Raw genomic sequence first — 56,092 nt, forward strand, 5'->3', positions numbered from 1 at the left:
TCCAACCCGGCCGTCCTCGCCTTCCTGCGCGAGTACGAGGACGATCTCGTGCTGTGCGTCCACAACTTCTCCCGCTTCGCGCAGCCCACCGAGCTCGACCTCAGGGCGTACGACGGACGGCACCCCGTCGAGCTGATCGGCGGCGTGCGCTTCCCCGCCATCGGTGAACTTCCCTACCTGCTGACCCTGCAAGGCCACGGCTTCTACTGGTTCCGGCTCACCCGAGTCGCATCCCGCATCGGCCGCCGTCGCTGAACGCCCGGCGCCGAGGAAAGGACGCGTCATGCCGAAGACCATCACCGCACGACCGAGAAGCGCGGCCGGCCTCGAAGGACCCCTGGTGTCGCTGGGCGGGCTGCTGCGGCAATGGCTGCCGAGGCAACGCTGGTTCGCGGGCAAGGACCGGCCCGTCGCCGATCTGTCGGTGCTGTCCGTGACCGAGCTGTTCCCGGGATGCCTGCACCTGCTGGTGCACGCCTCGAACGCGCCCGTGCCCACGCCGGGCGGCACGCACCCGCCCGGCGACTGCTATCAGCTGCTGCTCGGCCTGCGCGAGCACCTCGCCCCCCGGCTGGAGCGGGCGTACATCGGGCGAGCCGAGCAGGGTCCGTTGGCCGGGCTCGCGGTGTACGACGCGCTGCACGATCCGCGCTCGGCGCATCTGCTGCTGGAGCGGCTGCGGCAGCCCGGCGTGGCCGGCCCGCTGCGGTTCGGGGCGGCCCCGGGCGCCGAGGTGCCCGGCGGGCTGCCGCCTCGCCTGCTGGACGCCGAGCAGTCCAACTCGTCGATCGTGTACGGCGACGCGTACATCCTGAAGGTCTTTCGCCGGATCCAGCCGGGCGTGAACCCCGACCTGGAGGTGACGGCCGCGCTGACGGCGCAGGGCTGCACCCGGGTGCCCGCGCCGGTGGCCTGGTTCGGTACGACCGCGCCGCAGCCGGCCACCCTGGGCGTGCTGCAGCCGTTCCTGCCGGATGCCGCCGACGGCTGGACACTGGCGCTGCGCGCGCTCGCCGCGGGCGACGACTTCACCGCCGAGGCCCATGAGCTGGGCCGGGCGATGGCCGAGGTGCACCTCGCGCTGGCCGAGGCGTTCGGTCCGGCCGGGCCGGGCGAGAACGGCCGTACGGCACAGGCGATGTGCGCACGGCTGGACGCGGCCGCGCACGCCGTACCGGGACTGCGGCCCTTCGTGCCGGGGCTGCGGGCCGCGTTCGGGGCCCTCGCCACCTGCGACAGCGGGCCGCCCGCCCAGCGCATCCACGGCGACATGCACCTCGGGCAGGTGCTGCGGGCCGGCCGCGACTGGTTCGTCATCGATTTCGAGGGCGAGCCGTCCCGGCCGCTCGCCGAGCGGTGCGCCCCGCACTCCCCGGTACGGGATGTGGCGGGGATGCTGCGCTCCTTCGACTACGCGGCCCGGCAGCGCCGTCCCTGGCGACCCGAGTGGGCGCGCCGCTGCCGGGAGGCGTTCTGCGCGGGCTACGCGGCCCGCGCGGGCTGGGATCCACGCAAGAAGCACGCGCTGCTGCGCGCGCACGAGACGGACAGGGCGGTGTACGAGGTGCTGTACGAGGCGAGACATCGTCCGGACTGGCTGCCGGTACCGATGGCGGCGATCAAGCGGCTCGCCGTGTGGGGAGGCTGACGACATGGCCCTGCGCGACACCGCGCTCCCCGAGGCGGCCGGCCCCAGGCCGCTCGCGGCCGTCCCTCTCGACCCCACCGACCGCGCCCGGCTGCTCGGCGGCGCCCACCACGATCCGCACGCCCTGCTGGGCGCCCACCCGGTCCCGGGCGGCGTCCTGTTCCGGGCGCTGCGCCCGAACGCGCGCTCGGTGAGTGTCGTGGTCGACGGGGTGCGGGGCGCCCTGCGTTCGGAGGGCGACGGTCTCTTCGCGGCCGTGCTGCCGTACCCGGAGATCCCCTCGTACACGCTGCTGGTGGCGTACGACGACGCCGAGCAGGAGGTGCACGATCCGTACCGGTTCCTGCCCGCTCTCGGTGAGCTGGATCTGCATCTGGTCCGGGAGGGCCGGCACGAGCAGCTGTGGCAGGCGCTCGGCGCCGAGCCGATGACGCACCAGGGGGTGGCGGGCACCCGCTTCACCGTGTGGGCGCCCAACGCCCAAGGGGTGCGGGTGGCCGGGGACTTCACGTACTGGGACGGCACGCAGTACCCGATGCGGTCGCTGGGCGCGTCCGGGGTGTGGGAGCTGTTCCTGCCCGGGATCGGCGAGGGCGACCGGTACAAGTTCGAGATCACCTCGCGCTACGGCCACCGCTTCCTGAAGGCCGACCCGATGGCGCGGCGCACGGAGGTGCCGCCCGACACGGCGTCGGTCGTCGCGGTGTCGCGGTACGAGTGGGGCGACGCGGAGTGGATGGCCCACCGGGGCGACACCCCCGTGCACCAGGCGCCGTTCTCCGTGTACGAGGTCCATCTGCCGTCCTGGCGGCCCGGCTCGACGTACCGGCAACTGGCGGAGGAACTGCCCGCCTATGTGCAGGAGATGGGCTTCACGCATGTGGAGCTGATGCCGGTCGCCGGGCATCCGTTCAGCGGCTCCTGGGGCTACCAGGTCACCTCCTACTACGCGCCGACGCCCCGCCTCGGCTCTCCGGACGACTTCAAGTACCTGGTGGACGCGCTGCACCGGGCCGGCATCGGCGTGATCATGGACTGGGTGCCGGCGCACTTCCCCAAGGACGACTGGGCGCTGGCCCGGTTCGACGGGGATCCGCTGTACGAACCCGGGAACCCGACGCGCGCCGAGCACCCGGACTGGGGGACGTACGAGTTCGACTACGGCCGGACCGAGGTGCGCAACTTCCTCGTCGCCAACGCCGTGTACTGGTGCGAGGAGTTCCACATCGACGGGCTGCGCGTGGACGCCGTCGCCTCGATGCTCTACCTGGACTACTCGCGCGACTCCGGCCAGTGGGAGCCGAACGTGTTCGGCGGACGGGAGGACCTGGACGCGGTCGCCTTCCTGCAGGAGATGAACGCCACCGTGTACCGGCGCTGCCCGGGTGTGGTGACCATCGCCGAGGAGTCCACGGCCTGGGACGGGGTGACCCGGCCGACGGACGGCGGCGGGCTCGGCTTCGGGCTGAAGTGGAACATGGGCTGGATGCACGACTCGCTCCAGTACATCCAGAAGGAGCCGGTGCACCGCAAGTACCACCACCACGAGATGACCTTCTCGATGGTGTACGCCTACAGCGAGAACTACGTCCTGCCGATCTCCCACGACGAGGTCGTGCACGGCAAGCAGGCGCTGGTGTCGAAGATGCCGGGCGACTGGTGGCAGCGGCGCGCCGACCACCGCGCCTATCTGGGCTTCATGTGGGCCCATCCCGGTAAACAGCTGCTGTTCATGGGGCAGGAGTTCGCCCAGGGAGCGGAGTGGTCCGAGGCGCACGGCCCGGAGTGGTGGCTGCTGGGCGACGACTACCACTCGGCCGGCGACCACCGGGGCGTGCAGGATCTGGTGCGGGACCTGAACGCCGTGTACCGGGCGACGCCGGCGCTGTGGCAGCGGGACACCGACCCGGGCGGCTTCCGGTGGGTGCTGTGCGATGCGGCGGACGACAACGTCTTCGCGTTCCTGCGGTTCGCCGCCGACGGCTCCCCCCTGCTCGCGGTGTCGCATTTCTCCCCGGTCGTCCGGCAGGACTACCGGCTGTGGGTCCCGGACGGGATCCGCGCGTGGCAGGAGGCGCTGAACACCGACGACGTCCGCTACGGCGGCAGCGGGGTCGGCAACGCGGGGCCGCTGAAGCCGGACGACGGCCTCCTGCGGCTCACGCTCCCGCCGCTCGCCACGGTCTGGCTGGCACCGGAGCGCTGAAGGGCGCAGGTGTCGGCGGCCCGCCGAGGGGCAGTCGGGGTCGTACAGACCCACGACTGCCCCTCGTGGCATGGACACAGAAGGGTGGCACCCACGTTGCGCACCGTCGGAGTGGAGGAGGAACTCCTTCTGGTCGACCCGGACACCGGTGAGCCGAAGGCGCTGGCCGCGGCCGTCCTCGCCCGTGTCGCCCATGACGACCCCGGTCAGCAGGTGTTCGAGAAGGAGCTGTTCCGGCAGATGCTGGAGTTCGCCACGCATCCGCAGGCGGACATGGCGGCCCTGGGCGAGGAGATCGTGCGCTGGCGCAAGGAGGCGGCCCGGCACGCAGGCGAGACGGGCAGCGCGGTCGTCGCGCTGGCCACCTCTCCCCTGCCGGTCAGTCCCTCCCTCAGCGTGAACGAGCGTTACCAGTGGCTGGCCGAGCGGTACGGGATACCCACCTGGGAGCAGCTGGTGTGCGGCTGCCATGTGCATGTGTCGGTGGAGTCCGACGAGGAGGGCATCGCGGTCCTGGACCGGATCCGCCCCTGGCTGCCGGTCCTCCGCGCGATCAGCGCCAACTCCCCGTTCTGGCAGGGAAAGGACACCAGCTACGCCAGCTATCGCAGCCAGGTGTGGAACCGCTGGCCGTCGGCGGGGCCGACGGAGCTGTTCGAGTCGGCGGAGCGCTACCACCGGCGCGTGACGGAGATGGTGGCCACCGGCGCCATTCTCGACGAGGGGATGGTCTACTTCGACGCGCGGCTGTCCGCCCGCTATCCGACCGTGGAGATCCGTGTGTCGGACGTCTGTCTCGGCGCGGAGACCGCCGCGCTGATCGCGACGCTGAGCCGCGCACTCGTGGAGACGGCCGCACGGGACTGGCGGGCCGGCCGGCCCGCGCCCGGCCACAGTGTGAGCCTGCTCAGGCTCGCCGACTGGCAGGCCGCCCGGTTCGGCCTGGAGGAAGACCTGCTCGACCCGCTGGCCCTGCGGCCCGTGCCCGCCCCGCAGGTGCTCCGCTCGCTGGTGGAGCACACCGGGGACGCGCTCACCGCCTGCGGCGACGCGGAGCGCGCCGAGCAGGGCGTCGCGGAGTTGCTGCGGCACGGCAACGGGGCCCGCCGGCAGCGCCGGCTGCTGGAGCGGACCGGCAGTCTGCGGGACGTCGTCACCGAGTGTGTGCGGCACACCCAGGGCTGAGGGCTCCGCTCAGAAGATGAGCGAGAGGGCGTACCCGAGGAAGCCCGCCGCGATCAGCACGACGAGGACGATGATCAGCGCCATCGGCGCCTTCGCCCAGCCTCGGTGCTGAACGTGCGGCTCCCGGGGGCCGGCCTCGGGCATGCTGCTCTCGGCGGGCGGGGTCTCGCCCGGCGGGACCGAGCCCCCGGGCTCCAGCCCGGTGGTGCGTTCTGGTTCCGGATCGGGGTTCACATGACTCATGTCTGCCGAGTCCCCAGGACACGCCCACATCATCAGTCGATCACGACTTCTCCGTTCCCGGCACCGAACGCGTTCCGCTGGGCTACATTCGAGCACCGCCGAGACAGAGCCGATCGGCGGTGTGACCCTCCGTACACCCAGGAGCAGCGCATGCGCGACGTCGCCCTCGCTCCCGCCGTTGCCCCGCCGCTCACCGGCGGTCTCGCCGACAGCGTCTTCGACGCCGCGGAGCGCCATCCGACGCTGCCGGTGCTCGCACACCGCGTGGATCCCGCCGCCACCGTGTGGCAGGAGGTGACGGCCGTCGAGCTGCGGGACGAGGTGGTCGAGCTGGCCAAGGGGCTGGTCGCCGCCGGGATCTCACCGGGCCACCGGGTGGCCCTGATGTCCCGCACCCGCTATGAGTGGACCGTCTTCGCCCATGCCCTGTGGGCCGTCGGCGCCGAGATCGTGCCGGTCCATCCGGCCGCCTCGCGCGACCAGGTCGAGTGGATCCTGCGGGACGCCGGCTGTGTGGCCGTGCTCGTGGAGGACGAGCAGGGCGTCATGACCGTCGGCACGGTGTGTGCCGGGCTGCCCCGGCTGCGCCACGTCTGGCAGCTGGACGCGGGCGCGCTGCCCGAACTCGTCCGGCAGGGCACGGTCGTGCCGTACACCACCGTGGAGTCGCTGCGCCGGATCGTGCTGCCGGACGCCACGGCGGCGGTCGTCTACACCTCCGGTACCACCGGCCGCCCCGAGGGCTGCGCGCTGAGCCACGGCGGCCTCGCCTACCCCTGCGACACGCTGCTGGCCGGCTGGGCGCACACCGCGGCCCCGCCGGGCGAACAGCCGTCCGTGCTGGCCTTCCTGCCCTTCTCGCACGTCTACGGCATCATGATCATGCTGATGTGCGTACGCGGCGGTGTCCTGATGGGGCACGAGCCGGAGCTGAGCGAGCCGGCCCTGGCGTCGGCGCTGGCCACGTTCCGGCCGACGTACCTGTACGGCGTGCCGTCGGTGTTCGAGAGGCTCTACAAGAAGTTCCGGCGGGCCGCCGGTCAGGCGGGCCGGGGTGCCCTGTTCGAGCGGGCGGCGCAGACGGCCCGGGAGTTCGCCGCGGCGGAGGAACGCCATCGGCTGGGCAGGGGGCCGGGTCCGGGGTTCGAGCTCCGGCTGCAACACGCCCTGTACGAGCGGACGGTGTACCGCAGGCTGCGCGCGGCGCTCGGCGGACGGGTGCTGCGCGGCACCTCCGGCGGTTCCTCGCTCAGCCGTGAACTCAGCTTGTTCTACGCGGGTATCGGGGTGTTCATCCACGACGGCTACGGCCTCACCGAGTCCTCGGGCGGGATCACCATGCAGCCGCTCGGCCGGGAGAAGCTGGGGACCGTGGGCCGGCCGCTGCCCGGCACCGAGGTCCAGGTGGCCGACGACGGGGAGATCCTGGTGCGCGGGCCGTCGGTGTTCCAGGGCTATGTCGGCGACGAGGCGGCGACGCGGGCCGTGCTGCGCGGCGGCTGGCTGGCCACCGGGGACATCGGGCGGCTGGACGCCGAGGGCTATCTGACGATCACCGGGCGCAAGAAGGACGTCATCGTCACCAGCGGCGGCAAGAGCGTCGCCCCGGCCCCGCTGGAGCAGCGGCTGCGCATGCATCCGCTCGTCCACCAGGCGGTCGTGATCGGCGACGACCGGCCCTGCGTCGGCGCCCTGATCACCCTGGACCCGGAGTTCCTCGCCGACTGGCGGGCCGCCCTGGCGCTCCAGGGCGGCCCGGGCCGGGAGAGCCGGGAGGAGAACGCGCTGCGGGAGGAGATCGCGCGGGCCGTCGCCTCGGCGAACGCCGCCGTGTCCCGTGCGGAGTCGATCAGGGTCTACCGTGTCCTGCAGGAGCCGTTCGCCGCGGACAACGGACTGCTCACGCCGTCGATGAAGCTGCGCCGGGACGTGATCGTGCGGCACTATGCCGCCGAGATCGACGCGATGTACCTGGCGCGGTACCGTGCGGCGCGGGGTCCGCGGGAGCCGGCGGACTGGGACGAGCCGGACGACGTCTTCCGCTGAGGGGGTGGAGCACGGGGACCGCGGGCCGGGGCGGACGGATAGCCCGCGCGGGGGCGGGAACCCGCAAGCCGGAAAGAGACCAGCACCTACGACCGTCCTGGGTCCAGGAGCCCGTCAGGGCCCCTGACCGGCCGGGACCGGGGAATGCGAGATGGCGACGGAGCCGCGTTGGGACGACACACCGTCCTCGGAGGACAGGTACGAGCGCACCTTCTCCTTCCCGGGCGAGCTGCGCAACGTCACGGAGGCGCGGCTTGCCGCGGAGGATTTCCTGTGCGCGCTCGCCACGCAGTCGCCGCCGTCCGCGCACGAGTACTGGGACGACATACTGCTGGTGGTGACGGAACTGGCCGCCAACGTGATCCAGTACGCGCCCGGGCCGTTCGGGCTGCGGATGCGCCGCACCTTCGACGGCGTGCATGTGACGATGCGCGACACGAGCACGACCAGGCCGGAACCCCGGCCCTTCCATCCGCGCACGGGCGGCGGCGGCATCGGCTGGCACCTGGTGCACACGCTGTGCACGCAGGTCAGCGTGGTCGTTCATGACGAGGGCAAGGACATCCACGTGTTCCTGCCCTGGTGACCACATGGTGTGTACGACGTGTATCTGTGCGACATCCGGTTACTCCATTCGGAGCGGGGGCATGCTGGTGCCCACGCGTTCCTCTGGCGTCGGTCGGACCGCCTGGAGCCGCAGAAAGGGATGAACACCGTGACACGACCCAGGATCCTGGTGGTTGGCGCAGGCTTCGCCGGCGTCGAGTGCGTCCGCCGCCTGGAACGGAAGCTCGCTCCAGCCGAGGCCGACGTCACCCTGGTGACGCCGTTCTCCTATCAGCTGTATCTGCCGCTGCTGCCCCAGGTGGCCTCCGGGGTGCTCACACCGCAGTCGATCGCCCTCAGCCTGCGCCGCAGCAAGAAGTACCGCACCCGGATCCTGCCGGGCGGCGCGATCGGGGTGGACCTGAAGGCGAAGGTGTGTGTCGTCCGCACCATCACCGACAAGATCGTCAACGAGCCGTACGACTACATCGTGCTGGCGCCCGGCAGCGTGACCCGCACCTTCGACATCCCGGGGCTGACCGAGCACGCCTTCGGGATGAAGACCCTCGCCGAGGCCGCCTACATCCGCGACCACGTCATCACACAGCTCGACCTCGCGGACGCCAGCGACGATCCGGCCGAGCGGGCCGCACGGCTGCAGTTCGTCGTGGTCGGCGGCGGATACGCGGGCACCGAGACCGCCGCCTGTCTGCAACGGCTGACCCACGCCGCCGTCACACGCTACCCCCGGCTGGACCCCGGCCTCATCAAGTGGCATCTGATCGACATCGCGCCCAAGCTGATGCCGGAGCTGGGCGACAAGCTCGGCCGCAGCGCCCAGGAGATCCTGGGGCGGCGCGGCATCGAGGTGTCGCTGGGCGTGTCGATCGACAAGGCCTCGGCGGAGGAGGTCACCTTCACCGACGGCCGGGTGGTGCCGACGCACACGCTGATCTGGACGGCCGGGGTGGTCGCCAGCCCGCTGATGGCCACGCTCGGCGCGGAGACGGTCCGCGGCCGGCTGGCGGTCACGCCGGAGATGTGTCTGCCGGGCCACGACGGGGTGTTCGCGCTCGGCGACTCCGCCGCCGTGCCGGACCTGGCCAAGGACGACGGCGCGGTCTGCCCGCCCACCGCGCAGCACGCCATGCGCCAGGGCAGGAAGGTCGCCGACAATGTCATCGCGACCCTGCGCGGTCAGCCGATGCAGCCGTACGTCCACCGCGACCTGGGCCTCGTCGTCGACCTCGGCGGCAAGGACGCGGTGTCCAAGCCGCTCGGTGTCGAACTGCGCGGGGTGCCGGCGCAGGCGGTGGCCCGCGGCTACCACTGGTCGGCGCTGCGCACCAACGTCGCCAAGACCCGGGTGATGACCAACTGGCTGCTGAACGCGGTCGCGGGCAACGATTTCGTCCGCACCGGCTTCCAGGCCCGCAAGCCCGCCCGCCTGAAGGACTTCGAGTTCACCGACGCGTATCTGACACCGGAACAGGTCCGGGCGCAAGTGGAGGGCAAGGCCCTGGAGGGACCGTGACCCCCTGAGGTGCCCCGCGCACCGGTGACCGGGCCCCCGGCCACCGGTGCGCGAGCGGCCCGGGCCCGCATGCGATGCTGGACCGTAGATCCATTTCGGGCACGGGAGAGAGCGCGGCGGCGTGGGCACAGCGGGACGGTCGGGGCGGGTACGGATGTGGGACCGGCTCGCGGCGTCCGATCCCGGGCTGCTCAGACTCACCGCCGGGCTGCGCACGGTCACCGCGATCGCGCTCACCCTCGCCGTCCTGGCCGCCCTGCGAGTGCCGGTGCCCCAGCTGGTCGCCGGTGCCATGGCGGCGATGGTGTCGACCTTCGCCATCCGGGAGAAGCAGCGCGGCCAGCAGGCGGTCACGCTCGCGCTGGGGCTGCCGGTGGCGCTGGCCTCGGTGTCACTGGGTGCGCTGCTGCACCAACTGGTCGTCGCCGGGGACCTGTTCTTCGTCGTCCTGATCTTCTGCGCGGTCTACGGCCGCCGGTTCGGCGACCGCGGTACCGCGCTGGGCCTGATCGGCTTTCAGGTCTACTTCCTCTCCCTGTTCGTGCACGCGACCGCCTCGGCGCTGCCCGCGCTGTACGGGGTGATCTGCGTGGCGTTCGCGTGCAGCGCCGCCGCGCGTTTCGTGCTGCTGCCGCAGACTCCGGCGGGCACCCTGGACCGGCTGCGGCGGGCGTTCCGCGCCCGGCTCGCGCAGCTGATCTCCGTGCAGGCCGCGTTGCTGGACGCCGGCCCCGGCGACGTGGAAAAGGTCCTGGACGACCTGCGCGCCGCCACCGCGCGGCTGCACGAGACCGCGCTGATGATCCAGGGGCGGCTGGAGGACGGCACCTCCGACGCGGCGGTGGCCCGGCTGCTGCAGCGCCGGGTCGCCGACGCCGAGATCGCCGCCGAGCGGCTGGGTCTGCTGCTGCTCACGGCGCGCAGCGCCGAGCGGACCGACACCCTCACGCTGCATCTGCCGGGCGCCCCACTGCCCTCCGGCGGTGAGCTGCCGGTACAAGACGAGGCGACGGCGGCGCTGCGCCGGGACCTGCAGGCGCTACGGCTGCTCATGCTGCGGCCGGTCGGCGAGGCGCGGGGCACCGCGCTCGCGCAGGTGCGCAACCGGCTGCTCGGCTACCGCGACGAGGAGAACCTGCCCACGGCCGCCCCGGCCGTGCAGGACGTCTTCCGCGGGCTCGGCGAGGCCGCCCGGGCCGCGCTGGGTCTGCGGCTGGCGCTGGACGGACCGCAGGACGACGCCGACGACAGCCCGGCGACGACCCGCTCGCGCGAGGAACTGGACGCGGAGGACGCCGCGATCGAGGCGGGCGAGGAGCGGGAGGCGGAGGAGCCGGAGCCGACCGGGCTCGGGCGGCCCACGACGCGGGCCGCGGTCCAGGTGGCCGTCGGCTCCGCGCTGGCCATCTCCGGTGGCGAGCTGCTGTCCAGTCAGCGCTGGTACTGGGCGGTGCTGACCTGCTGGATCGTGTTCATCAACACCGCCTCGACCGGTGAGATCCTGGTGAAGGGCTACCGGCGGCTGCTGGGCACGGTGCTCGGCGTGGTGGCCGGTATCGGCCTGGCCGGGCTGGTCGGTCACCACACGTGGACGGCGTTCGCGCTGGTGCTGGTCCTCATCTTCGCGATGTTCTACACGGCGCCGCTGTCGTACACGCTGATGTCGTTCTTCGTGACGGCGATGCTGGGGCTGCTGTACACGCTGCTGAACACCTACAGCATGGCGGTGCTGGTGCTGCGGGTGGAGGAGACGGCGCTCGGTGCGGCCTGCGGGGTGATCGCGGCGGCGGTGGTGCTGCCGATCCACACCGACCGCCGTACCAACGACCTCCTCGTCGCGGTCCTGAACCGGCTCGCGGAGGTCACGCGGGCCGCCGTGGACCAGCTGAGCGGCGAGGCGGGCGCCGATCTGGTGGAGCAGGCGCGCGACCTGGACCAGGCGCTGGCCGATCTGCGCGCCGCCACCCAGCCGCTGACCCATCCCATCACGCCGCTGCGCTCACGCCGTGACACCGCCCGGTATGTGGTGGCGCTGCTGGAGACGTGTGCCTACCACGGGCGGTCGCTCGCGGCCACGGCCGAGCTGCTGCCGACGCATCCGTCGATCGCGGCGGATCCCCGGCTGCGCGGGGCGTGCGGGCGGATCGTGCACAACATCGAGGCGATCGCCGCGCATGTGGCCGACCCACGGGCCACGGCGGAGATGAAGACCGGCGCCAGCATCGCCTCGATGCTGGCGCCGGGAACCCTGCGGACCCCCCGCTACGGCCGGGTGACCGACCGGGTGTTGCGCCATCTGCAGCGGTTGGACGAGGCGGTCTCGGGCCTGGCCCGGCCGCTGGGCCTCGCCACGGACGCGGCTCGGCCGTCGGCCTGACGTTCCGTCGTCCGCGCGTTCATATCCGGTCGCTCCCGCCGGCGCGCCGCCCCAGGGCCTCGTCGCGGACGCGGGCGCAGCTGCGGCTGATCAGCCGGGAGACGTGCATCTGGGAGATGCCCAGCCGGTCGGCGATGCGGCTCTGCGTCATGTCCTCGAAGAAGCGCATGTAGAGGATGGCCCGCTCCCGCTCGGGCAGCCGGCGCAGCCCCTCCCTTGCTGCCTCGCGGTCGACCACGACGTCGTACGCGGCGTCCGCCGCCCCGAGGGTATCGGCGAGGCTGTAGCCGTCCTCACCGGTGGACAGTTCGGCGTCCAGGGACAGGGTGCTGAAGCTTTCCAGCGCCTCCATGCCCGCGGTGACGTCCTCCTCGCTGAGGCCGGTGTGCGCGGCGATATCGGCGACGGTGGGTTCGGGGCTGCCGGGGTTCTGGGTGAGTTCCCGGCGGGCCACCCGCACCCGGTTGCGCAGTTCCTGCACCCGGCGGGGCACCCTGAGGGCCCACATCCGGTCCCGGAAGTGCCGCTTCACCTCGCCGGTGATGGTCGGCACCGCGTAGCTCTCGAAGGCCCCCCGGGACGGGTCGAACCGGTCGATGGCCTTCACCAGCCCGAGCGCGGCCACCTGCCGCAGGTCCTCGACGGACTCGCCCCGGTCGCGGAAGCGCCCGGCGATCCGGTGGGCCATGGGCAGCCAGGCGGTGACGAGTTCGTCGCGTACGGCGTCCCGCTCGGGGCCGTCGTCGAGTTCCGCCAGCCGGGCGAACAGCTCCGCGGTGGCGGGGGCGTCGTCGTGGGGCCGCCGGGCGGGTGCCGCGGCGGGCGCGGTCGTGGTGGGCGTGCCGGGACGGCTTGTCGACATGTCGGTCAGCATGCGGAATCGCTCCTGAACGTGGTTTCAGGGCGCACGGCCGGAACGAGGGTTCACGGCCTGGCCCGAACGGTGGTGTCAGGGTTCGCCGCGGGTCGGCCGCCCGGTCCGCCAGGAGGGGACCCAGGCGGTCGTACGGTTCCCGCTGGGCGCGCGCCTCCGGTCCGAAGCACGAGATTCCACCTGCCCCCGGCTCCGGGGAGCAAACACCACCGGGGCGGAACTTCCCGCACGGATTTCAGTGCAGCGGCACGACGGCCGTGATGCGCTTGCCGCCGCAGGGCAGCTCCGCCACCCGCACGTCCCGGGCCAGCCGGCACACGATGGGCCAGCCACGACCGCCGGGCCGGGCGTGGCCGCGCTCGTCGACGGGCGTGGCCACCGGCAGCTCGTCGCTGCGGTCGCTCACCGAGACCCGTACGCCGGCGGAGTCGACGTCCACGTCGAAGCCGGTGATGCCACCGCCGTGCAGGATGGCGTTGGTGGTGAGTTCCGAGGTGACCAGCAGGGCGTCCTCCATCGCCTCGGCGCCGCAGGACAGGGCGCGGGCCCGGCAGCGTTCGGCCACCACTCGCTGCACCGCTCTGCGGGCGTCGACGGGCCGGCACGGCAGTCGGCGGTACGGTTCCCGCAGTGTCACGGAGGAGCTGGTCCGGTGCTTGTCGAGCATCCCTGCCTCCCTGAACGGCGCCCGGATTGCATGAATCTCTCCCTTTTCGACTGACCCCTGGCGGCGCTGTCAAACACGGTCGGTGCCGATGCCATCACCACGGACCGGGTGGGTACCCGAGCGGTATGACCGATGTCGTGGACGCGGACGAGTTGTTGCGGCGCATCCGGCGCGGCCGGGAACGGGCGGCCGAGGAGGAGCGGGCCTGGCGGGAGCGCGCGCAGACCCTGACGGCGACGGACCCGGACGGCGCGCGTGAGGCGGCGGCCCGGGCGCGGGCGTTCGAGGCGGTGCTGCGGGTCATGGAAGAGATCGTCAGTCCGGGCCGGCCGCCGGCTGTGACAGAGGGCGTGAAACGGGTCACGTAACCCGCTTCCGGTTTCGGGAACGCCCGCAAGATGGTTTATCTTTCATGCATACGTGATGCCGGAGGGGACCGGAACCGTCCTTCCCCCCTCCCCGCGTCACCGCATACGGCCCTGGCTGGTCTCCCCCGTCCAGCCAGGGCTTTTTCTTGCCCGGAAACCGGCGGCGGACCCCAAGGCGACCAGGAAATCCGTGTCCTTCGAGGTGCCCGCAGCGGTGGCAGCGGCTGAAATGGGCTGAGAGGAAAGCATCCGAACCGCCTCCGGCGAGGAGTACCGCGCCATGACCAAAGCGATAAAACTGCTGACCGCCCTGCCCCAGGCGCAGCGCGAGCGCCTGATGGAAGTGGCCAAGGAGATCTCGTTCCCGGAGGACACCCGCATCTTCGAGGCGGGCGGCACCGCCGACCGGTTCTGGGTGATCCGTTCGGGCGCGGTCCATCTGGACACGCAGGTCACCGCCCGCCAGCGGGTCACGGTGGCGTCGCTCGGCGCGGGCGACCTGCTCGGCTGGTCCTGGCTGTTCCCGCCGTACCGGTGGGACTTCGGCGCGGTGGCCTTCAGCAACGTACGTGCCTACGAGTTCGACGGGCCCTCGGTGCTCGCACTGTCCGTGGAGGATCCGCTGCTCGGGCTGTCCCTGGTGCGGACGGTGGCCGAGATCCTCGCCCACCGCCTGGAGACCACCCGGGGCAAGCTGATGGACCAGTACGCCATCAAGCGCCGCACCGGACCGCTGTAGCTCAGATCCGGTACCGGCGCAGCGCCGGTACGGCCGCGGTCAGGGCCAGCATCCCCACGACGACCAGGGCACCGCCGCCCGCCACGGCGGCACGCGGGCCGAACGCCGAGCCGGCCGTGCCGTGCAGCACGTCGGCCAGGCGCGGTCCGCCCGCGACGACCACCGTGAACACGCCCTGCATCCGGCCGCGCATCTCGTCGGTCGCCGCCGACAGCAGGATCGCGCCGCGGAACACCATCGAGACCATGTCGGCGACCCCGGCCGCGGCGAGGAAGGCCAGGGCCACCCACAGGTTGCCGCTCAGCCCGAACCCGGCCACGGCCACGCCCCAGCCGACCACCGCCCCGATGACCATCCAGCCGTGCCGGCGGGCCCGCGAGAACGCCCCGGAGAACAGTCCGCCGAGCACCGCGCCGACCGGGATGCCGGCGAACAGCACGCCGAGCGCGAGCCCTTCGCCCCAGGAGTGGTACGTCTGCGCGGCCAGCTGCGGGAAAAGGGCGCGGGGCATGCCGAACACCATGGCGACGATGTCGGCGAGGAAGGACAGCAGCAACACCTTGTGCCGGGACATGTACTGGAACCCGGCGGCTATCTCGCGCACCCCCGCCCGGCGGGCGGCGGCCTCGCCGAGCGGCGGCAGCGCGGGCAGCCGGAAGACGGCCCACACGGTCACGCACAGCGCCAGCGCGTCGATCAGGTACAGCTCGGGCAGCCCGATGACCGGGATGAGCACTCCGGCGAGCAGCGGACCCGCCACCAGGCCGGTCTGCATCACCGTGGAGCCGAGCGCGTTGGCCGCCGGCAGTTCCCCGGCAGGGACCAGCCGGGCTATGGAGGCGTTGCGGGCCGGGGCGTTGAGGCCGAAGAAGGCCTGCTGGAACGCGAGCAGCACCATGAGCACGGCGGCGGACTCCAGCCCCGCGACGGCCTGCGCCCAGAACAGCAGCGAGGTCACCGCGATGCCGCAGTTGGTGACCAGCAGCAGCTTGCGGCGGTCCACGGTGTCGGCGACCGCCCCGCCCCACAGCGCGAACGCCACCATGGGCACGAGGCCGGCCAGGCTCGCGTAGCCGACCCACGCCGAGGAGTGTGTGATGTCGTAGATCTGCTTGGGCACGGCGACGGCGGTGAGCTGGCTGCCGACGGCGGTGACGATGGTCGACGTCCACAGGCGCCGGTAGGCGGGGATGCGCAGGGGACGGGTGTCCATCGCCCAGCGGCGCCAGCCGCGCCGGGGCGGGGCCGCCGCGTCCTCAGCGCCCTCCGCGTCCGTCGGGGAGGGGGGTCGGGTGGTACTGCTCTCGCTCGTGTCCACGTGTGTCCTGTTGGGGTGTGCTGGTGCCGACAGAGGTTGCTCGTTACATCTTTTCGCTTCGAGAGCCTAACTATCGGTGACGGCGGGCGCCTACTCGTCCCCGGCCGTACGCCGCGCCCGTGACCGGATCGCGGCCGTCACACAATCCCCTGCCGGATGCGCCGTTTCACGCCGTCCCGTCCGGTCACCCGAGTCCGACGTACGCATTCGACAGGCACGGACGACTTCGATCCGATCCAGGAGACTTCCATGGACAACTGGCGCGACCATGCCGCGTGCCGTCACGAAGACCCCGACCTGTTCTTCCCCATCGGCACCACCGGACCGGCGCAGGTGCAGGCGCAGCACGCCAAGGCGGTCTGCGCGCACTGCCCCGTCCGGGAGCAGTGTCTGGACTGGGCGCTGGAGACGGGCCAGGGCATCGGCATCTGGGGCGGGACGACCGAGCTGGAGCGCCGGGCGCTGCGCCGCCGCGCCCGCTCCCGTCCGCGCTCCGGCTGACCGGACACCCCGGGGATCCTGCGCTCAGCGGCCACCGCGGCGCAGGGTCCCCCACTCCCGCTCCTGCCGCGTCACCTCGGTCCTCGCCGCGTCGATCACCTCGTCCGCGATCCAGCACAACGGCTCGGCGTCGGTCACGAGCGGTTCGTTGTCGGGACCACGGCCCGTCTCCCTGCCCCGCAGGACCCAGGGACGTACGCCGGGGCCCTTGTCGTGCGGCAGGTGCGCGTAGTCGTACAGCCGGCGCGCCACCCACAGCTCCAACGAGCGGCCCTCCCACCAGTCCTCGACGTCGAGCGGATTGGCGGACAGTCCGGGCATGGGCACGCCCGTGAGGTCGTCGGTGCTGGAGGCTTCGGCGAGGTCACGGCCGGGTCCCCGGGACCAGCGCACGTACAGGCCGTGGTGCCCGTCCACCAGGCGGGCGACCTCGGTGAGCGTGGACAGGACCGGCAGGTCATCCGCTGCGCTCATGGCACCACCTCCCTGGACTGCACCGCGGGACCGGAGTACCCCTGGCGGGCGGGGGGAATCGGAGGCGCGATCAGGTGTCGTCGGCGGGCGGGCCGGCCGCGGGCAGCCGCAGCGTGAGGACCGCGCCCTCGGCGGGCTCGCACGCGGCCTCGGCCGTACCGCCGTGGGCCGCGACCAGGTGCCGCACGATCGGCAGACCGAGGCCGCTGCCGCCGGTGCGACGGCTGCGGGACTTCTCGGCGCGCCAGAACCGGTCGAAGACGTGCGGCAGGTCCTCGGGCGCGATGCCCGTGCCGGTGTCGGTGACGGTGAGGACCACATCGGGGCCGTCCCGGCGGGCGGCGAGCGTGACCGTGCCGTCGGCCGGGGTGTGCCGCAGCGCGTTGGAGACCAGGTTGCCGAGGGCCTGCCGCATCCGCACCGGGTCGGCGTCCAGCCAGGCGGCGGCATCGGCCTCGGTGCGCAGGGCGACCCCGGCGGCTCCGGCCGCGACCTGGTGGGCGGCGGCGACCTGGTCCAGCAGCTCCCCGGCGCGCAGCGGTTCGCGGTGCAGCCGCAGGGTGCCGGCGTCGGCGGCGGCGAGGTCCTGCAGGTCGTCGATGATCCGCTGCAGGACGAGCGCCTCCTCGTGCAGCGAGTCCAGCAGGGGCGGGTCGGGCTCGACGACCCCGTCGCGGACGACCTCCAGCCAGCCGCGGATGTTGGTGAGCGGGCTGCGCAGTTCGTGCGCGATGTCGCTGACCATCGCCTTGCGCTGGGCCTCCAGGCGTTCGCGGCGCTCGGTCAGGTCGTTGAAGGCCTCGGCGAGGATGCCGGTCTCGTCCCGGGTGGTCACCGGCACCCGTACATGCAGTTCGGGCGGCTGCTGCGCGGCCTCGGTCAGCGCGCGCAACGGCCGTACCAGCCGGATCGCGACGACGGCGGTGACGGCGACGGTGACGGCGAGGACCAGGCCGGCCGCGCCGATCACCTTGGCCTTGTTCGCCGCGGACATGTCGAAGCGCGAGGGGTTCTGGTCGCCGATGCCGAGGAACAGCTCGGCCACCGGGGCGACGTACGGCTCCAGTTGGGTCCTGCGGGCGGTCAGGATGCAGCGCTGGGCGGCCCGCGCCGTGGCCTCCTTGCCCGACTGGGCGTACTCGGCGACGAGATAGCCGCCGAAGGGGTCCTTGCCGCCGGGGTCGAAGAGGGGGAACGGCCGACCGCCGGGGTCCGGGCCGGCCCGGTTCAGGCAGGGCCGCGCGAGGTCCGACAGCTCGTCCAGGGCCTTCTGCTCCGTCGGTGTGGGGGTGTTCAGCCGCCCGTCCTCGCACACCGTCGCGCCGTAGCCGGTGGGATCGGTGCCGTCCGGGGTGCTGAGCACCGGCCGCCCGCTCGCCGTCCGTACGACGGTGGCCTGGAGGCCGTAGCGCTCGTAGCACTGCCTGCGCCGGGCGGCCAGCGTGTCCAGGCGCGCGCGTTCCTTCGCCGGGAGCCGGTAGGGACCGACCGCGCGCGGGTCGATGCCGCTGAGCTGGGCGCCGGTCTCGCTGTAGGTGTCAGTGCGCAGCGGGTCGACGGTGGCGGCGGCCCGGGGCGGCAGCGGGGTGCCGCGGGGCGCGGAGTCGGCGACGAGGGTGCGGTCGACGGTGGTGAGCGCGATCCGGCGCCCGGTCTCGGCGGCCAGGTCCCGCACGGTGCGCTGTACGTCCGTCCAGCCGGTGTGGGTGGCGGCGTACCCGCTGAGCCGGGCCAGGATGCTGTTGTCGGCCGCGAGGTCCTGGCCCTGCTCCTCCTTCAGGGCGCTGGTCGTGGTGGTCACCGCGAGCCAGGCGGTGGCGGCCACCGAGCAGAAGGCGATCAGGGCCGAGACGGACAGCAGCCGGACGAGCAGCCGTTTGCGCAGCGGCATCCGGCGTTTCGTGCGGATCGCCGGTGGCCGGCGCGTCACGGCCGCGCACCGCTCAGCTTGTAGCCGACCCCGAACACGGTCAGCAGCCGTGCCGGGCGGCGCGGGTCGGTCTCGATCTTGCGGCGCAGGTTCATGATGTGCACGTCGACGGCCCGCTCGGTGGAGGCCCGGTCGAAGCCGCGGGTGTACTGCAGCAACTGCCGCCGGGTGAACACCCGTTCCGGTTCCCCGGCCATGGCCAGCAGGATCTGGAACTCGGCGGGCGTGCACTCCACCGGTACGCCGTCGCAGCGCACCTCGTGCCGCACGGGGTCGACGCTGACCCCGGCGGCCCGTACGACGGGGTCGTCGTCGCGGGTGCCGACGCCGCGCCCGCTGCGTCTGAGGACCGTGCGGATGCGGGCCATCAGTTCGCGCGGGCTGTACGGCTTCGTCATGTAGTCGTCGGCGCCCAGTTCGAGGCCGAGCAGCAGGTCGTCCTCCGCGGAGCGGGCGGTGAGCATCACCACCGGGATGTCCGGGGCGTCGCCGCCGCGCAGCGCCCGGCACACGCCGAAGCCGTCGACGACCGGCAGCATCAGGTCCAGGACGACGAGGTCGGGCCGGAGCCGGCGGGCGGCATCGAGTGCGGCGGCGCCGTCGTGCACCACCGTGGCGGTGTGTCCCTCGGCCAGCAGGGAGCGGCGGATCAGTTCGGCCTGCTTGTCGTCGTCCTCGGCGACCAGTACATGTGCGCACACGAGTTCGGATCCTAGGCGGCTCAGCCGGCCAGCCAGTCGGCGTACCCCATGACGACGACCGGATGCCGGTCCGGGTCGAGGGTGCGCAGCAGTTCCTTCATGGGGGCCTTGGCGACGCTGACGCAGCCGTGCGTGGGTCCGCCGTGGTCGACGTGCAGCCAGACTCCGCCGCCGCGCTCCGGGCCGAGGGGCCGGGTCCAGTCCAGGGGCGAGGTGCCGGGCCTGCGGTTGTAGTCGACGGCGAGGACGTAGTCGAAGCAGCCGTCGAGCGGTTCGCCCTCGAAGCCGGTGCCCGGCGAGCGGAATCCGCTGGACTGGTGGTACGGCAGCTTGCTGCCGGGGTCCGGGAGCAGGCCGCCGGCGTCGGAGAGGGTGTAGACGCCGAGCGGGGAGCGCAGGTCGTCCAGCAGGTGATGGGCGCTCCAGCCGTGCAGCGCGTTGTGCGCGGGCCATGCGGTGCCCGCCTGCCAGCCCGTGGCGGTGCGTTCGTACAGGACGACCGTGCAGAGCGGGGAGTTCTTCCCGCGCCCGGTGACGACGACGGCCTGCCCGCACCGCCCGGGTATCGCCGCCGACCGTGTGGGGCCGAGGCCGGGTATGCCCGGCGGCGCCTGCTCCGCCTGGACATCGGGGGTGGTGGTCCGGGCGTCAGGGGTGGGGGGTGTCCGGCGCTCGGTGGCCTCGGCTCCGCCGCCGCAGCCGGTGAGCAGCAGCGGGGAGGCGAGGAGCGCGACGGCGGTTCTGCGTTGGATCATGGTGTCGACCCTGGCCGACACTTGTTTGGAAACGGTCAGGGTTCAGGCGTTGTCCGGCTTGCCTCTGGTGTACAGCCAGGTATGGAAGAGCGTGTCCAGCGACTTCCCCGAGATCCGCTCCGCCAGCCGCACGAACTGGGCCGTCGTACCGTGGCCGCCCCGGTGTTCCGTCGCCCAGGCGCGCAGGATCCGGAAGAAGTGCCGGTCGCCGACGGCCTTGCGCAGTTCGTGCAGCGTCATCGCGCCGCGGGCGTAGACGGGCGTGTCGAAGATGTTCTCGCCGCTGCCCGGGTCGCCGGGCGGGAAGGCCCACAGGTGGTCGCTCGCGGGGTGGGCGTAGAGGGCGTCGAAGGTCTCCTGGGCGCTGTCGCCGCCGTGCTGCTCCTCGTACAGCCACTCGGCATAGGTGGCGAAGCCCTCGTTGAGCCAGATGTCCTTCCAGGCGGTCAGCGAGACGGAGTCGCCGAACCACTGGTGGGCGTTCTCGTGGACGAGGGTGTCGATGTCGGGCGCGGAGTCGTAGAGCGGCCTGGTCTGGGTCTCCAGGGCGTAGCCGATGTCCGGGGCGTGGTCGACGATCGATCCGGCGGAGCGGAACGGGTACGGCCCGAACAGCTTGCTCTCCCAGTCCAGGACGGACGGCAGCTTCTTCAGCACCGGCGCGGCCTCGCTCGCCTCGCGCGGGTCGACGGCGTTGTACACGCGGATGCCGTCGTGGGTGGTGTACTGCTCGACCTTGAACGTTCCGACGGTGGCGGTGGCCAGGTAGGCGGCCATGGGCTGGGTTTCGCGCCAGTGGAAGGTCGTCCGTCCGTGCGCGGTGTGCTGGGCGAGCAGGGCGCCGTTGGCGACGGCCGTGCGCCCCTGCGGGACGGTGATCGTGATGTCGTACGACGACTTGTCCCTGGGGTGGCTGTTCGCGGGGAACCAGGTCATCGCGCCCTGCGGCTCGCCCGCGACGAAGGCGCCGTCGTCGGTGGGGATCCAGCCGTCTGCGGAGTCGTCGGGGTCGGTGACCGGCTTCGGGGTGCCGTGGTAGGCGACGGTGACCCGGAAGTCCCGGCCCGCGCGCAGGGTGCGGCGCGGGGTGACGACGAGTTCCTGGCCGTCGCGCCGGTAGGCCGCGGGCAGGCCGTCGACGGTGACGCCGGTGACCTTCAGGCCGGTGAGGTCGAGGTCGAAGCGGCTGAGGTGCTGGGTGGCGCGGGCGGCGAGCACGGCCTTGCCGTCGAGGTACGGAGCGTCACTCGTGTAGCGGAGCGTCAGGTCGTAGTGCCGGACGTGGTAGCCGCCGTTGCCGCTGAGCGGGAAGTAGGGGTCGCCCGCCCCGGCCGCGCCGGCCGTCCCCGCCGCGGGTGCGGTGGCGCCGACGAGTGCCGCCACGGCGACGGGCACGGTGGCGAGCACCGCCTCGCGGCGCAGGACGGCGGTACGGCGCCGGGCGGGCTGTCTGCAGGGTGGCGTCACGGGCGCTCCTCGGGAGGTGGCGGGTGATCGGCTGGCCGACAGACTAGGGCGCCGGTGCCCGGGACTCGCTCTTCTTGCGGTCAAGTCTCGTCGCGTCGCCGCCCGGCGGACCGGGGGCCACCGGGTTACGCTCGCGTCACCGTCCGCCGTGCCGGGAGGGAGTGACGACCGTGAGCGTGCGTATGCGCCGTATCTACGATGCGCCCGAGTCCGACGACGGGCTGCGTGTGCTGGTCGACCGGTTGTGGCCGCGCGGCCTCGCCAAGGACGAGGCGCATGTCGACGAGTGGCCCAAGGGGCTCACGCCCTCCACCGAGCTGCGCACGTGGTACCACGGCGGCGGCTCGTACGAGGAGTTCCGCCACCGTTACGAGGCGGAGCTCGACGCCCCCGAGGCCGCGGAGCTCCTGGACGGCCTGCGCAAGGCGGCCCGCAGGAAGCGCGTGACGCTGCTGACCGCGTCCAAGAGGCCGGAGCAGAGCCACGCGCAGGTGCTGCTGGAGCTGCTGAAGGGCTGAGCCTCAGCCGGTGTGCCGGGCCGCGTGCCGGCCCGCGGCCCGCCCCGAGAACAGGCAGCCGCCGAGGAACGTGCCCTCCAGCGCGTTGTAGCCGTGCACCCCGCCGCCGCCGAAGCCGGCCACCTCGCCCGCCGCGTACAGCCCCTCGATCGGCGTGCCGTCGGCGCCGAGGGTGCGGGAGTCCAGGTCGGTCTGGATGCCGCCGAGGGTCTTGCGGGTCAGTACGCGCAGCCGGACGCCGATGAGGGGGCCCGCGGCCGGGTCGAGGATGCGGTGCGGCGTGGCCACCCGGCCGAGCCGGTCGCCGATGTAGCGGCGGGCGTTGTGGATGCCCTGGACCTGTGCGTCCTTGCTGTAGGGGTTGGCGATCTGCAGGTCGCGGGCCTCGATCTGGCGGCGCACCTCGGCCGCGTCCAGCAGCGGCTTGTCGGTGAGGGCGTTCATCTTCCCGACCAGCTGCTCCAGGTTGCCGGCGGTGACGAAGTCCGCGCCCTTGTCGAGGAAGGCCTGCACCGGTGCGGGGGCGCCCTTGCCGAGCAGCCGGTCGCGCAGCACGGCTCCCCGGTCCTTGGCGGTGATGTCGGGGTTCTGCTCGGAGCCGGAGAGCGCGAACTCCTTCTCGATGATCTTCTGGGTGAGGATGAACCAGGAGTGGTCGTATCCGGCGATGTCCTCGGTGGTGCGCAGGTACTTGAGGGTGTTGAGGGTGTCGTAGCCGGGCAGGCAGGGGTCGGGCAGGCGGCGGCCGAGGGCGTCCAGCCAGACGGAGGAGGGTCCGGGCAGGATGCGTATGCCGTGGCCGGGCCAGATCGGGTCCCAGTTCTGCAGGCCCTCGGTGTAGTGCCACATGCGGTCCCGGTTGACCAGCCGGACACCGGCCTGGGCGCTGATGTCGAGCATGCGGCCGTCGACATACGCCGGGACGCCGGTGACCATACCGGCCGGCGGGGTGCCGAGCCGGGCGGGCCAGTGGCGGCGCACGATGTCGTGGTCGGCGCCGATGCCGCCGGTGGTGACGACGACGGCCTGGGCCGTGAGTTCGAAGTCACCGGTCCGGTCCCGGTTGGAGGCGACACCGCGCGGCGAGCGGTCTTCGGCGAGCACGGTGCCGCGGACTGCGCGTGCCGTGCCGTTCTCGATGGCCAGCTCGTCGACCCGGTGGCGGTGGTGGAAGGTCAGCAGTCCGTCCCGGGCGGCTTGCCGGGCGTACCGGACGAACGGTTCGACCACGCCGGTGCCGGTGCCCCAGGCGATGTGGAAGCGGGGTACGGAGTTGCCGTGTCCGTCCGCCCTGAGGTCGCCGCGCTCGGCCCAGCCGACCGTCGGCAGCAGCTCGATGCCGTGTCCGCGCAGCCAGGACCGCTTCTCGCCGGCCGCGAACTCGACGTAGGCGCGGGCCCAGCGCACCGCCCAGGAGTCCTCGTCGTCGAGCCGGTCGAACCCCGCGCTGCCCTGCCAGTCGCTCCAGGCGAGGTCGAAGGAGTCCTTGATGCCGAGGCGGCGTTGCTCCGGGGAGCCGACGAGGAAGAGTCCGCCGAAGGACCAGAACGCCTGGCCGCCGAGGTTGGCGGCGTTCTCCTGGTCGACCAGGGCGACCCGGCGGCCCCGGCTGGTGAGCTCGTGCGCCGCGACCAGGCCGGCGAGGCCCGCTCCGACGACGATGACGTCCGCGTCCATGGCGAGTGTGTCCTTCCTCAGATGCTCGACGGGCAGCTGCTGCCGTCGGTGAGAACTGCGGTGAGCAGCTGTTTCAGCCAGGCCCGTGCCGCTTCGACGTCCTTGTCCAGCAGCAGCTGGGTGGTGACGCCGTCGTACGCGGCGACCACGGCGTGCGCGGCGCCGTCCACGTCTTCGAGTACGGCGGGCAGTTCGGTGTGGCCGCGGGTCCGGAACAGCCGGTCGGCGATCGCCTCCCGGAGCCGGGCGCGGTGGTCGAGGAGGGCCCGGGCGACCCCGGGGTCACGGGCGGCGTGCACCAGGAAGTCGGTCTTGACCAGCAGCCAGTCCACGTCGAGCAGCAACACCTCGGTGACCCGGTCCACGGCGGCCGGCACGTCGAGTCCGGGCCCGTCCTGGGCGAGCGCCTCGGCCACCTGGGCGGCGATGAGGTCGGCGCGCTCCTGGTAGAGGGCGAAGAACAGCTCGTCCGGCGTGGTGAAGTTCGAGTAGAAGGCGCCGCGGCTGAAGCCGGCCGCTTCACAGATCTCCTCGATGGACGCGCGCCCGAAGCCCTTGGCCGCGAAGACCTGGAACGCGGCGTCGAGCAGCCGGGCGCGGGTCTGTACCCGGCGCCGGGTGACGCGCTTGGGGGTGTCTTCCATCGGCTGCCGCCCCTCTGTTCGATACGTGAATGTATCCGATACACCGATGTATCGAAAGGTCGTACGTCCGACACATGATCGGATGGGAACATGTTTTCGATTAAGGAGTACTCTGGGCTCATGGCCACGCATCTCCAGGGCTCCCTCTTCGACCAGACCGACGAGTTGCGGCTCGGCTCGCTCGACGGGCTGCGCCGGACCGAGCTGGGCGCCGGCGCCTGGATCGACGTGCTGCCGGGATGGCTGAGCGGGGCCGCCGCCCTGTTCGAGAAGCTGGCGGCGGAGGTGCCGTGGCGGGCGGAGCGCTGGAAGATGTACGACAGCATGGTGGCCGTACCGCGCCTGCTGGCGCACTACTCGGTGGGCGACCCACTCCCTCACCCGCTGCTCGACGAGGCGCGCGCCGCGTTGTCCCGGCACTACGCCGAGGAGCTGGGCGAGCCGTTCACCACCGCCGGGCTGTGCTACTACCGCGACGGCCGGGACAGCGTGGCCTGGCACGGGGACCGGGGCGGGCGGGCCGCCCGCGAGGACACGATGGTCGCGATCCTCTCCGTCGGCGCACCCCGGGACCTGCTGCTGCGCCCGGCGGGCGGCGGTGGTACGACGCTGCGGCGGCCGCTCGGCCACGGCGACCTGATCGTGATGGGCGGCTCCTGCCAGCGGACCTGGGAACACTGCGTACCGAAGACGGCCAGGGCGGTAGGGCCGCGGATCAGCATCCAGTTCCGGCCGCACGGCGTGCACTGACGCACCCCCCTGGTGCGGGACACCGCCCGATCTGGTTGGCTTTCCCCGACGATCGGCCGCACAGGGCTCGGGGAGATCATGCGGGCAGAAGTACACCAAGTCGCCGACGGCACCTATCTGGTGCACGGCAACAACGTCAACTGGGTCATCCTCAAGGACGGCGACGCCGTCACGCTGGTGGACACCGGGTACCCCGGGGACCGGCAGGGGCTCCTGGAGTCCCTCGCGGAGGTGGGCAGTTCACCGGAGGCGGTCGCCGCCGTGCTGATCACCCACGCGCACAACGACCATCTGGGCTCGGCCGAGTACCTGCGCGCCGCCCACGGCACGCCCGTCTACCTGCACCCGGCCGAAGTGCCGCACGCGCGACGGGACTTCCTCCAGCAGGCCACCATCGGCGACGTGGTACGCAACGCCTGGCGGCCGGGTGTCCTGCCCTGGGCGGTGCATGTGATCCGCGCGGGCGGCACCGACCACAACCCCGTCACCGCGCCCGAGCCGTTCCCGGGCGAGGGCGCACTCGACCTGCCCGGCCGCCCCGTGCCCGTGCACACCCCGGGCCACACCGACGGCCACTGCGTCTACCACCTGCCGGAGGCGGGGATCGTCATCTCCGGGGACGCGCTGGTCAGCGGGCACGCGACCTCGCGGGTCAAGGGCCCGCAGATCCTGCACGACTTCTTCCACCACGAGCGTCCCGGGGTGGTGGCCTCCCTGGAGCTGATCGGCGCGCTCGACGGCGACACCCTGCTGCCGGGACACGGGCCGGTGCACCGGGGCCCGGTACGCGCGGCGGCCGAGCTGGCCCGGGACCGGGCCTAGAACACACCGGGTCTCCTGGAACACACCAGGTCTCCTGGAACACCCGGACGGGGCCGTAGGGTTCGTGCCATGGCCTTGCAGATCAACGCCACGAACCCGGAGCACCCCGCGCTCCTGCTCGCCCTGCCCTGGGACGTGCCCCTGGAGGAGTGGCCCGAGGAGTACCTCGTGCCACTGCCGAGGGGTATCTCCCGGCACGTGGTGCGGTACGCGCACGCCGGGGACGAGGTGATCGCCGTCAAGGAGCTGGCCGAGCGGCCCGCGCTGCGCGAGTACGAGCTGCTGCGCGACCTCGACCGGCTCGGCATCCCGGCCGTCGACCCGCTCGCGGTGGTCACCGGCCGCACCGACCGCTCCGGCGCCCCGCTGGAGCCGGTCCTGATCACCCGGCATCTGCGCGGCTCGATGCCGTACCGCTCGATGTTCGAGACGACCATGCGCCCGGCGACCATGCACCGCCTGATGGACGCCCTCGCCGTGCTGCTCGTCCGGCTGCATCTGGCCGGGTTCGCCTGGGGCGACTGCTCGCTGTCCAACACCCTCTTCCGGCGGGACGCGGGCGCCTACGCCGCGTATCTGGTCGACGCCGAGACCGGCGATCTGCACCCCCGGCTGAGCCCCGGGCAGCGGGAGTACGACCTCGATCTGGCCCGGGTGAACATCAGCGGCGAGCTGCTCGACCTGGAGGCGTCCGGGGCGCTGCACCCGTCCGTGGACCCGGTGGAGTTCGGGCACGAGATCTGCACCCGGTACCAGGGCCTGTGGCAGGAGCTGACCCGCACCTCGGTGTACCCGGCGGGCAAGTACCACTACATCGAACGCCGGATCCGCCGTCTGAACGACCTCGGCTTCGACGTGGCCGAGATGCAGATCGAACACTCCTCCAACGGCGACACGGTCACGTTCGTGCCGAAGGTCGTCGACGCCGGCCACCACCAGCGTCAGCTGCTGCGGCTGACCGGCCTGGACGCCGAGGAGAACCAGGCGCGGCGGCTGCTGAACGACCTGGAGAGCTGGATGGCCACCCAGGACGACTACGCGCCCGGCGACCCCCTCGCCGCCCGCCCGGAGGTGCTGGCCCACCGCTGGGTGCGGGACGTGTTCCGGCCCACCGTGCGGGCCGTGCCCCCTCAGCTGCGCGGCTCCATGGACCCGGCCGAGATCTACCACGAACTCCTCGAACACCGCTGGTACCTGTCCGAGCACGCCCAGCACGACATGGGCCTCGACACGGCCGTCAAGGACTACATCGCGAACGTCCTGCCCAGGGCGCGGGCCACCCTGGAGCCGACCGAGGCCGAGTAGCTCAGCCGTGCGGGACGACGGCCACCGGGCAGTCGGCGTGGTGCAGCATCCCGTGCGCGACCGAGCCGATCCGGGCGCCCACGGCCGTACGGTGCGACCGGCGCCCGACGACCATCAGCTGGGCCCGGCCGGCCACCGACAGCAGCACCTGGCCCGCGCTGCCCATCTCGACGTGCTCGGCCACGGGGACGTCGGGGAACCGCTGCCGCCACGGCCGCAGCGCCTCGGCCAGCGCCTCCTTCTCGTAGGGCTCCAGACCGCCCACGTCGTCGAGGAGCTTGAGCGAGCCGGGGCTGTAGGCGAAGACCGGGGGCAGGGTCCACGCCCGTACGGCCCGTACGGCCGCGCCGCGGGCGGCCGCCGTCTCGAACCCGAACCGCAGTGCGGCCGCGCTGTCCTCGGGGTCGCCGTGCTGGCCGACGACGACGTCCCGCCCCGCGGCCTCGGCCGTCGGCTGGTCCCCGGCGCGCACCAGGACCACCGGACGGGTCGCCCCGGCGATCACCTGCCGGCCGACCGAGCCCAGCAGGAAGCCGATCACGGGCCCGTGCCCGCGTGAGCCGAGCACCAGCATCTCGGCCTCCGCCGCGGCGCCGGCCAGCGCGTGCGCGGGCTCGCTCTCGATGACGTCCACGCTCACCCGGAGTTCCGGGTGCCGCTCGGAGACGGCGTGCACGGCCTCCGTCACGCCCTCCGAGACCCACCCGTGCTGGGTGTCGCGGTCGGCGGTGGCGAGCGACTCGGCGTAGCGCCAGGCGTTCACCACGCGCAGCGGCAGCCCCCGGCGTACGGCCTCCCGGCCGGCCCAGTCCAGCGCGGCCAGGCTCTCCTCCGTACCGTCCACCCCTGCCGTGATCGGGCGTGTCATGCGTGAGCCTCCTCGTCCTCGCCACTCGGTCGTGGTGCTGCTGCCCACTGTCGGGCACCGTCGCGCACGGGCACGGTGATCTCTTCCACGAGCCGTCGGCCGACCGCACAAAAGCAGGGGCGGTCCGGCTGATCGCGCCGCCTGTCGTATCCCAGGGCGGACCGGGGCGATCGAACATACGATGGCTGGAAACCGGTGCGGTGGTCTCCACGACACCGGCCGTGGAACCGACGCTCGGGGTGGGAGACGTATGGCACAGGCCGCGGACACAGCGCGGACCGTCATCCTGACCGTGGACGACGACCCGGGAGTCTCCCGCGCCGTCGCCCGCGACCTGCGGCGGCGCTACGGCGAGTCGTACCGGATCGTGCGCGCGGAGTCCGGTCGGTCCGCGCTGGACGCGCTGCGCGAGCTGAAGCTGCGCGGCGACCTGGTGGCGGTGATCCTGGCCGACTACCGCATGCCGCAGATGAACGGCATCGAGTTCCTGGAGCAGGCGCTCGACGTCTATCCGGGGGCGCGGCGGGTGCTGCTGACCGCGTACGCGGACACGAACGCGGCGATCGACGCGATCAACGTGGTGGACCTGGACCACTATCTGCTCAAGCCCTGGGACCCGCCGGAGGAGAAGCTCTACCCGGTCCTGGACGACCTGCTTCAGGCCTGGCGCACCAGCGCCTACAAGCCGGTGCCCAGCACCAAGGTCGTCGGGCACCGCTGGTCGGCGCGGTCCTCGGACGTGCGCGAGTTCCTGGCCCGCAACCAGGTGCCGTACCGCTGGTACTCGGTGGAGGAGCCCGAGGGCCAGCGGCTGCTGGCCGCCGCCGGGCAGGACGGGCAGCGGCTGCCGCTGGTGATCACCCCGGACGGCACCGCGCTGGTCGAGCCGGAGGCGCCCGAACTGGCGGCGCGGGTCGGACTGGCGACGACGCCCGCGGGCGACTTCTACGACCTCATCGTGATCGGCGGCGGACCGGCCGGGCTCGGCGCGGCCGTCTACGGGGCGTCCGAGGGGCTTCGGACCGTGCTGGTGGAGCGGTCGGCGACCGGCGGGCAGGCCGGGCAGAGCTCCCGGATAGAGAACTACCTGGGCTTCCCCGACGGGGTCTCCGGCGCCCAGCTCACCGACCGGGCGCGGCGCCAGGCGGCCAAGTTCGGCGCCGAGATCCTGACCGCCCGTGAGGTGACGGGACTGGAGGCGAACGGCGCCGCCCGGGTCGTACGGTTCGCGGACGGCTCGGCGATCGCGGCGCACAGCGTGATCCTCGCGACCGGCGTGCAGTACCGGCAGCTGGAGGCCGCCGGCTGCACCGAGCTGACCGGCTGCGGGGTGTTCTACGGTTCGGCGCTGACCGAGGCGGCCTCCTGCCAGGGGCAGGACATCTACATCGTCGGCGGCGCCAACTCGGCGGGCCAGGCGGCGATGTACCTGTCCCGGGGCGCGAAGTCGGTGACGCTGCTGGTGCGCGGCCCCGACCTGTCGGCCTCGATGTCGCACTACCTGATCCAGCAGATCGACGAGGCGCCGAACATCTCGGTGCGCCCGCACACGGTCGTGGACGCGGCGCACGGCTCGGACCACCTGGAGCAGCTGACGCTGCGTCATACGGTGACCGGGGAGTGCGAACAGGTCGACGCGCAGTGGATATTCGTGTTCATCGGCGCTGCGCCGCTGACCGACTGGCTCGGGGACGCGGTGCTGCGCGACGAGCGCGGGTTCATCCTGTCCGGGCCCGATCTGACCGCCGACGGGCGGGCGCCGGCCGGCTGGGAGCTGGACCGGGCGCCGTACCACCTCGAGACCAGCGTCCCCGGGGTGTTCGTGGCGGGCGACGCGCGCGCCGAGTCCGCCAAGCGTGTCGCGTCCGCCGTGGGAGAGGGAGCCATGGCCGTGATGCTCGTCCACCGGTATCTGGAGCAGTCATGAGCGAGGAGCAGCCGTGAGCGGTCGGATCATGCCGTGCAGCCCCCGGGAGATCAGCTCGCTGTTCCTCTTCGAGAAGCTGAGCGCCGAGCAGCTGGGGCGGTTGTGCAGCGAAGGACGGGTGGAACTGTTCGAGCCGGGCCCGGTGTACACCGAGGGCGACCCCGCCACCTGCTTCTTCGTGATGATCGAGGGTACGGTCGTGCTGTCCCGCCGGGTCGCCGGCGACGACGTGGAGGTCACCCGCACCTCGCAGCGCGGCGTGTACGCGGGCGCGATGCAGGCCTACCTCGGCGACCGGGTGCGGCAGGTCTACAACAACTCCATGCGGGTGACGGAGCCGACGCGGTTCTTCGTGCTGCCGGCGGACATCTTCGCGGACGTCATGACCGACTGGTTCCCGATGGCCACGCACCTGCTGGAGGGCCTGTTCTTCGGGTCGAAGAACACCCAGGCGGCGATCGGGCAGCGGGAGCGGCTGCTGGCACTCGGCTCGCTGTCGGCGGGGCTGACGCACGAGCTGAACAACCCGGCGGCGGCAGCGGTCCGGGCCACGGCCACCCTGCGGGAACGCATCGCGAAGATGCGGCACAAGCTCGCGGTGATCACCGAAGGGCCCTTCTCCCGTGACGCGCTGGTGAGTCTGATCGAGATCCAGGAGCGCACCGCGGAGCGGGTGGCGAAGGCACCCGTGCTCAGCCCGCTGGAGGCCAGCGACCAGGAGGACACGCTCACCGACTGGCTGGAGGACCACGGGATCGACCACGGCTGGCAGCTGGCGCCCGCCTTCGTGCAGGCCGGACTCGACGTCGACTGGCTGGAGCGGGTCGCGGCGGCGGTGGACGAGGAGATCCTGCCGGGCGCGGTGGGCTGGCTCAACTACACCATCGAGACTGAGCTGTTGATGAACGAGATCGAGGACTCCACCACCCGTATCTCGCATCTCGTCGACGCGGCCAAGCAGTACTCACAGCTGGACCGGGCCCCCTACCGCGTGGTGGACGTGCACGAACTCCTCGACAGCACCCTGCTGATGCTGTCGGGCAAGAGAGGCCCCGGCATCAAGGTCGTCAAGGAGTACGACCGCACCGTGCCGCCGGTGCCCGCGTATCCCGCGGAGCTGAACCAGGTCTGGACGAACCTGATCGACAACGCGGTGTCCGCCATCAACAGCGCCGGCGGCACGGGCACGTTGACCGTGCGGACCGGCCTCGACCACGAGCGGCTGCTCGTGGAGTTCCGGGACACCGGGCCCGGTGTCCCGCCCGAGATCAAGGGCCGGATCTTCGACCCGTTCTTCACCACGAAACCGGTCGGCGAGGGCACCGGACTGGGTCTGGACATCTCCTGGCGGATCGTCGTCAACAAGCACCACGGCACCCTGCGCGTGGAGTCGGTGCCCGGCGACACCCGCTTCCAGGTGCTGCTGCCGCTGACCGCCGAGACGCCGGCGGAGGAAGTGGAGGAAACCGTATGAGCACTGTCGACGGAGTCGACCCGGGCGTCCCGCCGAGCGGTCCGGGATGCGTGGAGTGCGAGGAGGCCGGGGGCTGGTGGTTCCATCTGCGGCGGTGCGCGCAGTGCGGGCACATCGGGTGCTGCGACGACTCCCCCGCGAAGCATGCGACCGCGCATTACCACGCCACCGGGCATCCGGTGATCCGGAGTTTTGAGCCGGGTGAGGAGTGGTTCTGGAACTACGCCACGGACGAGTTGTACGCGGCGGGACCTGAACTGGCGCCGCCCGTCAGTCATCCTGCGGATCAGCCGGTGCCGGGGCCTGCGGGGCGGGTGCCGGTGAACTGGGCGGAGACGTTGCGGGGTTGAGCGCTGTCAAAGGGATGCCGGAGGTTCCCGGGGCGGTGTGACCGGCCGCGCCCGGTCAGCGGGCACAGCGGAGACTGCCGAGGTCCACGGTGTCGGCCAGCGCGTGCATGCCCTGGTCGTTTGGGTGGAGGTGGTCGCCGCCGTCGAGGGAGGGCAGCAGCCGCGCGGAGTCGTGCGGGCTGCGCAGGGTGCGGTCGAAGTCGGTGACCGCGTCGAAGTCCCCGCCGGTGCGGATGTACCGGTTCACCTCCCGGCGCACGGCATCGGCGGCGGGGTCCCATTCGGGCCAGCCCTCGAACGGCCCTACCGTGGCGGCGACCACGCACTTCCCCGCCTCGTGCACGCGCTGGGTGAGTCGCCGGTAGCCGGCGATCAGGTCCCGCGCGGTGACGCCGGTGTGCGCCTTGATGTCGTTGATCCCCTCGAAGAGGAAGACGGTGCGGACGCCGGGCAGCGACAGCACGTCCCGGTCCAGCCGGTTCAGGGCGCTCGGCCCGGCGCCGTCCGCGAGCACCTTGTTGCCCGAGATGCCCTCGTCGGCGACGCCCTGGACGGGGGCGTGGGAGGTGTGCAGGCGCCGGGCGAGGTAGTCGGTCCAGCGGTGGTTCCGGTCGCTGGTGGACGCCCAGCCGTCGGTGATGGAGTCGCCGAGCGCGACGACGGCGCCGGTGGCCGCGCGGGACGGCCGTACGGACACGGCGTCGAGGTACCACCAGGAGCCGGTGGTCCGCCCCCAGGCGCGGGCGCCGTCCTCGGCGGTGTGGTCGCCCTGGCCGGTGTACGAGGTCTGCATCGCCATCCAGTGGCCGGTCGCCGGGCCGGCCGCGTCCGGGGTGTGCAGGCTGACGGCCAGATCGCTGCCGGCCGGCCAGCTGCCGGGCAGCGGGTCGCTCCAGGCGGCGGCGCCCGCGGGGACGGTGACCGTGCGGGCGCCGCCGAAGGTGAGCCGCCGGTTGCTGCCGGGGCGCAGGGCGGCGCCCCGGCCGCGCAGGCCGGCGTAGGCGCTGTCCAGGGTCAGCGGCCGGTCGCCGAAGGCGTTGGTGACGCGGACGCGCAGACCGGTGCCGCCGACGCTGGTGTGCACGATCAGCCGGTAGCCCCGATCGGCGGTGCCCTCGCCCATGCGGTCGGCGCTCGCCGCCCAGGTGACGATCCCGGAGGACCGTTCGGCGGACGGCGGGGAGGCCGCCCGGGCGGGAGCGGACTGGCAGGAGACGGCCGTGAGCAGGGCGGCGGCGACGCGGCAGACGCGTCCGAGGCGGCCGGTCACGGGGCGGAGTCCCGGCGCGTGACGGACCCGCCGGACCGCAGACGGGCCGTCCGGGACGTACCTGCGTATCCCACGGAGGTCATGGTCCCGCCGACGCCGCGGATGCGCACCTCGGTGGGTTTCCCGTCCCTCCGGTGCGGTTCGGCGCCGCACCCGCCGCGCGCTCCCGCTCCGGTCACCGATCCGCGTCTCGCCGAGATTGTCCGGGGACATCCGCTCCTCCAGCCGGCCGGTCTTGGGACTCTCCCGGCCGAGTTCCGCAGTCGGCGTGCGGTAGTCGCCGGGCAGCGCCTCCACCGGTTCCCGAGCCGGATCTCCCGGAACTCGCGGGACGGCGATCACCGGGACATGCGGATGCCCCGCGCGACGGCGGGGCATCCGGTGGTGCGGCTGTCCGTCAGTGTGACGGCGTGTTGGCGGCGGTGACGTTGACCGCGGCCCACGCCTTGTCCACCGTCTTGTACTCGGTGCTGTTCGCGCCGTACAGGTCCTTGGCCGCCTTCAGCGTCGCGATGCGCGCGTCGTGGAAGTCGGTCGTGGAGACCATGTAGCGGGTGAGTGCCCGGTAGAAGATGGCGGTGGCCTTGGTGCGGCCGATGCCCTTGACCGTGGCGTGGTTGTAGGTCGGCGAGTCGTAGTTGACGCCGTTGATCGTCTTCTTGCCACTGCCCTCGGCGAGGAGGTAGTAGGCGTGCGAGGAGACGCCGGAACCGGCGTGCACCTCGGCGTCGTACACGTTCGACGACCAGTAGTCGATCGTGCCTTCGAGCTTGTCCAGCGAGGGGTGGTCGAGGCGGCGCAGGAACTTCTGCGCGAGGCCCAGCTTCTCGCCGATCAGGTAGTCCGGCGTGTCCTTGGCGTTCTTGGCGTAGAACTCGACGTTGGAACCGAAGATGTCCGCGAGCGACTCGTTCAGCGCGCCGGGCTCACCGAACTGGTTGCCGTCGGGGTCGACGTAGGTCGGCTCCAGCTTGGCGGTGGCGTCCACCACGCCGTGGGTCAGCTCGTGGCCGGTGACGTCGAGGACGACGAGCGGCTTCTTGAACATCTGGCCGTCGCCGTCGCCGTAGAGCATGCAGTTGCAGGTCGGGTCCCAGAAGGCGTTCGCGACCTTCTTGCCCCAGTGGACCATGCCCTGGGCGGCCTTGCTGTTGTTGGCTATGCCCTTGCGCCCGAAGGTGGACTTGTAGAAGTCCAGGGTCTTCGTGATGCCGTACTGGGCGTCCGCGGCGGCGCTGGCACGGTTGGCGGTCGTGCCGTTGCCCCACACGTCGGTGGTGTTGGTGAACTTCGTGCCCGAGCCGAACTTCTCCGTGGTCGAGCCCTTGGCGTCGCGCGTCTCGGTGCCGTACCGGCTCGGGTCCTTGAGCTGGTAGTGGCCGCGCGAGGTCTGCGTGGTGGTCAGGCCGACGTTGCCCACGAAGAGGGTCTTGCCGGTGCCCTTGGCGCTCGACGGGTAGCCCGTGGCGCCGGAGAGGCCGGAGCCGAGCAGGCCGGCCGTGCCGGAGGCGGAGCCGATGCCGGTGGCCGGGTCGGCGGTCTCACCGTGCTTGCGCAGGCTTTCGAGCAGCTTCGGCGACAGGAACTCGTCGCTGTCGGGCGTGTTGCTGCGCACCTTGCCGGTGACGGCGTCGACGACGACGGTGTTGGAGCCGTCCTGGCCGGTCACGGTCACCTGGTAGGCGAGGGCGGAGGAGCCGCCGCGCGCGTCGACGACGAGCTGGGCGGTGCCCGCGTCGCCCTTGGCGGCCTGGGCGGCCTTGGCGGCGGCCTGGTCCGCGGACAGCTTGGCCTGCGTGCTGGCCGGCTTGACGGCGTGTCCGGCGGCGCGGGTCACGCCGGTGTAGGACAGCTCGTGGTCGAGGTGGACGACGAGGTCACCGCCGAGCACGGGCATGCCGTCGTGCGTGCGGACGAACCGGACGTGCCGGGCGCCCTCGGGGTCGAGCATCACGTCCTGGGCGTGCAGTTCGTCGCCCTGGGACACACCGGTCGCCGAGGCATGGGCGAAGGCCGCGGTGTGCGCCGCCTCCACCACCGCCGTGGCGTTCGTGGTGGCGGCGGCCGTGGACCGGTCCGCCCCCGTGGAGGAGCCCGCGAAGGCCGTACCGGCCAGGCCCGTGGCAGCGGTGGTCACCGCGATGGCGACGGCGACGCTGCGTATGTGCGGTCTACGCACTGATCAGGGTTCCTTCGTTCGAAGGCAGCAGGGATCCCCAACCGCCTTGCTGCGTGACGCTGTTGGGCGTCACGGGGGCTGGTCGGGCCCCGAGGCGCAACCCTTGCTGATCAGTCATGTGCACGTAAAGGCGGAATGATCGATTTCTCGACCTTCTAGGGCAATCCTTTACAAATGCGCGCCACAGAGTGATCAGGAGCTGACCAACTGTGTGTCGGCTGTGGAGACGTCGTCTGCATCCCCTAGGTTCCAGGGCCGGAATGTGACCGAAGTCGCATCAAGCGCCGTGTGGATTCGTATCGCTGAAAGAGGGTGTCCGGATGATCTCGGCAACAGTGGGGCGGGGCGTGCTCCTCGGGGCGGTCGCGCTGTCACTCCTGGCGGTCCCGGCCCGGGCCGCGACCGGAGAGGCGGACACGCCTGCGGCAGCGGCGCTGCCGGCTCCCGACCCCGTGGGCCTCGCCGCGGCACTGCGGTCCGCGGTGGACCGGGGCGCGCCGGGCGCGCTGGCCCGGATCGACGACCAGGGCCGGACGTTCGAGGCGGCGCGCGGAGTCGCCGACCGGAGCAGCCGGCGGGCCCTCACCACCGATGACCGGTTCCGCGTCGGCAGCGTCACCAAGACCCTCACGGCCGTCGTCCTGCTGCAGCTCGCCGACGAGGACCGGCTGACGCTCGACGCACCGGTCAACCGCTACCTGCCGGGGCTGCTGCCGGACGACCGGATCACGGTCCGCGACGTGCTGAGCCACCGCAGTGGCCTCTACGACTACACCAAGGACCTGTTCGCCGACAGCGTGTCCGGCTTCGAGGCGGTGCGGAACAAGGTCTTCACCTATCGCCAGCTGGTCGACCTCTCCCTGAAGAAGCCGCTCACCAACGAGCCCGGCGCCGCGTACTCGTACTCCAACACCAACTTCGTCGTGGCGGGCATGCTCATCGAGAAGCTCACCGGGCACTCCGTGCGGACCGAGTACGAGAACCGCATCTTCGGGCCGCTGAAGCTGCGGGACACGTTCTATGTCCATCCCTCGACCGCGATTCCGGGCCGGTACGCCCGTGGGTACCTGACCCCGGACCAGGGCGGTGAGCCGTTGGTCGACGCCACCGACCAGACGGTGTCGTGGGCGCAGAGCGCGGGGGCGATCATCTCCAGCGCGCGGGATCTCGACGTCTTCTACGGTGCGCTGCTCGGCGGCAAGCTGCTGTCCGCCGCACGGCTCGGCGAGATGGAGCGGTTCACGCCGGTCGACGGTACGACGGCGTACGGGCTGGGGTTGCGGCGGCGTGATCTGTCGTGCGGGGTGTCGGTGTACGGGCACACGGGGGTGGTGCAGGGGTACTACACGTATGCCTTCGCCTCGGTGGACGGTTCGCGGAGTCTTACGGCTGTCGCCAACACGTCCAACAACGGGAAGGTGCTGGACGCGTTGGCGGGGGCCTTGGAGGCGGGGTTCTGCGGGGGCGGTGCGGCCAAGGGATAGGGGTCCCCTTGAACAGTGGAACGTTCTGGTGAGTGCGGGGCGTTGTCCTTTGCGTGACGAGCGAGCTGGTGCCCGGCGGCAATGTGGCGCTGCCCCTTGACTTGGTGCGGCTTCGGGTGGCCGGAGACTTCGACGTGTCCGCTCTCGTCACCGGGGCGGACGGAAAAGTCGGGTCCGATGCCGACTTCGTGTTCTACAACCAGGCTCAGGCGCCCGGTGTCCGGCTGAGCGGTGACACCCTGGCCGTCGAGCCGGGCCGGCTGCGCGGTGGGGCCTGTCGGGTCACGGTGGTGGTGAGCGCGGCCGTGCCCGGTACGCCGCTCGGGCGGCTGCCCGCTCCCCGGCTCGAGGTCACGGACGGCGCGGGGCGTACGGTGGCCCGTTTCGCGCCGCCGCACACCGGTCCGGAGACCGTGCTGCTGCTCGCCGAACTGTATGTACGGCCGGGCACCGGGTGGAAGCTGCGGGCGATCGGGCAGGGGTACGCGGACGGGCTGGCCGGGCTCGCACGGGACTTCGGGGTGCGGGTCACGGACGACGGCGGGCCGACGGCCGCCGCCGCGCCGGACGCGCGCGGCCGGTCCGCCCGGCCCGGCATGACCGGCACCCGCGCCCCGCGGCTCGCGGAAGGCTCCGCGGACGACTTCCTCCACCTGGTCAACGCGGCCCGTGCACAGGCCGGTTCCCCGTCCGTCGCCCTCGATCCGCGCCTCGTCCTTGCCGCGCGCTCCCACGCCCGGGCCATGGCGGACGCCGGGCGGCTCGGCGGTGAGGGGCGGGACGGCGTCTCGGTGCACCAGCGCATCACCGGCGCCGGATACGCGTACGTCACCGTCGGCGAGCACCTCGTCTCCGGGCCACGCACCCCGGCCGAGTTCGTGGACTACTGCCTGGAGTCGGCACGTTCCCGGCGCACTGTGCTCGACCCGGCCTTCCGGCACGCCGCCCTGGCCCACGCCGACGGCGGCGACCGGTACTGGACCGCGCTGTGGGCCGCTCCCCTCACCCCGGACGCGCTGTCGGGCACGGCCGCCGAGGTCGTCGCGCTCACCAACGCCGAACGCGGCAGGGCCGGCCTGCCCCCGCTGGCGGTGGACCCGCTGCTCACGGCCGCCGCCCAGGCACACTGCGCGGACATGGTGGCCCGCGACTTCTACGACCACACCTGCCCCGACGGCTCCCAGCCCTGGGACCGGGCCCGCGCCGCCGGGTCCCGCAGGCGCACGATCGGCGAGAACATCGCCTGCGGCCAGCGCTCCCCCGCCGAGGTCGTCGACGGCTGGATGCACAGCCCCGGTCACCGCGCCAACATCCTCAAACGGGAGTTCGGCCACATAGGCGTCGGCTTCGCCGGCGGCGGCCGGGCCGCTGTCTACTGGGCCCAGCTGTTCGGTGGCTGACCGGGGCATGTTCCGTGATCTTGGCGGAACGGCACCCTCCGGGACACCATGCCCCGCATGAAGGGTGATCTCTTTTCCAGTCAGCACGTGGTGCAGCCGGCCGTGGAGCCGGGCATGTCCGTCGAGAACGCCAAATGCATCAAGTACGCGGTGCACGGCGAGATGTACGCCCGCCAGGGCGCGATGGTCGCCTATCGCGGGGACCTGAAGTTCGAGCGCAAGGGGCAGGGCGTCGGCGGCATGCTGAAGCGCGCGGTCACCGGCGAGGGGCTGCCCCTCATGGCGGTGCGCGGGCAGGGCGAGGCCTGGTTCGCGCACGAGGCACAGAACTGTTTCATCGTCGAGGTCGAGGCCGGCGACCAGTTCACGGTCAACGGCCGTAACGTGCTGTGTTTCGACGCCTCGCTGGCGTACGAGATCAGGACGGTCAAGGGGTCGGGCATCGCCGGCGGCGGTCTGTTCAACAGCGTGTTCAGCGGGCAGGGCCGGCTCGGCCTGGTCTGCGAGGGCAATCCGCTGGTGATCCCGGTCTCCGCGCAGTCCCCGGTGTACGTCGACACGGACGCGGTGGTCGGCTGGACCGCGCATCTGCAGACCTCGCTGCACCGCTCCCAGTCCATCGGCTCCATGCTGCGCGGCGGTTCCGGCGAGTCCGTGCAGCTGATGCTCCAGGGCGAGGGCTTCGTCGTGGTCCGCCCGAGCGAGCTGACCCCGCAGAAGAACCAGCAACACTGAACCTTCACAGGGTGACCCGTGTCGCACGGGCAACCCCCTGCGCGGTGCCTGCGTCTTGATCGACAACAGACCGACACGCCCCGGTCCCTTGACCGGGGCTCAATTCCGACACGCTATACACGCGATGTATACGCTGCGTGTATAGAAAGGTACGCATGTACGGCAAGGCTTTCGCCCCGGAGTACCAGGGCGCACTGACCACCCTGTCCGTGAACTCCTCGCTGGTCGATGTGCTGGCTGAGGGCACCGAGAAGCTGCGCGAGGCCGAGCGGTCCGGGCGCCCGGCCGAGGCGGCCCGCTGCGGGCTCGCCGTCGCCGAGGCGCACCGGCGGCTCGGTCACGTGGCGGACGCGGACCGGGCCTGGAAGGCCAGCTACCGCGCCGCCCGGGAGGCCGGCGACACCGCCGCGATGGCGTGGGCGCTGTGGAGCGGCGGCACCCTCGCCCGGCAGCGCGGGGCCTTCCCGCTGGCCTGGCGGCTGCTCGGACTCGCGGCCGAACTCGGCGAGCGGGGCGGTGACATCGTCTGCCGGGGGTACTCGCTGGCCGGCCTCGCGGAGACCGGCCGTATCCAGGGCGACTACGACGCGGTCGGCCGGCTGCACGAGCAGCTGCTGGCGGAGGCCCGCAGGCGCGGTGAGGCCCGGCACACGGTGTGGGCGCTGGAGGGCATCGCGCAGATGCACCGCAACACCGGCGACTACGACCGGGCGTACGCGCTGTTCGAGGAGGCGGCGGAGATAGCCGAGCGCGCGGAGGACCGGCGTGGGCACGCCTGGGCACTGCGCGGACTCGCCGACATCCTCTCGGTCCGCGACAAGGACACCGAACGGGCACTGGAGCTGCTGTCGCGCGCGGAGGCCGGCTGCCGGGCGATGAACCTGTCCAGCGCGCTCGCCTACAACCACAAGATGCGCGGCAACGTCCTGTACCGGGCGGAACGTTACGCCGAGGCGCGTGACCTGTACCAGCTGGCGCTGGAGGAGTTCCGGGCGATGAGCGAGCCGCGCGGTGCGGCGCTGGCCCGGCTGGGGCTGGCCAAGTCACTGGCGCAGCTGGGCCGCGACCGCGCCGAGACGGCTGCCGAACTCGCCGATCTGGCGAGGACGTTGGAGCGCAGCGGACTGAAGCACGCCCGGGAGATGGTGGCCCGGGCCCAGGAGGAGTTCGGCCTCGCCGCGCAGGTCGCCCGGTGACCGCCGTACAGGCTGCGCCCGCCGCTGCCGAAGTCCTCGCCCGCTGCCGGGGGCGGGTGCAGCCGGCGCTGCGGGAGGCGGTGGGGCGGCTGCATCCCTGGGTGGCCGAGATGGCCGGGTACTCCTTCGGCTGGTGCGAGGTCGGCGGGGCGCCCGCCGCCGCGCCGGGCGGCAAGGGCGTGCGGCAGGCGCTGGCGGTGCTCGGCGCCGAGGCGGCGGGCGCCGACGGACGGGCCGGCGTCCCGGCCGCGGTCGCGGTGGAGCTGGTGCACGCCTTCTCGCTGCTGCACGACGACATCATGGACGGTGACGCGACCCGGCGCCGCCGCCCCGCCGTATGGAAGGCGTACGGCACCGGGCCCGCGGTGCTCGCCGGGGACGCCCTGTTCGCACTGGCGGTGGAGACCATCGCCGCCGTGCCGCAGGGCGCCGGCGCCGTGCGGCTGCTCTCCGGGGCGCTCGCCGACCTGGTACGCGGACAGGCCGACGACCTGCTGTTCGCCGCCCGGCCCTGCACCGGCCCGGAGCGGGTGACGCCCGCGGAGTACCGGGCCATGGCGGAGGGCAAGACCGGTGCGCTGCTGGGCTGCGCCGCCGCGCTGGGCGCGGCGCTCGGCGGGGCCCCGGAGGCCACGGTGACCGCACTGGACCGGGCCGGACGGCACTTCGGAGTCGCCTTCCAGCTGGTCGACGACGTGCTCGGCATCTGGGGCGACCCGGCCGTCACGGGCAAGCCGGTGGGCGGCGATCTGCGCGAACGCAAGAAGACGTATCCGGTGCTGGCCGCGCTCGGCTCCCCGGCGGCCCAGGGGCTCCCCGAGCTGCTCGACGCCCCGGGGCGGGCCGAGGAGGCCGCCGCGCTGATCGAGGCGGCGGGCGGCCGTACGGCGGCGCTGGCCGGGGCCCGTGCGCACACGGACGCGGCCCGGGCGCTGCTGACGGGCGTGCCGCTGGCGGCCGAGGCCGCCGGTGAGCTGTTCCTGCTGCTGGACTTCCTGGCGGACCGCGAGCTGTGACGCCCGGTGATCACCTGCTGAAACCGTGTTGACCTCGACGCTCGCCGCGGGTCAGGGTGCGAGGGGCGCGGCCCCACCCCCGCGCCGGAAGGGTGAAGCACCTTGATCGGCATCACCGAGATCGAGGCCGCGGCGGAGCGGATCGCCGGGCAGGTCGTGCGGACGCCGACCGTACCGAGCCCGGGCCTGACCGCGCTGCTCGGCGTCCCGGTCACCGCCAAGCTCGAACTGCTGCAGCGCACCGGTTCGTTCAAGGTACGCGGGGCGACGGCGAAGCTGCTGTCACTGAGCCAGGCCGAGCGGGCGGCGGGTGTGGTCGCGGTCAGCGGCGGCAACCACGGAGTCGCCCTCGCGGTGATGGCCGCGGCCCTCGACGTGAAGGCGACCGTGGTGATGCCACGTACCGCACCCGCGCGCTCCGTCGGGATCGTGCGGGAGGCGGGGGCCTCGGTGCGGCTGACGGACGGCATGGACAGCGCCTTCGAACTGGTGACGCGACTGCGGGACGAGGGGCTGACCCTGGTCCACCCGTTCGACGACCCGGTGGTGATCGCCGCACAGGGCACGGTCGGGCTGGAGCTGGCCGAGGACGTCCGGGACGCCGGCGAACCGACGGACGTCGTCGTCAGCATCGGCGGCGGCGGCCTGATCGCCGGGGTCGCGGCCGCGCTCGCCGCCCGACGCCCCGGGGTGCGGGTCTGGGGCGTGGAGACCGAGGGCGCGGAGGCCATGTCCGCGGCGCTGAAGGCGGGCGGGCCGGTGCCGGTGCCCCTGTCGTCCCTGGTCACCACGCTCAGTGCGCCCGCCGTGTCACAGCTGACGTACGACCATGTGTCCGCGCTCGTCCACGAGGTGCTGGTGGTCTCCGACCGGGACGCCGTACAGGGCTCGCTGGACCTCGCCGATCACGCCAAGGTGTGGGCGGAGCCGGCGGCGGGCTGTCTGCTGCCGGCGGCCCGCGAGGTGGCGGCACGGGTCGGCGCCGGCGCCCGGATCGGACTCGTGGTGTGCGGCGGCAATACGACACCGCGCGAACTCACCGGCTGGGCCGAGCGGTTCGGGCTGCTGTGAGAAGTGAACCCGTCGGTCTTCCGAAGAGTTGAACGAAAGACAGGAACGTACCCTGTCACGGATTCTTTGAACGCATCCCCGCGCGTCACGCGTACCTCTGTGAGACACACAACAGGGGTTCCAGCAAGGGATGACCATGGCCAAGGCGCACGTCTCCGCACACGAGTTGGTCGCCGGACGCTACCGGCTCCTGGAGGCCTTCGCCCGGGAGACGAACCGCCTGTGGTGGTACGCCGAGGACGTGGCGGCGGAGCAGCCCCGGCTGGTGGCCCAGACCGCCCTGCCGGAGGCGTCCGCCGACACCGGTGTGCGCCGGGTCACGGCCCGCGTCATCCGCACCTGCGAGACCATGCGGCTGCTGTGCCCCGGCCAGGTCGCCTCCGTCGTCGACGCCGTGGTGGAGGGCGGCACCCTGTGGACGGTCACCGAGTGGATCGACGGCACGCCGCTCAGCGAACTCCTGGACCGCGAGGGCGCGTTCCACACGGTGCGGGCGGCCCGGATCGGCCTGGAGCTGCTCGATGTGCTCCAGGCCGCGCACGACGAGGGCATCACCCACGGCGAGCTCAGCCCAGGCCAGGTCTTCGTACGGGACGGCGGCCCCGTCGTCGTCACCGGGTTCGGGCTGGCGGGCGCGACCCTGGTACCGCGGCTGACGGCACCGTCGTACGCCTCGCCGGAGCAGGCCCGCGACGAGCGCATCGGGCCGGCCGCCGACCTGTGGGCGCTGGGCGCGCTCCTGTACACGATGGTGGAGGGCCGGCCGCCGTTCCGGGACCGCGGCCGGCCCGACGCCACCCTGCAGGCCGTGGACCGGCTGCCGCTGCGCACCCCCCTGCGCGCGGGCCCGCTCACCCAGGCCGTGCAGGGGCTGCTGCGGAAGAACTCGCGGGAGCGGCTGACCCGGCCGGTGGTCCGCGAGGCCCTGGTCCGGACCCTCAACGGGGACGCCGACGCCGACCGGCGGCCGGCCCCCGTGCCCCGGCTGCGGGGCGCGTACGCGGGTGTGCGCCTCGCCGGGCGGGAGCACGGCAGACGGGCCCTGGCGGCCGGTACCGCGCTGGCCGCGCTCACCGTCACCGCCGCCGTCCTGGCCGCGGCGCACCAGCTCCCGGGCACCGGCACGGCGCAGGCACCGGAGCGCCCCTCCGCCGCGGCCACCCCCGCCGGCCGGCACACCGGCGGAGCCACCGCGACGCCCTCCGCGAGCCCCACCCCGAGCACCCCGCCCGCCTTCCCAGCCGGTTACCACCCCTACACCGCCCCGGAGGGCTTCTCGGTGGCCCTGCCCGACGGCTGGACGCGGCTGACCACCGCGCGCGCCACCGGTGCCTACCGCGTCATCTTCGGCCGGGACGGCGCCTCGACCACGCTGGCCGTCACCCACAGCGAGCACGTGGGTCCCGACCCGGTCGCCGTCTGGCGGGACGACGTCGAACCGGATCTGCAGCGGCTGCCCGGCTACCACCGCGTCGGCAACGTCCGGGCCGCCACCTACCAGGGCCACCGGGCCGCCGACCTGGAGTGGCTGGCCGGTACGGGGGACGCCCGGGTGCACACCTTCGGGCGCGGCTTCCTGACGGGCGGCGGCGACGGATTCTCGCTGCGCTTCACCACCCCGGCCGCGACCTGGGACGACACCGCCAACCGGCTGGCGCTGAAGACGTTCCTGCAGACGTTCCGTACGCCGGGGGGCTGACCGGCGCCCGTGGTCCGTTTTCGAGCCGCCGGCCCGGGGACTCACCTCTTATGGTGCAAATCGGATACACGATGATGACCGAGCAGGCAGGTCCCCGGGACCTGGTGGACCACGTGGTGCGGGCCGAGGAGACCGGGTTCGACTTCTCGGTGATCTCCGACCACTACTTTCCGTGGCTGCGCTCGCAGGGCCACTCCTCGTACGCGTGGAGCGTGCTGGGCGCCGCCGCCCAGGCCACCTCACGGATTCCGCTGATGACCTACGTGACCTGCCCGATCCTGCGCTACCACCCGGCGATCGTGGCGCAGAAGGCGGCCACGGTGCAACTGCTGTCCGAGGGCAGGTTCCGGCTCGGGCTGGGCGCGGGCGAGAACCTGAACGAGCATGTGGTGGGCGGCGGCTGGCCCCCGGTGGACGTGCGGCACGAGATGCTCGAAGAGGCCGTGGGGATCATCCGCGCGCTCTTCGAGGGCGGTCACGTCACCCACCACGGCCCGCACTACGACGTGGAGTCGGCCCGGCTGTGGGATCTTCCGGACCAGCCGCCGCCGATCGGCATCGCCGTCTCCGGCGAGCAGTCCTGCAAGCTCGCCGGGCACCTCGCCGACCTGGTCATCGCGACCGAACCGAAGCCGGGGCTGCTGGAGGCCTTCGACCGGCACGGCGGCAGCGGCAAGCCCCGGGTCGGGCAGCTGCCGGTGTGCTACGACCCCGACCGGGGCACGGCGGTCAAGCGCGCACACTCCCAGTTCCGCTGGTTCGGGCTCGGCTGGAAGGTGAACGCCGAACTGCCGCACCCCGACTCCTTCGAGGCCGCGACCCAGTTCGTGACCGAGGACGACATCGCCTCCTCGATCCCGTGCGGCGACGACCCGGACGCCTTCGTCGAGGCCGTACGCCCCTACGCCGAAGCCGGGTTCGGGGAGGTCGCGCTCGTGCAGATCGGCGGCGACACGCAGCCGGAGTTCCTGGACTGGTCGGCGAAGACCCTGCTGCCCGCGCTGCGGGAGGCCTTCGGCTGACGTCCGGTCACCCGTGCGGACACACATGGTGGCCCACAGCGTGCGCGCGGGCGGACAGGCCGCGGGCGAGACGTTCTACGGCAGCCTGCGCAAGGCGACCAGGGCGGCGGGGATCCGGGGAATCAGTCGCATGGGTGAGCATCCCGGGCGGCACCGGGGTACTAGAGGTCTCTACGCCGATTGTTGCCGGAGGCCCTCGCATGACCGCGTTCGTGCACAAGACCCTGGTGGTGCAGCTGCGCACGGAAGGCACCGGCCGGTGTCCCGTGCTGGCCCATCTCAGTTACGACGCCGACGACCCGTTCGCCGTCACCGCCGTCTTCGGCCACGACGGCCGGGTACTGGCCTGCTGGCGGCTGGACCGGGAGATGCTCGTCGACGGTCTGGTCCGGCCGGTCGGCGCCGGGGACGTGCGGCTGCGGCCGGCCGCGACCGGTGCGTGGCACGAGCTGCGCATGGAGTTCCTCGGGGACGTCCGGCCGGACGGGAGCCGGCACCGCGCGGTGGTGTTCGCCTGGGCGCCCGCGGTCGCCGCGTTCCTGCGGGAGACCCGTCGGGTCGTCCCGCCGGGCCGGGAACGCGTCCCGGTCGACGAGCTGGTGGCCGAGATCCTCTCCGCGGGCTGAGTGGCCGTACGCATGCCGGCGGCGAAGGGGCTCCGGTCCTACGTCCGTTCCTGGCCGGGCGTGCCGCCGCCCGGCCGGCCGCGCGCGGTTCCCTCGGAGGAGCGGATCGTGTGCCGGCGCCGGGCCCACAGCGGCAGGCCGTACCAGCAGACCAGGTACCAGGCGACGACGGCCGCCACCAGGTACGGCACATAGCCGCTGCGGGTGGCCACCCGCAGGATCAGCAGCAGGGAGGACGCCATCGTCACCAGGAGCATGACCAGGCCGACGAACGTCATCCGTGACGCCAGCCGTACCGCCTGCGGCTTCACGCGGCGGCCGGACACCAGGCGGTGCAGGGACACCGGTCCGATGAGGGCGCCGGTGGCACACGCGCCGAGGACGACGGTCATGATGTAGATGACCTGGTCGGCGTGGGGCAGCGTGGCGTACTTCTGCTGGAAGACGACGGTCAGCAGGAAGCCGAACAGGATCTGCACGCCCGTCTGGGCGACCCGGACCTCCTGGATGAGCTCGACCCACATCCGGTCGGCCCGCTCCTCCTCGGTCTCGTTCCGCCCCCTGCGCCGTCCTTCCTGCGTCATGCGGTGCGTGTAACCGCCCGGCCGTGCGTTCAAACGGTGGGTGCGGCGACGGCTACCAGCGGTGCTCGACCTGGTCCTTGATCCGCCGCTCGTACAGCTCGCGGATCGCGGTGAACGTCTCCTCGGGCAGCGGGGGCAGCTTGGCGGCGGCGGCGTTCGCGCGGGCCTGCTCCGGGTTGCGGGCGCCGGGGATCACCGTGGTCACACCGTCCTGCTCGATGATCCAGCGCAGGGCCAGCTGGGCCGGGGTGTACCCCTCGGGGGCGAGCGCGGCGAACTCGGCGGCGGCCTCGACCCCGGTGTCGTAGTCGACGCCGGAGAAGGTCTCGCCCTGGTCGAACTGCTCGCCGTGCCGGTTGAAGGTGCGGTGGTCGTTGGCCGCGAACACCGTGTCCTTGGTGTACTTGCCGGACAGCAGGCCGGAGGCGAGCGGCACCCGCGCGATGATGCCGACGCCGGCCTCGCGGGCCGCGGGCAGCACCTCGTACAGGGGCTTCATGCGGAAGGGGTTGAGGATGATCTGCACGCTCGCCACGTGCGGCCGGGCGATCGCGGTGAGCGCCTCGGCGCAGGTCTCCACGCTCACCCCGTAGGCCGCGATGCGCTCCTCCTCGACCAGGGTGTCCAGGGCGTCGAACACCGCGTCGGAGGAGTAGACGGGCGTCGGCGGGCAGTGCAGCTGGACCAGGTCGACGCGGTCGACGCCGAGGTTGCGGCGCGAGCGGTCGTTCCAGGCGCGGAAGTTGTCCAGGACGTAGTTCCCGGGGATCTGCTCGACCCGGCGGCCCATCTTGGTCGCCACCAGCACATGCAGGTCGGGCCGGCCCCGCAGGAAGGAGGCGATGGTCTCCTCGCTGCGTCCGTCGCCGTACACGTCGGCCGTGTCGAAGAAGGTGACGCCGTCCTCGGCCGCCGCCTCCAGGACGGACAGGGCCTGCTTGTCGTCCACGTCGCCCCAGTCGGCGCCCAGCTGCCATGTGCCGAGACCGACCACCGATGCCCACTGACCCGACCTGCGGATTGCGCGTTCGTCCATGGCGTCCAGTCTGTCATCCGGCGCGGAAGCAGGCGGAACGGCCTCTCCGGGCGGCCGGGCCGTGCCTCTGTCACCCACCCGGGTGACATGGGCCGGCGGAACGCCGGGAGCCGTACAGCGGCGCCTAGCGTGGCCGTGTGATCGATCGTTCGATGGACAACTTTCCTTTTCCGGGCGGTGGTTCGGGCCCGCTCAGCCGGCGCGGTCTGCTGCGCACCGCCGCCGCGCTGGCCGCCGTACCGGCGGTGATCGCGGCCGACCCGGCGGTGGCCGCTGCCGAACTCCCCGGGTTTCCGGCGCGGGTGGCGCTGTACCGCTCGGCGTACCGCAACTGGGTGGGCGAGATCACCGCCGACGGGCTGTGGACCTAGTCAGCCGCCCGGGGCCAACCCGGGGGTCAACTGGGCCTGGACGAGCGGTCCGTAGCGGTCGGCGATGGCCTCGACGTCGGTCTCGCGCAGGTGCGGGCCGCGTGCGATGCCGTACATCACGCCGAGGCCGACGAGCGCGGCGACGGCGAGTTCGGCACGCAGGCCCGCATCGGGTCCGGTGAGCTGGGCGGCGAGGCGTTCGGTCACCTGAGTGCGGAAGTTGGTGCGCAGGATGTCGCCGTGATCGCCGTGCAGCGGGGCGAAGGCGATGCGCAGCAGCGGGTCGGCGCCGCGCTCGCGCTGGCTGGCCAGCACATGCCGGGCCATGTGCCGGCCGAGGCCGGCGAGCGGCGCGTCCAGCAGGGCGTCCGCGTCGGCGTCGAAGGACATCACGCGGGCGAACAGGGCGTCCTTGTTGCCGAAGTACTTCACGATCAGCGGCGGGCTGACACCGGCCCGTTCGGCGACGGCCCTGAGCGTGATGTCGCCGTGCGCGTGCCGGGCCAGCAGGTGGCGGGCCGCTGTGAGGATGGCCGCCTTGGTGGCCTCGGCGTCACGGCGGGCTGAGAAGCCCGGTGCGGGTGGAGTGCTCACGCCCCTCATGCTCCCTCCATGGCCTCGTCGCGGGCACCGCGCTCGGCGCCCTCGGCGCGGCGGGTGCGGCCGGAGGGGCCGTCGCCGGGGATGGACAGGGCTGCGGCGCAGGCCGCGAGGGCGACGGCGCCCGCCATCGCGAACGCGAGCAGATAGCCGTGCAGGGTGGGGATCGGTACGCCGCCGGCCGGGCTGCTGTGGTGCACGAGGACGGCCGCGACGGCCGCGCTGGAGGTGGCCTGGCCGATGGTGCGCATGAGGACGTTGACGCCGTTGGCGGAGGCGGTCTGCGCGGCCGGGACGGCCCGCAGGATGAGGGTCGGCAGCGCGGAGTAGGCGAGTGTGGTCCCGGTCGCCACGACGGTGGCGCCGACGATGATCATCCACAGGTCGCGGCTGTCGGCGATGCGTACCGCGTAGCCGCAGGCGATGACGGCGGCGCCCAGCGCCAAGGTGATCCGGGGGCCGCGCGCGGCGGAGATACGGGCCGACAGCGGCGACAGGAGCAGCATGGTCACGCCGCCGGGCAGCAGGCACAGACCGGTGGCGACGATCGACAGGCCGAGGCCGTAGCCGGTGGCCTTCGGCGCCTGCACCAGCTGGGCGGTGACCAGGGAGTTGGCGTAGAAGGCGAACCCGGTCAGCAGGGCGGCCACGTGCGACAGCCCCACCCGTGGCCGGCTGACCAGCCGCAGGTCGACCAGCGGCCGTTCGGCGCGCAGCTGCTGCCGGCACCACAGGGCGAGGACGACGGCGGCCCCGAGGAACAGCCCGAGGACCCGGGCGCTCCGCCAGCCCCAGGTGCCACCCTGGGAGACGCCCAGCAGCAGGCAGACCAGGCCGACGGCGAGACCCAGTGCGCCCACCACGTCGAACCGGCCCGGTTCGCGCACGGGCGACTCCCCGACCGCCCACCAGGTCGCCGCGACGCCGAGCGCGCCCAGCGCGGTGGTGAGCCAGAACAGGGTGTGCCAGTCGGCGTACTGGACGACGACTGCGGCGAGCGGCAGGCCGAGCGCGGCGCCGATACCGACCGTGGAACTCATCAGCGCCACCGCAGAGCCCCGCCGTTCCGGCGGGAGTTCGTCACGCAGGATGCTGATCGACAGGGGTACGACGGAGGCGGCGGCGCCCTGGAGCGCGCGGGCGGCGATGAGCACGCCGATGTCGGAGGACAGGGCGCACAGCACCGAGCCGACGGTCATCAGAGCGAGGGCGCAGGTCAGTACCCGGCGCTTGCCGTACATGTCGCCGGCCCGGCCGAGCACCGGGGTGAGAACGGCGCCGGAGAGCAGGGTCGCGGTGACCGTCCAGGAGACCGCCGCGGCCGAGGCGCCGGTGAGCCGGGGCAGGTCCGGCAGCAGGGGGACGACGACGGTCTGCATGACCGCCATGAGGATGCCGCCCGACGCGAGCACCGGGATGGTGAGCCGGCTGCGCAGCGGTGTCGGTCCGGCCGGGGGCCGCGATATCGGTACGGGCTGGTCCATCGGGGCTCCTGCGGGCGGCGTGCACGGGGGTGAATAGCAATTCACCCTAGCCGGTGAATGGCAATTCACCCAAGGCCAGGAGCCGATGCGCGCCGGAACCGGAGCTCTCAGTCGAGGTTCTTCTCCAGTGCCGTCAGATAGTTGTGCATGAAGTGGTCACGGATGCCGTCGGAGGCGGGTGCGAAGGCGTCGGCGGTCAGTCCCGCCGCCCGGTCGGCGAACGCCGACAGCATCGGCATGCTCTCGTGCAGCCGGCCGTGGGAGTCGATGTAGCGCAGCGCGCGGACATGGGTGAAGGCGGGCTCGGGCGGCAGTTGGGGAACGATGTCGTTGTTGTTGACGAAGCGGTACATACGGCCGCCGAATCCCTTGTGGAACGCCTCGGCGAGCAGTCGGTCGCAGGTGCGCGGCTGGCCGTAGGTGTACACGCCGTCCGCGGCCAGGTGCGGGTCCTCCAGGTACATCCGGGCACCGGCCAGCATGGCGAGGGCGCCGCCCAGGCTGTGCCCGGTGAAGTACACGCTCTGGCCGTCCGTGCGCAGTTCGGCGAGGGTCGCGTGGACAGCCGGGTAGACCGATTCCAGGGCCTCGGCGAATCCGTGGTGGACGTATCCGTTGCCGCCGGGTCCGGGACGCGGCGGGGTGGTGGCGTCGGTGAGCCAGTCCTTGATCTGGACGGGTTCGGTGCCGCGGAAGGCGGTGACGATCATCCGGTCGCTGGCCAGGGTGTAGGCCTGGGTGTCCTGCAACGGGAAGGGAGGGGTGAAGCGGGTCTCGTGGTGCCGCACGTGGTCGAAGCCCCACTGTGCCGCCCGGTCCTCGATCTCGGGGCGGTCCTTGTAGGCCAGATCGGCCGCGCGGGCCAGCCAGTAGGCGCGTTGCGGGCTGTAGCCGGACGAGGTCTGGTCGAACGAGACGGGCACGGCCATGGACGGGGCTCCCAGTCACTTGGTGCAGTGGATGATGCACGGAGAGTAACAGGACGATCAGGTTGTCCGATCGCGCCAGTCTGGCGCGGTGAGCCGGGCCACTCGGACGGACGGCGGGCGGCAAGGATCAGCGGAAACGCGGTCCGTACGGCAAGGAATTGCCCGTTCCGGAGCGGATGGGCACCCTGGCACGACAAGATCGTCTTTGTTCAACCCTGTACGACATGTGGCTAATTGTCCGGATCGCAGCCAACCGGTTCCGAGCGATTTCTTCCCGTCACCGAGCCCCCGATAGGCATGCGTCGTCACACCGGAACACCCTCCAGGAGGACCCGCATGCCCGACCTCACCCGGCGCCGCGCGCTCACCGCGACGGCCGCCCTCGCCGCGACGGCCACCGTCACCGCCCTCGCGGCACCCACGGCCGCGGCCGCGGGCCACGACCACACCATGCCGATGCCGGACACCTTCAGCGAGGTCTACAAGGGCCGCCGGATACAGGGCCGCCCGATGAGCGAAGGCGGCCACCACCACGAACACGGCGGCGGCTACGAGGTGTTGATCGACGGTGTGCAGCTGCACCTGATGCGCAACGCCGACAGCAGCTGGATCAGCGTCGTCAGCCACTACGACCCGGTGCCCACCCCGCATGCCGCCGCCCGCGCCGCGGTGGACGAGTTGCAGGGCGCCCCGCTGCTGCCCTTCTCCGCCAACTGACCGCCCCCGCAAGGACTTCCGGAGCACCGCGCATCATGACCGTACGCAAGAACCAGGCCACCCTGACCGCCGACGAGAAGCGCCGGTTCACAGGCGCCGTCCTCGAACTCAAGCGCAACGGGCGCTACGACGAGTTCGTCCGCACGCACAACGCGTTCATCATGTCGGACACCGACACCGGCGAGCGCACCGGCCACCGCTCGCCGTCCTTCCTGCCCTGGCACCGCAGATTCCTGCTCGACTTCGAAGGGGCACTGCAGTCGGTGGACTCCTCGGTCGCGCTGCCCTACTGGGACTGGAGCACCGACCGCACGGTGCGTGCCGCGCTCTGGGGGCCGGACTTCCTCGGCGGCACCGGGCGCAGCAGCGACGGCCGGGTGATGGACGGTCCGTTCGCCGACGCGGGGAACTGGCCGATGAACATACGCGTCGACGGCCGTACCTTCCTGCGCCGCTCGCTCGGCACCGGGGTGCGCGAGCTGCCGACGCGCGCGGAGGTGGAATCGGTGCTGTCCATACCGACGTACGACATGGCGCCGTACAACAGCGCCTCGGACGGGTTCCGCAACCATCTGGAGGGGTGGCGCGGGGTCAATCTGCACAACCGGGTCCACGTCTGGGTCGGCGGCCAGATGGGCACCGGGGTCTCACCCAACGACCCGGTGTTCTGGCTGCACCACGCCTTCGTCGACAAGCTGTGGGCGGAGTGGCAGCGACGGCATCCGGGCGCGGCGTACGTGCCGGCCGGCGGCACGCCGGACGTCGTGGACCTGAACGAGACGATGAAGCCGTGGAACGACGTGCGCCCGGCGGATCTGCTGGACCACACGAAGTTCTACACCTTCGACAGCTGAAGACGGCTGGAGAAGGCCGGGGACGGCCGGTCAGGCCTCGGCGGTCCGGCACTCCGGGTGGCCCCAGCCCTGCGCGTTCTTGGCGATGGACTCGCCGGCCGCGTAGGAGCGGCCGCACAGGCAGCGGCCGGGGAACTTCGCCTTGATCGTGCGGGAGGACGCTCCGCCGCCGGTGCGGTGGGGCGCCTTCTTGCGCGGGGCTGCCGCTTTCGGGGTGTCGGGCGACGGCGGCGGCTCGGGGGAGCCGAGCGCGCTGCCGGCCGCCTCCTGGACGGTGGCGGCCTGGCTGGCGGCACGGTCGGCGAAGTCGTTCAGCGGGTCGCCGTCGACCTGGTGGGCCGGGACATAGCGGAAGTCGACCGTGCGGCCGTCGAGGAGCGCGTCGATACGGACGACCAGATCCTGGTTGGCGACGGGCTTGCCGGCCGCGGTCTTCCAGCCGTTGCGCTTCCAGCCGGGCAGCCAGGTGGTGACCGCCTTCATCGCGTACTGGGAGTCCATGCGGATCTCCAGCGGCACGTCCGGCGCGACGGCCGCGAGCAGCCGCTCCAGGGCGGTGAGTTCGGCGACGTTGTTGGTGGCCCGGCCGAGCGGGCCGGCCTCCCAGCGGGCGGGGGTCCGCTCGTCGCCGTCCGAGACCACCCATGCCCATCCGGCCGGTCCGGGGTTTCCCTTCGAAGCCCCGTCGCACGCGGCCACCACACGTTCACGCATGTGCCCGATCATGCCATGGTCACGCAGGTGGGTTGGAGCGTCGTGCCGTGGGCGGCCTGACCGGGGCGGCCGGTCAGACGTCCGTGACGGTGGGCATCTCCCCTTCCGTGGTCGCGATGTCGATCACGGAGAAGTTCGCGCCCTGCGGATCGCTGAGGGCCGCGAACCGGCCGAAAGGGCTGCTCATCGGCCCGAAGCGGAGGACACCGCCGAGCTTGGTGGCGCGCGCCACGGCCTCGTCGCAGTCGTCGACGGTGAAGTACACATTGATGTACGACGGCACCTCGGGCGGGAAGTCGTCGGTCATCCGCATCCGGCCGAGGACCGTGTTCTCGCCCACGTCGAACATGCGGAAGTCGACGGCCTGGTCCTCGATCTGCTTCATGCGGTACGGGAAGACGGCCGAGAGGAAGGTGTCGGCCTTCTCGGGTTCACGGGTGAAGACCTCGGCCCAGCAGTAGGCGCCCGGGACCGCGGTCGCCTCGAAACCTTCGTGGGTGCCGCCCTGCCAGACGCCGAACACCGCTCCGCTGGGCTCCCTGGCCAGGCACATCGTGCCGAAGTCGCCGATCTGCATCGGCTCCATCAGCACCTCGCCGCCGTTCTCGCGGATCTTCTCCGCGGTGGCGGCGGCGTCCGGCGAGGCGAAGTACAGGCACCACTGCGACTGACCCTCCTGGCCGGGCATGGGCGGGACGACGGCGGCCACCGCCTTGCCGTCCGCGTAGGCCTGCGTGTAGTTGCCGTACTCCGACGACGACTCGCCGAAGGTCCAGCCGAGGACGTCGGCGTAGAACCGCTTGGCCCCCTCGACGTCGCTGAACATCGCATCGGCCCAACAGGGCGTTCCCTCGGGTTGCACGGCCATGCTCGCGGCCCTCCTGGTCTGTGTCCCGTACGGCTGGTCCCCCGCCACAGCCGGTGTGTTCCCGAAGCTCACGCTAGCCATCCGGCCCCCGGGCCGCGCGGCGAACGAACGGAATCGCCGGGCCGCCGCAACCTGCCCGTGCCGCTCGTCACGGAGGGTGACCCCTCCCTGTACCGGACCTGTACCGGACCGATGGGACGGCGCACACCGGGGCGTGGAAGCGGAAGCCCGGCGTGCACTCGTCCACGCGCCGCCTTGTTGCCGCCATTGGCGGGTTTGCACCACCAGGAGATGAAAGAGCCCCTTTTCGCGCCTTTCCCGGCGATCATGCGGCCTGTTTGGCTGTCCGTGCACACCATCACCTGGCACACCACGGATCGATCCCGTCACCCCTGTTCATCTCCCTGCTGGAGGGAATGTGACCACACCGGACAGCGTCACCGGTCCCGCCGTCGACGAACCCGCTCCCGATCCCGGGGCCGACGGGCAGCTCACCAGCCTGAGCACCCGGGCGGCCCGCCAGCTCACCACGACCACCAAGTCCGAACCGCAGATGCAGGCCATCACCTCCCGATGGCTGCTGAAGACGCTGCCGTGGGTGGACGTCAAGGGGGGCACCTACCGGGTCAACCGCCGCCTGACGCTGCGCACGGGGCGCGGCCGGGTGCACTTCGAGCAGAACGGCGCCGACGACATCCGGGTCATCCCGGAGACCCTGACCGAGCTGCCGATCCTGCGCGGCTACGAGGACACCGACGTGCTGCGGGAGATCGCCGGCCGCTTCCAGCCCCGCGAGGTGCGCGCCGGGCAGGTGCTGTTCGAGGCCGGCCAGCCGGTGACGGAGGCCTATCTGGTCGTGCACGGCCGGTTCAGCCGCTACACCGCCGGCAAGTACGGCGACGAGGAGATCATCGGGGTCGTCACCGACGGCGACCAGATGGGCGACGAGGCGGTCGGCCAGTCCGACCCGCTGTGGCTGGCCTCGGTGCGGGCCGAGACCGCGGGCGTGGTGCTCGCGCTGCCCTGGGCCGTCGCCCAGGAGTTCACCGAGCGGGCGCCGTCCCTCGCCGCGCATCTGCAGGCGTATGCCGAGCGGCAGAACCGGCCCATGAACCGCAAGGGCGAGGCCGAGGTGCCGGTGCAGGCCGGCCATGTCGGCGAGCCCACGCTGCCCGGCGGCTTCGTGGACTACGAACTCGCCCCGCGCGAGTACGAGTTGTCCCTCACCCAGACCGTACTGCGGGTGCACACCCGGGTCGCCGATCTCTACAACCACCCCATGGACCAGACCGCGCAGCAGCTTCGGCTGACCGTCGAGGAGATCCGCGAGCGCCAGGAGTGGGAGCTGGTCAACAACCGGGAGTTCGGACTGCTGCACAACGTCGACTACGGCCAGCGGATCAGCACCTTCACCGGCCCGCCGGTGCCGGACGACCTGGACGAGCTGCTGTCGATGCGGCGCAAGACCAAGGTGTTCCTCGCCCATCCCAAGGCGATCGCGGCGTTCTTCCGGCAGTGCAACCGGCGCGGCCTGGTGCCCGGCACCGCGAACGTCGACGGTCACGAGGTACCGGCGTGGCGCGGGGTGCCGATCTTCCCGTGCAGCAAGATCCCGATCAGCGACGACCACACCACGAGCATCATCGCGCTGCGCACCGGCGAGGCCGACCAGGGCGTGATCGGCCTGTACCCGACCGGCATCCCGGAGGAGTACCAGCCGGGCCTGAACGTCCGGTTCATGGGTATCGACACGGCCGCGATCGTCAACTACCTCGTGACCGCCTACTACTCCCTGGCGATCCTCGTGCCCGACGCGGCCGGGATCCTGGAGAACGTCCAGATCGGCCGGTTCCCCGAATGACCTCCGAGCACCCCGTGAACACGCCCGCCCCCTCCTACACGCTGCCCGGGCCGCCCAACATCGCCCAGAGCCTGTGCAGGCCCCGCCGCACCGGGGCGATCCCCGGACTGCACTACCAGCCGGCCGCCCCCGCCGACCCGGAGAAGGCGGCCGAGATCGACCGCCGGCTGGAGGCCTGGGCCCGGGAGCTGGACCTGTTTCCCACGGCCTGGAAGGGAGACTTCTCCGGCTTCCAGTTCGGCCGGGCCGTCGTGCTCCAGCACCCCGGCGGTCTCGACCTGGACCGTCTCACCGCTGCCGGGAAGCTGCTGCTGGCCGAGAACATCGTCGACTCCTGCTACTGCGAGGAGGACGAGGGCAGGGGCGGATCGCGGCGCGGTCTGGGCGGCCCCCTGATCATCGCCCAGTCGGCGCTCGACCCCTACCACGGCGTTGCGGAGCTGGAGGCGGAGTGGCGCCAGG

Annotated in this window: 52 protein-coding genes and 1 pseudogene (1 of these 53 cut by a window edge); 32 read left to right on the forward strand and 21 right to left on the reverse strand. The window is 72.4% G+C overall.

Translation table 11 applies throughout. The features are described 5' to 3' along the window. From ABZ624_RS35610 to ABZ624_RS35625, 4 genes are all read left to right on the forward strand, one after another. The coding region (locus ABZ624_RS35610) for an alpha-glucosidase C-terminal domain-containing protein (RefSeq protein ID WP_360098540.1) at positions 1-255 on the forward strand (255 nt) is incomplete at its 5' end. Between the two features lie 28 nt (positions 256-283). After that, positions 284-1,648, forward strand: coding sequence for a maltokinase (locus tag ABZ624_RS35615; RefSeq protein ID WP_360098542.1), 1,365 nt, complete (start codon positions 284-286; stop codon positions 1,646-1,648). 4 nt (positions 1,649-1,652) lie between these two features. Further along, positions 1,653-3,854 (forward strand): 1,4-alpha-glucan branching enzyme, encoded by a 2,202-nt coding sequence (gene glgB, locus ABZ624_RS35620; RefSeq protein ID WP_360098544.1) that lies wholly within the window; start codon positions 1,653-1,655, stop codon positions 3,852-3,854. Between the two features lie 96 nt (positions 3,855-3,950). Beyond that, a complete protein-coding gene (locus tag ABZ624_RS35625) occupies positions 3,951-5,039 on the forward strand; it encodes a glutamate--cysteine ligase (RefSeq protein ID WP_360098638.1) in 1,089 nt (362 codons plus the stop codon). Positions 5,040-5,048: 9 nt separating this feature from the next. Here the strand turns inward: ABZ624_RS35625 and ABZ624_RS35630 are convergent, their stop codons facing one another. Then, complete coding sequence (locus ABZ624_RS35630; protein WP_360098546.1) at positions 5,049-5,282, reverse strand: DUF6480 family protein; 234 nt, start codon at positions 5,280-5,282, stop codon at positions 5,049-5,051. 150 nt (positions 5,283-5,432) lie between these two features. On the opposite strand from ABZ624_RS35630, the gene ABZ624_RS35635 reads away from it, so the two are divergent. The 4 genes from ABZ624_RS35635 to ABZ624_RS35650 all read left to right on the forward strand — a co-directional run bounded on the left by ABZ624_RS35635 (position 5,433) and on the right by ABZ624_RS35650 (position 11,785). Continuing rightward, positions 5,433-7,328: an AMP-dependent synthetase/ligase gene (locus tag ABZ624_RS35635; protein WP_360098548.1), complete on the forward strand. Its 1,896-nt coding sequence runs from the start codon at positions 5,433-5,435 to the stop codon at positions 7,326-7,328. A gap of 151 nt (positions 7,329-7,479) precedes the next feature. Beyond that, positions 7,480-7,914 carry an ATP-binding protein gene (locus tag ABZ624_RS35640; RefSeq protein ID WP_360098550.1) on the forward strand — a complete coding sequence of 145 codons (435 nt, stop codon included), beginning with the start codon at positions 7,480-7,482 and terminating at the stop codon, positions 7,912-7,914. Between the two features lie 120 nt (positions 7,915-8,034). Continuing rightward, positions 8,035-9,408 carry an NAD(P)/FAD-dependent oxidoreductase gene (locus tag ABZ624_RS35645; protein WP_360098552.1) on the forward strand — a complete coding sequence of 458 codons (1,374 nt, stop codon included), beginning with the start codon at positions 8,035-8,037 and terminating at the stop codon, positions 9,406-9,408. A gap of 154 nt (positions 9,409-9,562) precedes the next feature. Then, positions 9,563-11,785, forward strand: coding sequence for an FUSC family protein (locus tag ABZ624_RS35650; RefSeq protein ID WP_360098640.1), 2,223 nt, complete (start codon positions 9,563-9,565; stop codon positions 11,783-11,785). Between the two features lie 19 nt (positions 11,786-11,804). On the opposite strand, the gene ABZ624_RS35655 is transcribed toward ABZ624_RS35650, so the two are convergent. Both ABZ624_RS35655 and ABZ624_RS35660 read right to left on the reverse strand, forming a co-directional pair. Beyond that, the gene (locus ABZ624_RS35655; protein WP_360098554.1) at positions 11,805-12,659 is read right to left on the reverse strand and encodes a SigB/SigF/SigG family RNA polymerase sigma factor; all 855 of its coding nucleotides are present in this window, start codon (positions 12,657-12,659) and stop codon (positions 11,805-11,807) included. A gap of 235 nt (positions 12,660-12,894) precedes the next feature. Beyond that, a complete protein-coding gene (locus ABZ624_RS35660) occupies positions 12,895-13,326 on the reverse strand; it encodes an ATP-binding protein (protein ID WP_360098556.1) in 432 nt (143 codons plus the stop codon). Positions 13,327-13,451: 125 nt separating this feature from the next. On the opposite strand from ABZ624_RS35660, the gene ABZ624_RS35665 reads away from it, so the two are divergent. Beyond that, on the forward strand, positions 13,452-13,694 hold the full coding sequence (locus ABZ624_RS35665) for a hypothetical protein (RefSeq protein WP_360098558.1): 243 nt from the start codon (positions 13,452-13,454) through the stop codon (positions 13,692-13,694). Between the two features lie 280 nt (positions 13,695-13,974). After that, positions 13,975-14,433, forward strand: coding sequence for a cyclic nucleotide-binding domain-containing protein (locus ABZ624_RS35670; protein ID WP_360098560.1), 459 nt, complete (start codon positions 13,975-13,977; stop codon positions 14,431-14,433). Between the two features lies 1 nt (position 14,434). Here ABZ624_RS35670 and ABZ624_RS35675 read toward each other — a convergent pair whose 3' ends face one another. Beyond that, a complete protein-coding gene (locus ABZ624_RS35675; RefSeq protein ID WP_360098562.1) occupies positions 14,435-15,751 on the reverse strand; it encodes an MFS transporter in 1,317 nt (438 codons plus the stop codon). A gap of 249 nt (positions 15,752-16,000) precedes the next feature. Between ABZ624_RS35675 and ABZ624_RS35680 the strand changes: the two genes are divergently transcribed. Further along, positions 16,001-16,252: a WhiB family transcriptional regulator gene (locus tag ABZ624_RS35680; protein ID WP_360098564.1), complete on the forward strand. Its 252-nt coding sequence runs from the start codon at positions 16,001-16,003 to the stop codon at positions 16,250-16,252. A 24-nt stretch (positions 16,253-16,276) separates the two neighbouring features. Here the strand turns inward: ABZ624_RS35680 and ABZ624_RS35685 are convergent, their stop codons facing one another. The 5 genes from ABZ624_RS35685 to ABZ624_RS35705 all read right to left on the reverse strand — a co-directional run bounded on the left by ABZ624_RS35685 (position 16,277) and on the right by ABZ624_RS35705 (position 21,579). Further along, positions 16,277-16,726: a DUF6098 family protein gene (locus tag ABZ624_RS35685; protein ID WP_360098566.1), complete on the reverse strand. Its 450-nt coding sequence runs from the start codon at positions 16,724-16,726 to the stop codon at positions 16,277-16,279. Positions 16,727-16,796: 70 nt separating this feature from the next. Next, complete coding sequence (locus tag ABZ624_RS35690; RefSeq protein ID WP_360098642.1) at positions 16,797-18,617, reverse strand: HAMP domain-containing sensor histidine kinase; 1,821 nt, start codon at positions 18,615-18,617, stop codon at positions 16,797-16,799. A gap of 35 nt (positions 18,618-18,652) precedes the next feature. Beyond that, entirely contained in the window at positions 18,653-19,357 is a 705-nt protein-coding gene (locus tag ABZ624_RS35695; RefSeq protein ID WP_360098568.1) for a response regulator transcription factor, read from the reverse strand. Between the two features lie 20 nt (positions 19,358-19,377). Further along, on the reverse strand, positions 19,378-20,112 hold the full coding sequence (locus ABZ624_RS35700) for a L,D-transpeptidase family protein (RefSeq protein WP_360098570.1): 735 nt from the start codon (positions 20,110-20,112) through the stop codon (positions 19,378-19,380). A 42-nt stretch (positions 20,113-20,154) separates the two neighbouring features. Then, positions 20,155-21,579, reverse strand: a complete 1,425-nt coding sequence (locus ABZ624_RS35705) for a M1 family metallopeptidase (RefSeq protein ID WP_360098572.1) — start codon at positions 21,577-21,579, stop codon at positions 20,155-20,157. A 170-nt stretch (positions 21,580-21,749) separates the two neighbouring features. Here ABZ624_RS35705 and ABZ624_RS35710 point away from each other — a divergent pair, with 170 nt between their 5' ends. Next, positions 21,750-22,097: a DUF488 family protein gene (locus tag ABZ624_RS35710; protein WP_360098574.1), complete on the forward strand. Its 348-nt coding sequence runs from the start codon at positions 21,750-21,752 to the stop codon at positions 22,095-22,097. Between the two features lie 3 nt (positions 22,098-22,100). Here the strand turns inward: ABZ624_RS35710 and ABZ624_RS35715 are convergent, their stop codons facing one another. Together ABZ624_RS35715 and ABZ624_RS35720 are read right to left on the reverse strand one after the other, a co-directional pair. Continuing rightward, complete coding sequence (locus tag ABZ624_RS35715; RefSeq protein WP_360098576.1) at positions 22,101-23,774, reverse strand: FAD-binding dehydrogenase; 1,674 nt, start codon at positions 23,772-23,774, stop codon at positions 22,101-22,103. 17 nt (positions 23,775-23,791) lie between these two features. Then, the gene (locus ABZ624_RS35720) at positions 23,792-24,418 is read right to left on the reverse strand and encodes a TetR/AcrR family transcriptional regulator (protein ID WP_360098578.1); all 627 of its coding nucleotides are present in this window, start codon (positions 24,416-24,418) and stop codon (positions 23,792-23,794) included. 120 nt (positions 24,419-24,538) lie between these two features. On the opposite strand from ABZ624_RS35720, the gene ABZ624_RS35725 reads away from it, so the two are divergent. The 3 genes from ABZ624_RS35725 (at position 24,539) to ABZ624_RS35735 (ending at position 27,295) form a co-directional block, all read left to right on the forward strand. Beyond that, positions 24,539-25,168, forward strand: coding sequence for an alpha-ketoglutarate-dependent dioxygenase AlkB (locus tag ABZ624_RS35725; protein ID WP_360098580.1), 630 nt, complete (start codon positions 24,539-24,541; stop codon positions 25,166-25,168). 78 nt (positions 25,169-25,246) lie between these two features. Next, positions 25,247-25,990: an MBL fold metallo-hydrolase gene (locus ABZ624_RS35730; protein ID WP_360098582.1), complete on the forward strand. Its 744-nt coding sequence runs from the start codon at positions 25,247-25,249 to the stop codon at positions 25,988-25,990. Between the two features lie 69 nt (positions 25,991-26,059). Next, a complete protein-coding gene (locus tag ABZ624_RS35735) occupies positions 26,060-27,295 on the forward strand; it encodes a DUF4032 domain-containing protein (protein ID WP_360098584.1) in 1,236 nt (411 codons plus the stop codon). Position 27,296: 1 nt separating this feature from the next. On the opposite strand, the gene ABZ624_RS35740 is transcribed toward ABZ624_RS35735, so the two are convergent. Beyond that, a complete protein-coding gene (locus tag ABZ624_RS35740; RefSeq protein ID WP_360098586.1) occupies positions 27,297-28,163 on the reverse strand; it encodes a universal stress protein in 867 nt (288 codons plus the stop codon). Between the two features lie 250 nt (positions 28,164-28,413). Here ABZ624_RS35740 and ABZ624_RS35745 point away from each other — a divergent pair, with 250 nt between their 5' ends. The 3 genes from ABZ624_RS35745 to ABZ624_RS35755 are packed head-to-tail and all read left to right on the forward strand — an operon-like array spanning position 28,414 to position 31,914. Further along, a complete protein-coding gene (locus ABZ624_RS35745) occupies positions 28,414-30,090 on the forward strand; it encodes an FAD-dependent oxidoreductase (RefSeq protein ID WP_360098588.1) in 1,677 nt (558 codons plus the stop codon). 28 nt (positions 30,091-30,118) lie between these two features. Further along, positions 30,119-31,564: an ATP-binding protein gene (locus ABZ624_RS35750; protein WP_360098644.1), complete on the forward strand. Its 1,446-nt coding sequence runs from the start codon at positions 30,119-30,121 to the stop codon at positions 31,562-31,564. Next, a complete protein-coding gene (locus ABZ624_RS35755; RefSeq protein WP_360098590.1) occupies positions 31,561-31,914 on the forward strand; it encodes a UBP-type zinc finger domain-containing protein in 354 nt (117 codons plus the stop codon). Before ABZ624_RS35750 ends, ABZ624_RS35755 begins: the two co-directional genes overlap by 4 nt. Positions 31,915-31,969: 55 nt before the next feature. On the opposite strand, the gene ABZ624_RS35760 is transcribed toward ABZ624_RS35755, so the two are convergent. Together ABZ624_RS35760 and ABZ624_RS35765 are read right to left on the reverse strand one after the other, a co-directional pair. Further along, positions 31,970-33,184 (reverse strand): SGNH/GDSL hydrolase family protein, encoded by a 1,215-nt coding sequence (locus tag ABZ624_RS35760; protein WP_360098592.1) that lies wholly within the window; start codon positions 33,182-33,184, stop codon positions 31,970-31,972. Positions 33,185-33,581: 397 nt separating this feature from the next. After that, on the reverse strand, positions 33,582-35,363 hold the full coding sequence (locus ABZ624_RS35765) for a M4 family metallopeptidase (RefSeq protein WP_360098594.1): 1,782 nt from the start codon (positions 35,361-35,363) through the stop codon (positions 33,582-33,584). Positions 35,364-35,683: 320 nt separating this feature from the next. Here ABZ624_RS35765 and ABZ624_RS35770 point away from each other — a divergent pair, with 320 nt between their 5' ends. The 9 genes from ABZ624_RS35770 (at position 35,684) to ABZ624_RS35810 (ending at position 45,612) form a co-directional block, all read left to right on the forward strand. Further along, on the forward strand, positions 35,684-36,847 hold the full coding sequence (locus ABZ624_RS35770; protein WP_360098596.1) for a serine hydrolase domain-containing protein: 1,164 nt from the start codon (positions 35,684-35,686) through the stop codon (positions 36,845-36,847). 53 nt (positions 36,848-36,900) lie between these two features. Continuing rightward, positions 36,901-38,247: a CAP domain-containing protein gene (locus ABZ624_RS35775; protein ID WP_360098598.1), complete on the forward strand. Its 1,347-nt coding sequence runs from the start codon at positions 36,901-36,903 to the stop codon at positions 38,245-38,247. 57 nt (positions 38,248-38,304) lie between these two features. Continuing rightward, positions 38,305-38,982, forward strand: coding sequence for an AIM24 family protein (locus ABZ624_RS35780; protein ID WP_360098600.1), 678 nt, complete (start codon positions 38,305-38,307; stop codon positions 38,980-38,982). A gap of 155 nt (positions 38,983-39,137) precedes the next feature. Further along, positions 39,138-40,178, forward strand: coding sequence for a tetratricopeptide repeat protein (locus tag ABZ624_RS35785; protein WP_360098602.1), 1,041 nt, complete (start codon positions 39,138-39,140; stop codon positions 40,176-40,178). After that, positions 40,175-41,194 (forward strand): polyprenyl synthetase family protein, encoded by a 1,020-nt coding sequence (locus tag ABZ624_RS35790; protein ID WP_360098604.1) that lies wholly within the window; start codon positions 40,175-40,177, stop codon positions 41,192-41,194. Before ABZ624_RS35785 ends, ABZ624_RS35790 begins: the two co-directional genes overlap by 4 nt. Before the next feature lie 102 nt (positions 41,195-41,296). After that, entirely contained in the window at positions 41,297-42,265 is a 969-nt protein-coding gene (locus ABZ624_RS35795) for a threonine/serine dehydratase (protein ID WP_360098606.1), read from the forward strand. A 130-nt stretch (positions 42,266-42,395) separates the two neighbouring features. Continuing rightward, positions 42,396-43,964 (forward strand): serine/threonine-protein kinase, encoded by a 1,569-nt coding sequence (locus ABZ624_RS35800; RefSeq protein ID WP_360098608.1) that lies wholly within the window; start codon positions 42,396-42,398, stop codon positions 43,962-43,964. A gap of 50 nt (positions 43,965-44,014) precedes the next feature. Beyond that, positions 44,015-44,986 (forward strand): LLM class F420-dependent oxidoreductase, encoded by a 972-nt coding sequence (locus ABZ624_RS35805; RefSeq protein WP_360098610.1) that lies wholly within the window; start codon positions 44,015-44,017, stop codon positions 44,984-44,986. 200 nt (positions 44,987-45,186) lie between these two features. Beyond that, on the forward strand, positions 45,187-45,612 hold the full coding sequence (locus ABZ624_RS35810; protein WP_360098612.1) for an SsgA family sporulation/cell division regulator: 426 nt from the start codon (positions 45,187-45,189) through the stop codon (positions 45,610-45,612). Between the two features lie 38 nt (positions 45,613-45,650). On the opposite strand, the gene ABZ624_RS35815 is transcribed toward ABZ624_RS35810, so the two are convergent. Both ABZ624_RS35815 and ABZ624_RS35820 read right to left on the reverse strand, forming a co-directional pair. Beyond that, positions 45,651-46,196: a DUF6328 family protein gene (locus ABZ624_RS35815; RefSeq protein WP_360098614.1), complete on the reverse strand. Its 546-nt coding sequence runs from the start codon at positions 46,194-46,196 to the stop codon at positions 45,651-45,653. A gap of 52 nt (positions 46,197-46,248) precedes the next feature. Then, positions 46,249-47,232: an aldo/keto reductase gene (locus ABZ624_RS35820; protein ID WP_360098616.1), complete on the reverse strand. Its 984-nt coding sequence runs from the start codon at positions 47,230-47,232 to the stop codon at positions 46,249-46,251. Positions 47,233-47,384: 152 nt separating this feature from the next. Here ABZ624_RS35820 and ABZ624_RS35825 point away from each other — a divergent pair. Continuing rightward, a pseudogene (locus tag ABZ624_RS35825) lies at positions 47,385-47,597 on the forward strand (FAD-linked oxidase); the annotation flags it as partial. 6 nt (positions 47,598-47,603) lie between these two features. On the opposite strand, the gene ABZ624_RS35830 reads toward ABZ624_RS35825, so the two are convergent. From ABZ624_RS35830 to ABZ624_RS35840, 3 genes are all read right to left on the reverse strand, one after another. Beyond that, positions 47,604-48,206, reverse strand: a complete 603-nt coding sequence (locus ABZ624_RS35830) for a TetR family transcriptional regulator (RefSeq protein WP_360098618.1) — start codon at positions 48,204-48,206, stop codon at positions 47,604-47,606. Further along, a complete protein-coding gene (locus ABZ624_RS35835; protein WP_360098620.1) occupies positions 48,203-49,687 on the reverse strand; it encodes an MFS transporter in 1,485 nt (494 codons plus the stop codon). Before ABZ624_RS35835 ends, ABZ624_RS35830 begins: the two co-directional genes overlap by 4 nt. A 107-nt stretch (positions 49,688-49,794) precedes the next feature. Further along, positions 49,795-50,616 (reverse strand): lipase family protein, encoded by an 822-nt coding sequence (locus ABZ624_RS35840; protein WP_360098622.1) that lies wholly within the window; start codon positions 50,614-50,616, stop codon positions 49,795-49,797. A 336-nt stretch (positions 50,617-50,952) separates the two neighbouring features. Here ABZ624_RS35840 and ABZ624_RS35845 point away from each other — a divergent pair, with 336 nt between their 5' ends. Both ABZ624_RS35845 and ABZ624_RS35850 read left to right on the forward strand, forming a co-directional pair. Beyond that, entirely contained in the window at positions 50,953-51,333 is a 381-nt protein-coding gene (locus ABZ624_RS35845; protein WP_360098624.1) for a tyrosinase cofactor, read from the forward strand. A 35-nt stretch (positions 51,334-51,368) separates the two neighbouring features. Continuing rightward, positions 51,369-52,187, forward strand: a complete 819-nt coding sequence (locus ABZ624_RS35850; RefSeq protein WP_360098626.1) for a tyrosinase family protein — start codon at positions 51,369-51,371, stop codon at positions 52,185-52,187. A gap of 30 nt (positions 52,188-52,217) precedes the next feature. On the opposite strand, the gene ABZ624_RS35855 is transcribed toward ABZ624_RS35850, so the two are convergent. After that, on the reverse strand, positions 52,218-52,913 hold the full coding sequence (locus tag ABZ624_RS35855) for a ribonuclease H (protein ID WP_360098628.1): 696 nt from the start codon (positions 52,911-52,913) through the stop codon (positions 52,218-52,220). 61 nt (positions 52,914-52,974) lie between these two features. Continuing rightward, entirely contained in the window at positions 52,975-53,769 is a 795-nt protein-coding gene (locus ABZ624_RS35860) for a VOC family protein (protein WP_360098630.1), read from the reverse strand. A 418-nt stretch (positions 53,770-54,187) separates the two neighbouring features. Between ABZ624_RS35860 and ABZ624_RS35865 the strand changes: the two genes are divergently transcribed. Together ABZ624_RS35865 and ABZ624_RS35870 are read left to right on the forward strand one after the other, a co-directional pair. Further along, a complete protein-coding gene (locus tag ABZ624_RS35865) occupies positions 54,188-55,630 on the forward strand; it encodes a family 2B encapsulin nanocompartment shell protein (RefSeq protein WP_360098632.1) in 1,443 nt (480 codons plus the stop codon). Next, on the forward strand, positions 55,627-56,092 hold the 5' end (the start) of the coding sequence (locus ABZ624_RS35870; RefSeq protein ID WP_360098634.1) for a family 2 encapsulin nanocompartment cargo protein terpene cyclase. Its footprint extends 605 nt past the window's final position; only the first 466 of its 1,071 coding nucleotides appear in the window; it begins with the start codon at positions 55,627-55,629; its stop codon lies beyond the right edge, outside the window. The genes ABZ624_RS35865 and ABZ624_RS35870 overlap by 4 nt, the downstream gene beginning before the upstream one ends.

Source organism: Streptomyces sp. NPDC007205, from assembly GCF_040634095.1.
Taxonomy (GTDB): Bacteria; Actinomycetota; Actinomycetes; order Streptomycetales; family Streptomycetaceae; genus Streptomyces.

What these genes read in the sequence shown, in the direction of transcription:
- ABZ624_RS35615 (WP_360098542.1), top strand. Translation starts at nt 284, where the DNA reads ATGCCGAAGACCATCACCGCACGACCGAGAAGCGCGGCCGGCCTCGAA.
- glgB (WP_360098544.1), top strand. Translation starts at nt 1,653, where the DNA reads ATGGCCCTGCGCGACACCGCGCTCCCCGAGGCGGCCGGCCCCAGGCCG.
- ABZ624_RS35630 (WP_360098546.1), bottom strand. Translation starts at nt 5,282, where the DNA reads ATGAGTCATGTGAACCCCGATCCGGAACCAGAACGCACCACCGGGCTG.
- ABZ624_RS35635 (WP_360098548.1), top strand. Translation starts at nt 5,433, where the DNA reads ATGCGCGACGTCGCCCTCGCTCCCGCCGTTGCCCCGCCGCTCACCGGC.
- ABZ624_RS35640 (WP_360098550.1), top strand. Translation starts at nt 7,480, where the DNA reads ATGGCGACGGAGCCGCGTTGGGACGACACACCGTCCTCGGAGGACAGG.
- ABZ624_RS35645 (WP_360098552.1), top strand. Translation starts at nt 8,035, where the DNA reads ATGAACACCGTGACACGACCCAGGATCCTGGTGGTTGGCGCAGGCTTC.
- ABZ624_RS35650 (WP_360098640.1), top strand. Translation starts at nt 9,563, where the DNA reads ATGTGGGACCGGCTCGCGGCGTCCGATCCCGGGCTGCTCAGACTCACC.
- ABZ624_RS35655 (WP_360098554.1), bottom strand. Translation starts at nt 12,659, where the DNA reads ATGCTGACCGACATGTCGACAAGCCGTCCCGGCACGCCCACCACGACC.
- ABZ624_RS35660 (WP_360098556.1), bottom strand. Translation starts at nt 13,326, where the DNA reads ATGCTCGACAAGCACCGGACCAGCTCCTCCGTGACACTGCGGGAACCG.
- ABZ624_RS35665 (WP_360098558.1), top strand. Translation starts at nt 13,452, where the DNA reads ATGACCGATGTCGTGGACGCGGACGAGTTGTTGCGGCGCATCCGGCGC.
- ABZ624_RS35670 (WP_360098560.1), top strand. Translation starts at nt 13,975, where the DNA reads ATGACCAAAGCGATAAAACTGCTGACCGCCCTGCCCCAGGCGCAGCGC.
- ABZ624_RS35680 (WP_360098564.1), top strand. Translation starts at nt 16,001, where the DNA reads ATGGACAACTGGCGCGACCATGCCGCGTGCCGTCACGAAGACCCCGAC.
- ABZ624_RS35685 (WP_360098566.1), bottom strand. Translation starts at nt 16,726, where the DNA reads ATGAGCGCAGCGGATGACCTGCCGGTCCTGTCCACGCTCACCGAGGTC.
- ABZ624_RS35690 (WP_360098642.1), bottom strand. Translation starts at nt 18,617, where the DNA reads ATGCCGCTGCGCAAACGGCTGCTCGTCCGGCTGCTGTCCGTCTCGGCC.
- ABZ624_RS35700 (WP_360098570.1), bottom strand. Translation starts at nt 20,112, where the DNA reads ATGATCCAACGCAGAACCGCCGTCGCGCTCCTCGCCTCCCCGCTGCTG.
- ABZ624_RS35715 (WP_360098576.1), bottom strand. Translation starts at nt 23,774, where the DNA reads ATGGACGCGGACGTCATCGTCGTCGGAGCGGGCCTCGCCGGCCTGGTC.
- ABZ624_RS35720 (WP_360098578.1), bottom strand. Translation starts at nt 24,418, where the DNA reads ATGGAAGACACCCCCAAGCGCGTCACCCGGCGCCGGGTACAGACCCGC.
- ABZ624_RS35725 (WP_360098580.1), top strand. Translation starts at nt 24,539, where the DNA reads ATGGCCACGCATCTCCAGGGCTCCCTCTTCGACCAGACCGACGAGTTG.
- ABZ624_RS35730 (WP_360098582.1), top strand. Translation starts at nt 25,247, where the DNA reads ATGCGGGCAGAAGTACACCAAGTCGCCGACGGCACCTATCTGGTGCAC.
- ABZ624_RS35735 (WP_360098584.1), top strand. Translation starts at nt 26,060, where the DNA reads ATGGCCTTGCAGATCAACGCCACGAACCCGGAGCACCCCGCGCTCCTG.
- ABZ624_RS35740 (WP_360098586.1), bottom strand. Translation starts at nt 28,163, where the DNA reads ATGACACGCCCGATCACGGCAGGGGTGGACGGTACGGAGGAGAGCCTG.
- ABZ624_RS35745 (WP_360098588.1), top strand. Translation starts at nt 28,414, where the DNA reads ATGGCACAGGCCGCGGACACAGCGCGGACCGTCATCCTGACCGTGGAC.
- ABZ624_RS35750 (WP_360098644.1), top strand. Translation starts at nt 30,119, where the DNA reads ATGCCGTGCAGCCCCCGGGAGATCAGCTCGCTGTTCCTCTTCGAGAAG.
- ABZ624_RS35755 (WP_360098590.1), top strand. Translation starts at nt 31,561, where the DNA reads ATGAGCACTGTCGACGGAGTCGACCCGGGCGTCCCGCCGAGCGGTCCG.
- ABZ624_RS35770 (WP_360098596.1), top strand. Translation starts at nt 35,684, where the DNA reads ATGATCTCGGCAACAGTGGGGCGGGGCGTGCTCCTCGGGGCGGTCGCG.
- ABZ624_RS35780 (WP_360098600.1), top strand. Translation starts at nt 38,305, where the DNA reads ATGAAGGGTGATCTCTTTTCCAGTCAGCACGTGGTGCAGCCGGCCGTG.
- ABZ624_RS35785 (WP_360098602.1), top strand. Translation starts at nt 39,138, where the DNA reads ATGTACGGCAAGGCTTTCGCCCCGGAGTACCAGGGCGCACTGACCACC.
- ABZ624_RS35800 (WP_360098608.1), top strand. Translation starts at nt 42,396, where the DNA reads ATGACCATGGCCAAGGCGCACGTCTCCGCACACGAGTTGGTCGCCGGA.
- ABZ624_RS35805 (WP_360098610.1), top strand. Translation starts at nt 44,015, where the DNA reads ATGGTGCAAATCGGATACACGATGATGACCGAGCAGGCAGGTCCCCGG.
- ABZ624_RS35810 (WP_360098612.1), top strand. Translation starts at nt 45,187, where the DNA reads ATGACCGCGTTCGTGCACAAGACCCTGGTGGTGCAGCTGCGCACGGAA.
- ABZ624_RS35815 (WP_360098614.1), bottom strand. Translation starts at nt 46,196, where the DNA reads ATGACGCAGGAAGGACGGCGCAGGGGGCGGAACGAGACCGAGGAGGAG.
- ABZ624_RS35820 (WP_360098616.1), bottom strand. Translation starts at nt 47,232, where the DNA reads ATGGACGAACGCGCAATCCGCAGGTCGGGTCAGTGGGCATCGGTGGTC.
- ABZ624_RS35830 (WP_360098618.1), bottom strand. Translation starts at nt 48,206, where the DNA reads ATGAGGGGCGTGAGCACTCCACCCGCACCGGGCTTCTCAGCCCGCCGT.
- ABZ624_RS35835 (WP_360098620.1), bottom strand. Translation starts at nt 49,687, where the DNA reads ATGGACCAGCCCGTACCGATATCGCGGCCCCCGGCCGGACCGACACCG.
- ABZ624_RS35840 (WP_360098622.1), bottom strand. Translation starts at nt 50,616, where the DNA reads ATGGCCGTGCCCGTCTCGTTCGACCAGACCTCGTCCGGCTACAGCCCG.
- ABZ624_RS35845 (WP_360098624.1), top strand. Translation starts at nt 50,953, where the DNA reads ATGCCCGACCTCACCCGGCGCCGCGCGCTCACCGCGACGGCCGCCCTC.
- ABZ624_RS35850 (WP_360098626.1), top strand. Translation starts at nt 51,369, where the DNA reads ATGACCGTACGCAAGAACCAGGCCACCCTGACCGCCGACGAGAAGCGC.
- ABZ624_RS35855 (WP_360098628.1), bottom strand. Translation starts at nt 52,913, where the DNA reads ATGATCGGGCACATGCGTGAACGTGTGGTGGCCGCGTGCGACGGGGCT.
- ABZ624_RS35860 (WP_360098630.1), bottom strand. Translation starts at nt 53,769, where the DNA reads ATGGCCGTGCAACCCGAGGGAACGCCCTGTTGGGCCGATGCGATGTTC.